Genomic DNA, 56996 nt, shown 5'->3' on the forward strand with positions numbered 1-56996 from the left:
GATGTAATTGTGGTTGAGCATGCGGGCCTCTTCTTGGGCCAGCACTACAACACGACGGGCGCGGTCGGTAAATCTCTCAAACATGGGGCACACTCCTAGCTAACGCGTAATTCGATGCTACGTGTCCTGCACAGGCTTTTGGAGCGTGTTCGCCACAGGCGAGATATCACACCCACCTGCGACTGCGCCCCAGGGGGCGCAGTCCGGTTCCTCTTTAGCGCTGTGCTGCCCGGTAGGCCTCGACGATTTCGCTGTTGACGCGTCCACGCGCCGAGACATTGTGGCCATTGGCTCGCGCCCATTCACGCACCTGGGCTGCTTCCTGGTTACGGCCCGGCGTCGCCACCCGCGCTTTTACCTGCGTGCTACGGCGGGCCCCGGATACGTAATTGCTCATAGCGGCCCTGAGTTCTTTCGCATGGGATTTTGAAAGATCTATTTCATACTGCACACCATCAAGGCCAAAACGTACGGTTTCATCAGCTTCGCCACCGTCGAGGTCATCGATCAGGAGGATCTTTACTTTTTGTGCCACGGTTAGCTCCTGCGTTTTGTGCTGAATTTATATGTAACTCTAATTATGGGCTAGGCAGACAGTAATCGTCAAAGTGCGAAAAAATCCTACTTTTGGGAACTTTTTCGAAAAGGCGAACAGAACTACTTCATCGGGACTCTGCTGGGTCCTCGTGATCGGGCGTTGCAACTGGCGCTTCCTGCTGTGCCTGGGCCTGACGCTCCTCGGCCTGGCTCATTGCTTCGCGCTCAGCCCTATCCGCGTTGAAAATGGACCGCATGACAAAGTAAAAGATCGCCCCGACCCCTATCGATGGCAGCAATACCGCAACATACTCAAGCACGACTATCTCCAACTGGTTTCAGAATGGGAAACAGGATGGTTTCCCTAATACCTGCATTGGTGAACAGCATCACCAGTCGATCAATCCCAAGGCCGATGCCCCCCATGGGGGGTGCGCCATATTCGAGCGCGCGGAGGAAATCCTCATCGAACTGCATAGCCTCGTGGTCGCCGGCAGCTGCCTGCAGGGACTGCTCAACCAGGCGTGCCCTCTGCACCACCGGGTCGATGAGTTCAGAAAACGCCGTCCCTCGCTCCATTCCGCCGATGATCAGGTCCCACGCCTCAATCAGAGCGGGATCCTCCCGGTGCGGCCGGGCCAGCGGCTGGGCCGACGGAGGGTAGTCGTAGACAAAAGTCGGCTGGATCAGGGTCGGCTCAACCAGCTCGCCGAACAATTCGAGGACAAGCTTTTCGCTGCCCCATTCCGGCGCAATCTTCACCTGGTGGATTTCGGCGATATTCCGGAGCTCCTCAGCGGATGTCTCCGGAGTTACCTCGCTACCCACTACCTCCGAAAGCCCCGGGTACACGCCGAGCCACCGCCATTCCCCATCAAGGTCAATCACGCCGGCCTCTGTTTCGATGGTCCGTGTGCCCAGGATGTCCGCACAATTAAGAATGATTTCCTTCATTCGTTCGGCCATTCCGAACTGGTCGGTGTACGCCTCGTAACACTCCAGCATGGTGAATTCGGGGCTGTGAGTTGAGTCGACCCCCTCATTGCGGAAAATCCGGCCAATCTCATAGACCCGGTCTATTCCGCCGACGACCGCCCGCTTCAAATAAAGCTCCAGTGCGATTCGAAGAGTCATTTTCTGATCGAAAGCGTTGAGATGGGTTTCAAACGGTCGTGCAGCAGCACCGCCATGCACCAACTGCAGCATTGGCGTTTCTACTTCTACATATTCCAGCGAGTGCAGAGTTTCCCTAATGGATCGCACGATAGCGGCCCTGGTTCGAACCATCTCCCGCGCTTCTTCGCGCACCATCAGATCGACGTAGCGTTGCCTGACCCGGGTTTCCTCGCTGACTCCCGTATGCAGGGTTGGCAGCGGGCGCAGTGCCTTTGAGGCCATGCTCCACCCGTCCGCCATGACCGAGAGCTCCCCGCGCCTGGAACTGATTACTTCACCGTGCACTTCAACGTGGTCCCCGAGGTCCACCAGCGCTTTCCAGTCCGCAAGCGACTGGTCACCAATTTCGGCCAGGCTGAGCATGGCCTGGAGCCTGGCCCCACCACCCTCCTGCAGCGTCGCGAAACACAGTTTCCCGGTGTTGCGAATGAACACCACTCGACCCACCACCGACACCATCTCACCGGTGGTGGCTTCAGCGGGCAATTGCCCAAACTCTTTCCGCAGCTCGGCCAACGAGTGTGTGCGCGCCGGCTTAACCGGGTAGGCCTCATCCCCCCGTTCGAGCAGCCGCTCGCGTTTCTCCATGCGGATACGCATCTGCTCGTTGGTTTCGTCGGCGTTGCCCACGACATCGGCGAGGACTGATTCTTTGGCGGTGCTGGAATTATCTGGGGTCACGAGATATAAGTTTACCGGCTGCTTTTCGCCACCCGGATTTGCAGCCGATCAAGATCGCGGTTCGCTCAGGACCCCAGTGGAGCGTTATCAATTAGTCTGACCGTTCCAACCTTCGCCGCGATCAGCGCCAATGCCTCTCCGGTGAAGGGTGTCTGGCGGCAGTTGAAGGCCAACGGTTCGAGCGTCGAGGGGTGGACAACCTCAAAATAGTCCAGTTCCACCAGCGGCTGGCTAGTGACCAATGCCACTGCGGAGTCCAGGTCCAGCGGCTCATTCCGTTCCGCCCGACCCTCCAGGAGACGTAGCGCACGTGACAGCACCAACGCTGCTTCTTCTTCGGCCGCCGTCAGGAAACGGTTGCGGCTGGAGAGCGCCAGCCCATCAGCGGTCCTGACCGTTGGTACCGTGACAATTTCGGCGGGGAAGTCCAGGTCCCGAACCATCCGGCGGATCAGGGCAAGCTGCTGCGCATCCTTCTGGCCAAAATAGCACTTGAACCCGGCGTCAACTGTTGGCGCCGTAAGGTGCAGCAGTTTCGCTACCACCGTGAGCATTCCGTCGAAATGCCCTGGCCGGGCGGCCCCTTCAAACTTTTCACCGAGGGCACCGGAGTTGAGGGAAACAAGCGGTGGGCCGTCCGGATACATCACCGTCTCCGAGGGGGCAAAGACCACCTCTGCCCCGCAGTTGGCCAACAGTTCCAAATCCTGATCCAGTTGCCGCGGGTAGCGTTGCAGATCGGTTCGTTCACCGAATTGCAGCGGATTGACGAAGATTGAGGCGACCACTACGTCGTTGTTTTTGCGTGCCGCCCTCACCAGTGCCGCGTGCCCGTCGTGGAGGGCACCCATGGTGGGGACAAAGCCGAGGGTGGGACGCCGCTCACCGCGGGGTGTTCCCGGGCGTCGGTCGAGGAGGTCGGCGGTGGTCTCAGCTAGTTCGGCCGGGGTCCTGACCACCGTCGGGCGGTTCGAACCATTCACGAGGTGCCCAACGTATCGAGTGCGAGGGCATGGGCGATTGCCGCACCCTGTGCGTGGCTGAGAAGTCCCCGTTCGACGGCCCGTCGGGCGGTGGCAACCGCCAGTGAACGGTAGGCGGCGCGGATGTCCTCGGAGGGTTGGGCTTTCAAAGCCGCCATGTGCGCCTCGACGGTCCCTATGTCGCCGCGTGCCACTGGCCCGGTAAGCGCTCCCTCGCCTGCTGATAGAGCGTTTTCAAGTGAAGCCCGCATCAGTGGTCCGAGCATTCGGTGGGGTTGCTCAACGCCAATGTCAGAGAGCAGTTGGGTCGACTGAGCGGTGATCGTCACAAGATGGTTCGACGCGTGAGCCAGTGCCGCGTGGTACAGCGGCCGGTGAGCTTCTTCAATCGCCACCGGTTCCGCACCCATTTCGACTACCAGTGCCTGGGCGACCGGAAGCACGGCTGTTGGCGCGGTAATCCCGAAGCTGCAGTCGGGCAGGCGAGCGAGGTCAAGGCTCATGCCGGTAAAGGTCATCGCAGGGTGCAACGCCAGCGGAATGGCTCCTAGCTTGCGGGCTGGGTCCAGCACCGAGATACCGAACCGCCCGGAGGTGTGGGCAACGAGTTGCCCGGGCTGCCATGCCCCGAGCACGGCCAGACCCTCGACGAGTTCCGGAAGCGCATCATCGGGAACCGCGATCAGGACCAGCTCGGACCGCTCGATGATCTCCGGAATCTCCAGCACCGGCACGCCGGGCAGGAGCATTTCCGCACGTTCCCGACTCGCCTCAGAAACAGCCGACACCCCGATAATTGCGTGGTCGGCGGCGCGCAGGGCTGCACCGAGCACCGCTCCTACCTTGCCGGCGCCAATGACTCCGACCCCGAGTCGGCCCGGGCGCCGTGCCCCGCTACCGCTCGCCATCTCGAGGGGTTCCTTCCTCATCCACCGACATTTCCTCTAGCTCCTCAGGTTCGTCGTCCGGTCGTGTCGCTCCGTCATAGGTTGGCGGCGGTGGCATCAGCGTGGCGTCTGCAACCTCCACCGGCCTCATCCACTGCTCCGGCAGACTGCGGCGACGCGCCTCAGCGGCGCGGATGCCCTGTTCGTGAAAGAGCCGCCAGGCGGTGTCCTCATCGACCTGCTGGATCCGTGGGCTGACCGGCCCCGGAGTGGTATGAAGCAACAGGTCGACGACCCGGAATCGCCTGTACACCGGCCCCTGGTGAAGTGCCAGCGATTGGGTCCGTTCGTGCGGGACCACGGCAAGGTTCCGCCAGAAGAATCCCGACCGGATCAGGAGAGCCGTCCTGGTGACCGCGAAGCCGTTGCGGCGCCATTCCAGCGGCCCAATCCACCGTGCACGCCGCGGGGTCGAGAGGAACCCGGCCCGGCTGTCTCTCCCCTCCATTCCGGCGGCAAAAACGTCGAGGGGTTCGTCAGTGCCGGGGTCTGGGAGGACCAGGGCCAGGATCTGTAGGACGTCCTGCCGGGTGCCTACGGGCAGGAGCGTTGCCCGCGCCTGGGCGTCTCCCGATGCTGAAATGCCGTATCCGGCTACGTTGACTGTCATCCGGTACCAGCCCTTGGCCCGCCAGAGCGGGGGCTGGGTAATTCCGACCGCCTGGATTCGCCCGGGTGGGACAGTCTGTGTCCGGGTATCCAGCAGCCCGTAGCGGACCCGGATGCCGTCCGGGGAAATAGCGGCCCGGAAGTTGAACCCGTTCTTGATGCTGCTCCAGTAGCCTCCGGCAACACCCAGGCCCAACGGTATTATCACCGCGAGCGGCGCCGCCTGCTCAAGGATCACCGCCAGGACAACCACCACTGCCACACCGATGATGAGGAAGATGGTGGTTCCTGAAAGCAGCGCGGCTGCGATCACCCGCCCGGGTTTCAGAGCCAACACCTCGCGCTCGGGTGCCTCCTGAATATCGTCGGGGTTATCGGGGTCAATGCTGACCCCCGCTGCCCGGGCCAGGATGGTGGCGCGCAAGCGTTGCGCATCGCTGAGTTTGAGGAATGCGAGCTTGACAGCGGACTCGCCTGCGTCAGCCACTTCGAATTTCAGTTCCGCCAGGCCAAAGACCCGCGCCAGGAAGGGTTGCACCACGTCGATGGCCTGTACCCGGTCAAGCCGTGCCTGCCGGTTCTGCCGAAACACTATCCCCGAGTTGACCTTCACATGCTCGGCCGTCACCTGATAGCGCGTGAAGTACCACGACAGGAGGAAGCCAATCGCGACGAGCACCACGATCCCGGCAATGGCGGCGATGGTCCACGGCAGCCGCGCCCCGCCGTCGGACAGGTTGGGAATACCATCACCGCTGAGGAGGCTCTCAAACAGGTCTTGGCCCGCAAAAAAGGCGACTGCGATCAACGCAATCCAGCCCCGCACCAGTGGGGAAATTACGTGCACCCGGCGCCATTGATTGTCGGAGGTCGCCAGCAGTGACTCATCCGGAACGACCGGGTCCTCATGGGGTGTCTGGTCGTGGGTTGTCACAGTCCGGCCAGCTTCGCCTCACCACGGGCAGAGAGTTGCTCGCGCAGCCGTGCGCCTTCGTCTGCTGGCAGCCCCGGGATGGAAGCGTTGGTGCCGGGGGAAGCGGTGTGCATCTTCAGGGTGCATAATCCGAAGGCCCGTTCGATTGGGCCGACAGCGACGTCCACGTACTGCATCCGCCCGTAGGGCACCACCATGGTCCGTTGGTAGAAGACCCCGGTACGGATCAACAGGTCTTCGTGCCGCTCCGCGTAGCCGATAGCCCTGACCTGCCGTGCAGCAGAATTCCTCGCCAAACGGAAAGAACCAGCGCCCCGATCGGCAGGGCCCAGGCTACCCACATGGGTGGGAAGCCCCACCAGATGTCGGTGAGACGCAGGATCAGGGGAATGCTGAAGATGGCGACGTTGATGATCGTGCCGATCACCCAGCCGAGCAGGCGCACCCTCAGATACTTCGGTGATACCCGTGTCCACTCCAGACCGGCCGGATCAATAGGTTCCTTACGCATACTCCCCCTCGTCATTGCGACCACTTTCCCCGTCAACGCCGGTGGCGCCGTCGTCGGGCGGCAGCCGGCAGAATCCCTGCACCATCAGCCCCACAACGATCATCACCATGCCGCTGGCCACCAATGCGACCGTGCCCCAGACTGAGGCTGTCACACCGCGCACGGCGACGAGCGAAAGCTGATCCACCAGAATGCCCAGGTGCCAGCCGGCGTTCAATGCGCCAGCGTACGCTGTCGCCTGGGCCAACACCACGGTGCGGGCGGCCAGGATGGGGTTGAGCGGCCGGTCGCGGCGCCCGTTCCGCCAGCGCTGGACCCGGATCCCGAAGGTGAGCGTTACGGTCAGGATGGCCGCCACCGTCAGCAGCGAACTCAGGTGCAGTGTCGGAACCGGAAAACCGTTCCGGCCCGCCCACCAGTTCATCATCCAGCCACCAATACCGGCAACCACTCCGAATGCTGCCAGCCAGCCGACCTTTAGGGTACCCACTGAGTGTCGGCCCCCTCATACGGTCGGATTCCTGTGCGGTCCGCGGTGTCATTGACCAGCTCGGTTACCAGGCGCCCGCCCAGCAGCGCAGTAGAGTCCATCCAGGCCCAGGGTTGCAGGACAAATGCCCGCTCGGCTGCCCTGGGATGCGGGATGGTCAGTCGCTCGTCGTCTGACCTGAAGTCGCCGAAGGTGATGATGTCGATGTCGAGAGTCCTCGGTCCCCACCTGACGTCCCTGGTCCGGTGATGCTTTTCCTCTACCGACTGACAGTGGGCCAGGAACTCGTAGGGTCCCAGATCGGTTTCGACTTCGATCACCATGTTCAGGTACTCCGGCTGATCCGCCGGACCCCCGACCGGGATCGACCGTACCACCGGTGAAACCTCACGCAACCGCACCCGGGCGCTGTCCACCAGGTCGGCGACGGCGAGGGACAGGGTGCTGTGACTGTCGCCAAGGTTGCTCCCCAACGCCAGCACCGAGCGCACCCGTTCGGTCACGAGGCTTCCTGGCCGATCCGGGTGCGCACTAGCGAAACAGCGACGTCCCCAAACGGCACCGGAATCGGCGCCCGTGGTTTGTGAACCGTTACCTGAACCGTCTCGGCCGGGAACGACGCGAGAAGCCGCGACGCTATCCGTTCGGCTAGCGCTTCGATGAGGTTCAGGGGGTCGCCGGTGATGACCGCGGCAACCTGCTCAGCGACGTCACCGTAATGTGCGGTGGTGGTGAGGTCGTCGGTGGCGCCCGCCTCGCGGAGATCGAGATGCAGGACGACGTCGACGACGAATGGCTGACCGTCCCTGCGCTCGGACTCGAAAACGCCGTGGAAACCTACTGCGGTTATTCCGGTGATCGTGATGGTGTCCTGCTGGACCGGTGTCATGTCGGGACCTAGCCGGTCCACGCGGCGGAAACCTTGACGGCGTCCAGGTTGGGCCCCACCTCATGCACGCGCACACCCCAGGCGCCTGCGGCCGCGGCCAGCGCCGACACCGCAACGGTTGCCGAGTCGCGCTCCTGCGGTGCGGCTGCTTTGCCCGCCGAGGTGAGGAGCGTCCCCAGGAACCGCTTACGTGAAGCACCGATCAGGACCCGATGGCCCAGCGCGTTGAACCGGTCAATGGCGCGCAGGATTGTCCAGTTGTGGGCCTCATCCTTGGCAAACCCGAGGCCTGGGTCAAGGATGATCTGGTGTGGCTCCACACCGGCTGCGACGAAAGCGTCCCGAACCTGGCTCATTTCGGCGATCACCTCGTCGACGACATTTTCGTACTCGGCGAGTGAGCCCATCGTCGCGGCCGTGCCGCGGCGGTGCAGCAGAACGTAGGGCACCTTCCGCTCAGCAATCAGGGCGGGCATCTCGGGGTCGTAGTCCAGGCCGGAAACGTCGTTCACCAACGCAGCGCCGGCGTCGAGCGCTTTCCCTGCCGTCGAGGCGTGCATGGTGTCCACGCTGACGAGGGCACCGGCCTTCACCAGGGCCTTAACCACCGGCAGGATCCGTTTCTGTTCCTCGTCCGGACTGACCAGGTCAGCGTTGGGGCGGGTGGATTCGCCCCCCACATCGATGATGTCCGCGCCGGCGTAATGCATCCTGAGGCCTTCCGCGATAGCCTCATCGGCGCTGGTGAAGCGCCCGCCGTCGCTGAAGGAATCAGGGGTGATGTTCAGTACACCCATCACGAGTGAACGGTCGGTGGGTAGGTCTGCCAGGGTCTTCGCCACTCTGGAGACCCTCAGGACAGGAATTGGTGATGTGGCGGGTCCGGTTCCCGGCGCCGCAGCGAGTGAATCCATCGATATGTGGTGTCCTATCTTCCGAGTATCAGGCTCATGGCTTCGGCACGGGTGGCGGGGTCGCGCACCTGGCCGCGGACGGCTGAAGTGACAGTTTTCGCTCCAGGTTTGCGAACTCCACGCATTGACATGCACATGTGTTCGCACTCGATAACCACAATGGCACCCTTTGGCTGCAGGTGCGTCATGAGCGCCTCAACAATCTGGGTGGTCAGCCGCTCCTGCACCTGGGGGCGGCGCGCGAACACTTCCACCAGCCGGGCCAGCTTACTTAGCCCGGTGACACGCCCCTCCGCCGAGGGGATGTACCCGATGTGGGCTGACCCGTGGAAAGGAACCAGGTGATGCTCGCAGGTGGAGTAGAACGGGATGTCCTTGACCAGGACCAGCTCTTCATGATCAATTTCGAAGGTGGTGGAGAGGATTTCCGCTGGGTCCTGATGGAGCCCCGCGAAGAACTCGGCGTAGGCCTTTGCAACCCGTTTGGGGGTTTCCACCAGCCCGTCCCGGTCGGGGTCCTCTCCAATGGCAGCAAGGATTTCCCGCACTGCACGTTGGATTCTGGGCTGGTCTACTGGGGAACCGGCCGCTTCAAGGGCCGCCGAGAACACCTCGTCGTCGAATTCGGTCACTGAACCAATCCTACGCGGTACCTGCAATCCCACCGTTTAGGCTGGGAACTCTCTGCGCCACCTTTGCCGGGTGAGCCTTCGCCGGACTCGGGCTCAGGCAGATCGTTGCCGTGAACATCAAAGTCGCCAACGATTTGCGCGTCAGCAATCTGATCCTGGGGTGCAACGGTCTCGGGTGCAGGTTCGCCGGCCTCGCTGGCCTCCTCGCGCTCCTTCTTTGAGACCACCGGAGGCAGGGCGTGTACCGGACGGGAATCCTTGGACAACCAGACGTCGCGCAGGTCACGCTTGCGGATTTCGGTGAACACCTCCGCGATTTCCGCCTGGTTCAGTGTCTCCCGCTCCAGCAACTCCAGCGCGACACGGTCCAGCACATCCCGGTTCTCGGTCAGAATTTCGTACGCCTCGTCATGGGCGTTGTCGATCAGCCTGCGGATCTCTTCGTCGACGATGTACGCGATGTGATCAGAGTAATTGCGCTCGTGACCCATGTCCCGTCCGAGGAACGGCTCACCTCCACCCTGTCCGAGCTTGACCGAACCGATCCGCTCGCTCATCCCGTACTGGGTGACCATTTTGCGGGCCGTGGCAGTTGCCTTCTCGATGTCGTTGGATGCACCAGTCGATGGGTCGTGGAAGACGATCTCCTCCGCTACCCGGCCGCCCATGGCGTAGGCCAACTGGTCCAGCAGCTCATTGCGGGTGATCGAGTACTTGTCGTCGCTGGGCAGCACCATCGTGTAGCCCAGGGCGCGGCCACGCGGGAGGATGGTGACCTTAGTGACCGGGTCGGTGTTGCGCAGGGCGGCCGCTACCAGGGCGTGCCCACCCTCGTGGTAGGCGGTGATCTTGCGTTCCAGTTCCTTCATGACCCGGCTGCGCTTCTGCGGTCCGGCGATCACCCGGTCAATCGACTCGTCAAGTGCCCGGTCGTCGATCAGTTGGGCGTTTGAACGTGCGGTCAGGAGGGCCGCCTCGTTAAGGACGTTGGCCAGATCAGCGCCGGTAAAACCTGGGGTCTTCTTGGCTACCGAACGGAGGTCCACCCCCGGAGCCATCGGCTTGCCCTTGGAATGCACCGTGAGGATGTGTTCCCGGCCCAGCATGTCGGGTGCTTCAACCCCGATCTGCCGGTCGAAGCGTCCGGGCCGAAGGAGCGCAGGATCCAGGACGTCGGGCCGGTTGGTGGCAGCGATGAGGATGACGTTCGATGTTGCATCGAAGCCGTCCATTTCAACCAGTAGCTGGTTCAGGGTCTGCTCGCGCTCGTCGTTGCCGCCGCCGACGCCGGCGCCACGGTGGCGTCCGACGGCGTCGATCTCGTCAACGAAAATAATCGCGGGCGCGTTCGCCTTGGCCTGCTCGAACAGGTCACGCACCCGTGAGGCGCCCACGCCGACGAACATTTCCACGAAGTCGGAGCCGGAGATGGAATAGAACGGAACCCCCGCCTCGCCGGCTACCGCTCGGGCCAGCAGGGTCTTGCCGGTCCCCGGGGGACCGTAGAGCAGTACGCCCTTGGGAATCTTGGCACCGAGGGCCTGGAACTTGGCCGGTTCCTGCAGAAATTCCTTGATTTCGTGGAGTTCCTCGACCGCCTCGTCAGCGCCGGCGACGTCATTGAAGGTGACCTGCGGCATGTCCTTGGTGACGAGCTTCGCCTTGGACTTGCCGAACTGCATCACCTTGGATCCGCCGCCCTGCATCCGGGAGAGCAGGAACCAGAAAATGGCGCCGATGATCAGGAGGGGCAGGAGTAGACCGAGCAGGCTGGTGAACCAGTTGCTTTCGGCTGGCTGATCAGTGAAACCGTCGACGTCGGAGGTGTTGATCGCTGCAACCACGTCCTCCGCACGGGCGGTGCTGAAGAAGAACTGGACGCTGCGGCCCATATCCTCGTAGTCGTCACGCAGCGTGAGATCAACCCGCTGGTCGCCGTCGTAAATCTTGGCCTGCTCCACCTGGTTGTCGTTCAGCAGGTCCAGCCCAACATTGGTGTCAACCCGCGAACTGCTGGTACTGAACAGGTTGGGCAAAATGATCAGCAGCGCCACCACGGCGAGCACAATCCAAAAAATGGGCCCCTTGAAAAGGTTCTTAAATTTCATTCGTCTCAGGGCTGCGAGACCCTGTCCCTCCTGCTTAACAAACCAAATATCGCTTACGGCAACGCGGTCCGCGCGCAACGAAAGCTGCTACCCAAGCTTTACACCGTCTTCACACAACCACGCACCAAATTGCGCATAAGTTCCCTATGGGCGGACAGATTTCGAGTGTGCCCGCCCCGCTGGTGACCCGGTCTACTCGTAGACGTGCGGGGCGAGGGTACCGATGAAGTCAAGGTTGCGGTACTTTTCTGCGAAGTCCAGGCCGTAGCCGACCACAAACTCGTTGGGAATGTTGTAGCCGACGTACTTCACGTCGATGCTGACCTTCGCGGCTTCTGGTTTCCGCAGGAGGGTGCAGATCTCAACGGAGGCCGGTCCGCGGGACTGCAGGTTGGACTTCAGCCAGGAAAGGGTCAGACCCGAGTCAATGATGTCCTCCACGATAAGGACGTGCTTTCCCATCAGATCGGTTTCCAGGTCCTTGAGGATACGCACCACCCCCGAAGACTGGGTGCCAGATCCGTATGACGATACCGCCATCCAGTCCATGGTGACGTGGGAATGCAGTGCACGCGCCAGGTCAGCCATCACCATTACTGCGCCCTTCAGTACACCGACGATCAGGATGTCCCGGCCGGCGTAGTCGGCGTCTATCTGGGCCGCCAGCTCGGCTACGCGCTGCTGGATTTCCTCTTTTGTGTAGAGAACATGCTTGAGGTCGTCATGGACGTCCTGTGAATCCACCAATTGCTCCTGAGGGTTTGGATAGGGCGGCACCGAAGGGCTTAGGAAAGTGCGCGGTTGTTTCTAAAGACAAGACTGCCATAGCTTGGGTCCCCTTGGGGAACGGATTTCCCGCGCACCTGACGGTGCACGCTGATGAATCCGCCAAGTTGCACCGGGCCGGCAGAGCCACGGCGCTCCAGCAACGTCTCTGTCGCACGGATCCTTTCAAAACTCGGCTGTTCCCCGCCGAGCCGGACGGCAGTGAGGGCCAGGACGCGCTGCCGGAGGGATGGCGGCAGCGCGCGGAGTGCGTCTTCGGGGAGCAGGATGTCGTTGCCGTCGAGCACGTGCAGTTGCTCATACTTTTCCAGGCTGACCCGATCCAGATAGTCGGCGTCCTGCGCCAGAATGCGTGAGGTGCGATACAGTGCCCGGGCCACCCCTGGGCCGAGCTGGTCTTCCAGGTAGGGCAGTACCTGGGTTCGGACCCGGGAACGAGCGAAGCTGGGATCAGAGTTTGACGGATCATGCCAAGGTTCAAGGCCCTCGAAACGGCAAATTTCGACCGTCTCCTCACGACGCAGTCCCAGGAAGGGCCGAAGGTAGCGGCCGCGCTGGGCCGGCATGCCGGCGAGGGACCTGGTGCCGGATCCGCGCGCCAACCCCAGCAGCACCTGCTCCGCCTGGTCATCAAGTGTGTGGCCAAGGAGCACCGCTGACGCACCCAGTTCGGCTGCAGCCGCGTCCAGAACCCCGAACCGGGCCGTACGCGCCGCCGCTTCCGGTCCCATGCCTGTCTGGTCGACAGTGACTGCCCGTACACTCACCGGTTCCAGCCCCAGCTCTGTGAGCTTGGTTGCCGTCTGCGCGGAGACCGCTGCACTGTCTGGATGGAGGCCGTGATCCACTACCACCGCTCCTACCCGGTACCGTCCGGAGCGGGCTGAGTGTGCTGCGACGGATGCCAGTGCCAAAGAGTCGGGTCCTCCGCTGCAGGCCACCAGGATGAGAGACCCCACCGGGGTTCCCCCCGATTCAAGGGCGTGTTGCAGCAGGTTGCGGGCGTTGGCCACCACCGGGCTGAGCCGGGGTCGCCTAACCACCGTTGCGCAACCCCATCCGGGCGATCCACTTGTCAGGGGCATGGATTTCTTCCTCAGTCGGAAGGTGCTCTGCACTGGTCCAGACGCTGTTGAATCCCTCCATACCCACCCGGTCCACGACCCGACGCACAAACCTCGCACCGTCGCTGTACTGCCGCATCTTGGCATCGAGCCCAAGGACCCGCCGCAGGAATTTCTCCACCGGGCCGCGTGACTTTCCCCGCGCGTTGAAGCGGCGGCGAATGGTTTTGACGCTCGGGACGATGCTTGAGTCAACGGCGTCCATCACCACGTTCGCGTGCCCTTCGAGGAGGCTCATGACGGCGGTGAGGTGTGACATGCGAGCCTTGTCCTGCGGATCCTGGAGCAGGGAGAGGATTCCGTTGTCGCTGTCTTTGGGGTCGCTGTCTTTGCTGTCACTGTCGGTGGGAGCACCGCCGCTGGTGAGACCCTTTGCCGCCTTCGCCAGTCGGTCGGAGAGTCCATCCGCCTTATCCAGCAACCCCTCGGTCAGCTCGGAAATGTGCGCCAGCATGTGGTCCTTCAACCAGGGTGCGGCGGCGAACTGGACCCGGTGGGTTTGCTCGTGAAGGCATACCCACAACCGGAAGTCGGCAGGCTCTACGTTCAGCTCACGCTCCACCGCAAGGATATTGGGTGCTACGAGCATCAGGCGCCCGCCTGATCCGTTTTTCGCCGGCCCGAAGGGGTCGTATTGTCCAAGCACCTTTGAGGAGAGGAAGGCCAGGATTGCACCGAACTGGGCACCGGTGAGGGTTCCGCCGAGCGCGGCGCTGGCGGTGGTGAGCTGCTCCTTTTTGGTGCGTGAAAGATGCTCCAGCGCTGGCGCCATCAGCGCCTGGAAGCTCTGGGTGTTTGCCTTCGCCCAGGACGCCCGATCCACGATCAACAGATCGGAGTCCCGCAGGTCCTTGGCGGCGTCGAGCCCGGTGATCTGGTGGACGTAGCCGATCGATGCGTCAGCAGCGGCGCGGAGTTCAGCGACAACCTCGGCAATCTCCCGTGGACTGACCTGCGGCCCAGCGGACGTGAGTTTGGCTGCGCTAGCGGCAGCCAGCTCCCAGTTGATGAGTTGAGGCGGTGCCTTGTGGCGGACAGTGGACGAAAAGTTGCTCTCCATGTGGTCCATTCGACCACACTAGCCTGTGAAGATTGGCGCAGCTATCGGCAACCGCAACCCGCGATGGCCGCTGCCGTCCGGTCGATTGCGGTACGCGCCGCGACAGTGTTTCCGTCCAATTCTCCGGCAATAAACGAGAACACCAGAAGCCGTCCGTCAACAGTGACCACGTACCCGCTGAGCGCGGTCACCGCGTTGAGTGTTCCCGTTTTTGCTCTCACCAGACCGGCGCCGTTAGCGGCAGGACCCTGCAGCTCATACCTATCCTGCAGGGTGCCGGATAGTCCAGCAATCGGCATGCCCCCCAGGGCCGCGACGAGCGCAGGATCTTCGGAGATTGCCAAGGCCCGCACCACTGCGGCGAGCTGAGCTGGCGACACGTCGTTGCGCGGCGAGAGCCCAGCAGCGTCGCCGACTACCAGCCCCTCCCCGGGCACTCCCAACTGGCCCAGGACGCTATCGATGGTATCGGTGGCGCCACCAAACGATGCCGGCTGGCCAGCGGCTCCCGCCGCCAGCCGGGCGAGTGTCTCGGCGAGATAGTTGTCGCTGGTGAGAAGCATATGCTCAACCTGTTGTTCCACGGTTGCCGATGCGACCGCTGCCAGCTCGACGGCGTCGGCAGGCGCTGAGGCCCGAATGACTTCCGCCGCCACCTCCACACCGGCTTCGCTGCCAGCGGCGGCAAACGCCGCGCTGAAGGCCGTTGCGGCGTCGAATGCCGCGTCGGCTGAGCGGGGCCCCCGGGAGACGCCCTCTTCCACCCATGACGAATTGATCGCCAACGGGTAAATGGGACTTATCTCTCCTGCCGCAATGTCTCCCGGCAACCATCCTGCGTTGAGTGTGGGTCCCACGAACATCGTGTCATCGAGCAGGATGGTGAACGGCCCGTCAGCCGGGTCCACCGCGTCGAGGGTTTCATTGGCAAGGGTTTGCAGGCCGGCATGGCCCACCACCGCGTCCGGATCCGACTCCCCGGCGGACAGCAGCACGTCACCCCCAGCAACCAGCACCAGCTCGCTGCTTCTCGCACCGGCAACCACTGTTGTTTCGAACCGCCGCTCGGCTGAAAGCTTGGTCATCGCGGCGGCGGCGGTGAGCAGCTTCTGATTGGATGCCGGTAGCTGGTGAGCATCCCCATCCTGGTCGAAAAGGACATCGCCGGAGATGGCGTCCACCACCACCCCCGACAGGTTCCCAGGGCCGTCGAGCATGAGCTCGGCTTCGAGGGCTGCCGTCAGGAGCCCGGGATCTGGGAGCGGCGCTTCAGGGTCGAGTGCCGCTACGTGTGCAGGCGGAGTCAGCTCCGACGGCGGTATCTGGAGCTCAGGGGTGCTGGGCTGCGGCGTGGCTGCCGGCTCTTCGAGGGCGCGCACCACCGATGGAACAGCGGCAAACCCCAGGGGCACTGCCAGAACCGCGAACACGGCAACAAGGAGGGCTGCGGTGATCACGCGTGCGCCGCGGAGCATCCAGGTCCCCCAATCGATTGGCTGTCACACTGGTTCGAACCCACGAGATGCGCCCTCACCCTATATGTTTAAGATTAGACCGACGCGGCAGCCTTTGAGGCACACCGCCGCGCTGCCCCACAGGATTCCACAGGAGAGTGCCATGAACCTCGACGTCACCATCGAGATCCCCAAAGGATCACGCGTCAAGTATGAAATCGACCATGAGACGCACCGGCTACGCCTGGACCGTGTCCTCTTCACCTCAATGCAGTACCCCACCCACTACGGCTACTTCGAAAACACGCTCGGTGAGGACGGTGATCCGCTGGATGCGATGGTCATGCTCCAGGACTTCGACCTCCTCCCGGGTGTGTTGGTCGAGTCGCGTCCGATCGGCGTCTTCAACATGACCGACGACGGCGGCGGTGACGCCAAGGTGCTGTGCGTTCCCACCGACCCGCGCTTCGATCACATCAAGGACCTCTCGGATGTGTCACCCTTCCTGCTGGAAGAGATCAAGCATTTCTTCGAACGATACAAGGACCTTGAGCCCGGCAAATGGGTTGAAGCAGCCGATTGGGCGGATCGGGAAGCCGCGGAGGCCGAGGTGGAGGCCTCACTGAAGCGGTTCCAGGACCTCGGGGAACAGCGGGAAGAGGACGAGCCACAGGGCCGCGACGTCGACGCCGATGTCGAGAACGCCACCACCACGCCGCAGGGCCGCTAGCAGGTTCAAAAACAACGTTTTCCGGTTGATTACACCGGTTAAGAGCATGGCTTCAGGCATACTGAAGCCATGCTCTACGTCTTAACGATCAACCAGCGTGACTCCCGTGAGGTGGGTGACCTGGTCAATGATCTACTGCGCGGGTTGCGTCATGTCGAAACCGTGGTGCCATTCCAGCGGTCAACGGGCGATGAACTGCAAGGTGTCGTCGATAACGCCACCACTGCTATCGACGTCGCGCTTACGGCCCTGCGTCACCGCCGATGGCATGTTGGGATTGGCGTGGGTGGCGTTCACTCGCCCATCCCTGAAAACATTCTCGAAGCCCAGGGCTACGGCCTGGTGTACGCGCGACGGGCGGTCACCCGGGCGCAGAAGACCGGCGAACGCATTCCATTGGCCGTGGAGGGACCTGACTCGCAGGTAGCGGCGGAGGCTGAAGCGGTGCTTCGGCTGTTGGGGCAAATTGTGTTCACCCGGACCGAGGCCGAGTGGAACGTGCTGGATCTGCTGACCCCGGGCGCCCGGGGTCAGCAAAAGCTGATCGCCGCGGAACTGGGTATCACCACCCAAGCGGTCAGCAAGGCGGTGGTCAGGTCGCACTGGGTGGAGGAATGGGCAACCCGTCCGGCGGCCGCCAGGCTCCTCGACCTTACGGCCGGTCCGGCGGCGCTACCACCAGCGACGCTGCCCTACGAATCGGGCAGCGTCTACTGACTGGGTGCCGCGCGCTAGACGAGGGTGCGGAGGACCTTCGCGGCACCGTCGTCGTACACGCTGGCCGTCACTTCGGTTGCTGCCGCGAGCACTTCATCGGGTGACTGTCCCATCGCCACACCCCTGGCCGCCCACTCGAGCATCTCGATGTCGTTCCGACCATCACCGATGGCAACAGTGCCGGACGGGTCGATACCCAGACGTCGGCGAAGCAGTTCAAGAGCACTCGCCTTGGTGACACCAGCCGCGGCAATATCCAGCCAGGCCGTCCACCCCACCGAGTAGGTGACACCGTGCAGGCCAATCGCCTCGACCGCCTCCCCGAACTGTTCGGCAGTGCTGTCCGTGCTGAACACCACCACCCGCACCGCGGCAGCGTCGAGCATTTCGTCGAAGTCCACCGTATGGGTCTCGGCGCCGAAGCTGGCATCCTGAAACCGTTCGGTGGCAAGGAAATTTCCCTCGTCATCCTCAAGCGCATATTTGGCGGTGGGCAACTTCTCCCTCAGCGCGACGAGTGCTGGCCTGGGATCGAAGGTGACCCGATCAATAATTTCGAATCCGTGGGCCAGTGTCGGATCGACGCGTAGTGTCACTCCTCCGTTGGAGCACACGCTGTACCCGCTGGTGATGCCGATCTGTTTGATGATGGGCAGCGCCGCTCCCAGTGAGCGTCCCGTGGCGATGATGACCTGATGCCCAGCGTCGACAACCGCCCGCGCGGCATCACGGACCTCTTCGGACATAATTCCCTCGTGGTCCACGAGGGTACCGTCGACGTCGAGGGCGATGAGTTTGCGTTCGGTCTGCCGGTCCTCGATGCCTGCAGTGGAGAATTCTTTCATTACTCCAGTGAACCAGACTCGCTGCTCCCCGGGGTAGGTCGGCTCAGGATGCTCCGAGGACCGGGAGCACTTCCAGCCCGCCCAGGTAGGGACGGAGCGCCTGCGGAACCGTCACTGACCCATCGGCATTCTGGTGGTGCTCGAGGATAGCGACGATCCAGCGGGTGGTGGCGAGCGTGCCGTTGAGTGTTGCAACTGCCCGGGTGCCCTTCTGTCCCTCCGGTTGCCGCTCCCGAATGTTGAGGCGGCGGGCCTGGAAGGTGGTGCAGTTAGAGGTGGATGTCAGCTCGCGGTAAGCCTCCTGGGTGGGAACCCAGGCTTCGCAGTCGAACTTGCGGGCGGCGGACATGCCCAAATCCCCGGCGGCAGTATCGATCACCCGGTAGGGCAGTTCCACCTTGGCGAGCATTTCCTCTTCCCACGCGAGCATGCGGGCGTGCTCCGCGTAGGACTCTTCCTCGGTGGTGTAAGCGAACATTTCGACCTTGTTGAACTGGTGGACCCTGATGATTCCACGGGTGTCCTTGCCGTGTGAGCCAGCTTCCCGGCGATAGCAGGAGGACCAGCCGGCATAACGGACCGGCCCGCCGGAAAGGTCGAGGATCTCGTCGGAATGATAGCCCGCCATTGCTACTTCGGAAGTGCCCACTAGGTAGAGGTCATCCTCCGCCAGGCGGTAGATTTCGGCGTCGTGGGCGACGTCGAACCCAGTACCCTGCATGATTTCCGGGCGAACCAGCGTGGGGGTGATCATGGGGGTGAAACCAGCCTGAATAGCCTGGTCCATGGCCATGTTCAGCAGCGCAAGCTCCAGCCGGGCACCAACACCCTTGAGGAAGTAAAAGCGGGACCCCGAGACCTTCGCCCCCCGCTCCATGTCGATTGCACCGATCAGCTCACCGATTTCCAGGTGGTCCCTGGGGGTGAAGCCTTCAGCGCTGAAATCCCGTGGAGTGCCGACTGTCTTGATGACCTCGAAATCGTCCTCGCCGCCGGCCGGGACGCCGTCCTGGATGGCGTTCGGCAACCGGCGAAGGAGTGAGTCCTGATCCTGCCTGGCCGCTTCAGCCTCGACTGCCGCCGCCTTGACTGAGGCGGCAAGCTCCTTTACCTCTGCGAGCAGCGCCTGCTTTTCGTCACCTTTGGCCTGGGCGACCCGCTTTCCGAAAGCGTTCTGGTCTGCCCGGAGGGATTCGGCGCTGGTTACCACCTCACGACGGCGGGAATCAGCCGAAATGATCGCATCCACCAGCGCAACGTCGGCGCGGCGGGCTCGCTGCGAGGTGCGGAATTTCTCAGGGTTTTCGCGGAGTTCATTAACATCGATCACGAGCCAAGACTATCAATGGCGCAGGACGATTATCCCCGGCAGACACTTCATGGCGATACGCTGAGGTGCATCATGCCGATTCGCCTGATTCTCCTCTTTGTCCTGGCCCTTGCCGCTGCCGCCTCCGCAATGAGCTGGCTGGGGGTCCGCCGGTTGCATTCCCGGCAGCATCCAGCTCCGACGGCGCTGCCTCGCCTCCCGGCCCCGACGGGCCGCCAGCGGGTGGCCCTAATCATCCACCCCGGAAAACTCAACGCCGATCTTGCGCGCGGCCAGGTGGAAACGGCATGCGTTGACGCCGGGTGGGACCCGCCCCTGGTCTTTGAGACCACGGTCTCCGAGCCGGGTTTTGAGCAGGCGAGCCGGGCGCTGCGGGAGGGGGCCGACGTCGTCATCGCCGCTGGTGGTGATGGGACGGTTCGTGCCGTTGCCCGGGCACTGGCGCATCAGGATGCGGCGCTGGGGCTGCTGCCCTTGGGGACCGGGAACCTGCTGGCCCGCAATCTGGGGATTCCCGTGTCGGACCTGAAAGCCAGCGTGCGCGCTGCACTTCACGGCGACGGGCGGCGAATTGATATGGGCCGTATCGAGTTACACAACGAGCAGACCGGGTTCCGTGCCGAGCACGTCTTCCTGGTGATGGGTGGCGTTGGACTTGATGCAGTGGTCGTTGCGGCGACCAGCGACGTCCTGAAAAAACGGTTGGGTTGGCTGGCATACAGTGAGGCCGGGTTCCGCAGCCTCCCGGGGAGGCGCCAGCGGGTGAGCATTAGCCTCGACGGTCAGCCCGCTCAGAGCCGGAAGGTGCACAGCGTGCTTTTCGCCAATTGCGGGCGGCTGCCGGGCGGCATCGAACTGATCCCGAACTCGACCCTCGATGACGGTTATCTGGATGTTGTGGTGATGAGCCCGCGCAGCATAGTGGGGTGGATCTGGTTGGGGACCAAGATTGTCTTCCGCCCCCATAGCGTCATCCCGGTGATTAACTATTATCAGGCACGACGGGTCACCGTGACGGTAGCGGATCCTACAGAGACCCAGCTTGACGGCGACCTCTCCGGAGCCGTCACCTCACTTGACGTCAGCATTGATCCTGGCGCGTTGCTTGTCAGGGTCCCATCGTTCCCTGACCTGCAACGCACCAGATCAATGGCGCGAAGGACTAGGAGTTAGCGGGTGCCGCGGTCAGTGTCGGAATCCGTGTATTCTCCCTGAGGCCCGGTACCGTCCGCTGGATCTTCCTCGACGTCCGTGTACTCGCCCTCTTTCTCGGGGTCCTGGTCGCCGGTGTAGCCGCCTTCGGTCTCTTTTTCTTTCTGACCGCCGGTGTAGCCACCGCCGGGGATTGGCTCAAGGTTCTCGCTATTCGAGTCCGGGAACTCCCCTTTCGCCTGGCTGTTGATGAGCTGCTGCTCCTCGGAGAAGCGCAGATCATTGGCCTGGTCTCCGGCGTCCCCGCGGTAGTTTTCGTCAGAGGTGGCTCCGCCGCCCTCGTTTGGGTTGACGTCGCGTCCGTCGTTAGCTTGCTCGCTCATGGTGCGCCTTTCGTTGAACGGTTGCGCCGACCCCGGCGCCTTGAGTGAAGCCTACTGATGAACGGGTTCAACTGGGAAGGATCCCTAAGCTTTAAGCAGCCCGCGAACAGCCTTCTCGGAAGCCGAGTAGCTGGCAATCTCGATCACTTCGCCGGCCATGAACCGATCAACCAGCCGCGGATCAACATAGGAACGTTTGGCGACCGCCGGCGTGTTGCCCAGCTTTTCGGCAACTGCGCGCATTGTCGCCGCCACAGCCTTCTGCCGGGCGGTCTTACTGGTGGCCAATAGGTCGCTGCGGGCAAGGTCCATTGCTGCAACCACTGTGGCCTGCCAGGTCCGGAAATCCTTGGCCGTGAAGCCCTCGCCAGTGACCTGGCGGAGGAACCCGTTCAGTTGCGACGCGTCGACGCGATGCCATTCGCCGTCGGGGGTGCGGTAGGCCAAAGCGGTGTCCGCCTGCTCCCGCTTCAACATGGGCCGCATCGCCGCCGCAAGGTCCGCATCCTCAACGGATGATTCCCACCGCTGACCGCTCTTTCCCGGGAACTCAAAGGTGATCATCGGACCCTTGATCCGGACATGCTCCACCTGCAGGGTGGTGACCCCAAAGGATCCGTTGGTCTCCGCATACTGCTCGGAGCCGATTCGGAGTGACCCTGAGTCGACGATTCGTAGTGCAGCGGCAAAGGCTCGCTCCCGAGGAATACCCTCACTGCGAAGGCGGGTGGTGATGACTCGTCGGGCGGCGGGCAGCTTTTCCCCGAATTCAAGTGCACGATCGAACTTTTCGCGATCCTTCTTCTCCCGCCAGGCCGTGTGGTAGACGTATTGGCGGCGGCCCGCGGCGTCGGTACCCAGCGCCTGAATATGCCCATTGGGGTAGGGAGCAATCCAGACATCCTGCCATGCCGGCGGGATGGCCAAGTCCTTGATGCGTCGAAGATCAGCGGCGTCACGTAACGGGGTTCCGTCGGCTAGCCGGTAGCCGAACCCCTTACCGTGTCGACGGCGAGTAATGCCCGGCTTTTCACAGTCGCTGCGGCGAAGTCTGGGCATTGGGCCACCTTTCCGGATTGAGAAGATCAGCCTACTGCGTATTCCTGATTAGGGCACCGCAGGCTATCCCACGCCAAGGATGGCACGCAGGCTATCGGCGTTCCGCACCGCGTTGCCGCCGCCGTCGTTGTTGAAGTACACGTAAACGTCCTTTCCCGCTCCCTGCCATTCCCGGATCCGGCCCGCCCACCACTGCAGCTCGGCGTCGGTATAGGAACCGCCGTACAAATGCTCGGAGTCGGGTCCGTGCATCCTCAGATAGACAAACGGGGCAGTGGCCCGGAGGACGCACGGCAGGTGTGCCCCGCTCATCACGCAGTACGCCGCACCGTGGCGTTCCAGCAGTGAGTAGACGCCTTCGTCGTCCCAACTGTGGTGCCGGAACTCGACGGCGACCCGGATCCAGTCCGGCAGCAGTCCGAGGAAGTAATCGAGACGGGCGTCGTCACGGTGCAGGCCCGGCGGGAGCTGGACGAGCAGGATGGCGCGTTTATCCCCGAGCTCATGCCAGCAGCGGGTGATGCGTTCGACCCACACCTCAGGTTGGTACAACTTCTTGCCGTGAGTGAGCCCTCGTGGCGCTTTGACTGAGAGAAGAAATCCTTCGGGAAGCCTGCTGCGCCAACCAGCGAATGTGGTGTCGCGCGGCCAACGGTAGAAGCTCGCGTTGAGTTCCACCGTTCCGAACCGCTGCACGTAATAGCTCAGCCGTTTACTGGAGGCGGTGCCTGCGGGATAGATCACGTCATTCCAGTGGACGTAGCTCCATCCGGAGGTGCCGATGTGAATGCCCATCACCAGAACAGGCTACCGGGCCGCTCCAGGGCTAGGCATTCAGGATCCCGGTATGAGTACTTCGCTTGCCGTTTCAGCGCCGAAGCACCCACGCCGCACTATCCGGCTCCAACCAGCCCTCCTCAGCCTGGGGCGAGGAAGCGATGACCACCGTGCTGCCGGTAGGCAACCGTACTGGTGCATCCCCCATGGCCACAGCAACAAAGAACTCCGATCCGCGTTCACACATGAGCAGGTTTCCGTTCCCCACCCGCCAGACGCCAGCATCGTTGGAGTCGAGCACGCCCTTAAAAGCCAGCTGACGCCGCAGTTCAAGCGCGGAGGTGACTAGACGGAGCGTCGAATGCTCATCCGCCTGGTGCACCTCGACAGCCGATGCCCCCCACGACGACGGAAGCGGAAGCCACGGCGAGGATGGTGAATCGACGAGTGAGAAGCCATGGGATTTTTCGGGCGCCACCGTCCAGGGCAGCGGCACTCGCGCGCCGTCGCGGGAAACCCCACCGCGCTCCCACATGGGATCCACCCGTGCGCCCACTGGCACCTCGACCTCCGCCAGCCCAAGCTCCTGCCCCTGATAAATGTAGGCTCCCCCGGGTAGGCCAAGAATGGCCAGGAGACCTGCCCGCGCCCGCGCCACGCCGCGGCTGCCACCTCCGAAGCGTGTTGCCGAACGAACAATGTCATGGTTCTCCAGAGCCCAAGTGGGCGATGCACCATGTTCCAGCCGGGCTGTTTCAAGCTCACGCCCAACACCAGCCCACTCATTTGCGTCCCAGCCCAGGCGGACGAACGCAAAGGCGAACGCCTGATGCATCTCGTCGCTGCGGGTATACCGCGCCGCCCGCTGCGGCTCGAGGTTGACCTCGCCCACAAGGAAACGCTCCGGGGTGTACGAATCGGTTAGCGTTCGCCAGCGCCGATACACTTCGTGGACCTCCTCCTGGTCCGACACAAGTGGATTTGATCTGAGCCCGTCGATGACGGTGCCCGTGGTTGCCGCATCCGGCAGGCCCTCAGCCTTGAACAGTGCATGAGCTACGTCGATGCGCAGTCCATCCACTCCCCTGTCGAACCAAAAACGCAGCACCTCCGCGAAGTAGTCCCCGACCAACGGGTTGCGCCAGTTCCAGTCCGGTTGCGCCGGCGAGAACAGGTGCAGATACCACTGGTGGTCGGAGTCCGAGCCCGGATTTACTCGGCTCCACGCGCTGCCACCGAAGACACTCTGCCAATTATTTGGGGGCGTGACGGGATCGGGGCCGTCGGCGAAATGGAACATCGCCCGCTCGGACGAGCCCGGCGACGAGCTGATCGCTTGTTGAAATAGCGGGTGCTCCGACGAGCAGTGGTTGGGAACGACGTCGAGCACTATCCTCAGGCCCAGCGAGTGGGCAAGATCGAGAAGTTGATCGAATTGTTGAAGGGTCCCAAAGAGGGGGTCGACATCGCAGTAATCGCTGACATCGTAGCCCTGATCCACCTGGGGTGAAGGCTGGAATGGAGTTAGCCAGATGCCGTCCACACCGAGAGACGCGATGTACGGAAGTCGAGCCAGCAGACCCGCCAGATCCCCTACTCCATCACCATCGCCGTCGGCGAAAGACCTCGGATATACCTGGTATATGACAGCTGTCTGCCACCACGGATCGTTCATTTGGTGGCCCCGGAGGTGAGACCCTCAACAATGCGGCGCTGGAAAATGAGCACCATGATCACCAGGGGAATGGTGACAATCACCCCCGCGGCCATCTGCTCCCCAAAGGGTGCCTGAAACTCGGTAGCACCAGTGAACTTGGAAATGGCGACCGTCGCAGTTTGGATCGCAGGGTCGTTGACCATCGAGAGAGCAATGATGAACTCATTCCAGCTGTGGATGAAAGTAAGGATTGCGGTGGTGAAGACACCCGGCGCCGCAAGGGGAAGCAACACCTTCCGGAATGCCTGCCATTTGCTGCAGCCGTCGATCATGGCGGCTTCCTCAAGGTCAAACGGCAGTGATTTCATGAAGGTGGTCAGATTCCATACGGCTAGCGGGATCGCAAAGGAAAGGTTGGGCACAATCATCGCCTGGTAGGTGTTGATCCAGCCGATATCGGTGAAGAGCCGCAGCAAGGGAACAACAACTGAGATGCCGGGGAACATTGATGTTGCAATGATGACGCCCAGGATCACCGATTTGAACCGGAAGTTAAGCCGGGAGATAGCGTACGCCGCGAAGATTCCCAGAACCAGCGCGGCCGCAGTGGTGACGCCGGCAACAATCAGGCTGTTGAGCAGTGCCTGCCCGAACATGGTGGAACCGTCAAAAACCTTGAAGTAGTTTTCGGCGGAGAACGGCTGAGGAAGGAGGCTGTTGTCGAAAATGTCGGATGTACGTCGGAAGCTCGAAACCAGCATCCAATAGAACGGTGCCAGGCAGTAGACGAGGATTGCGGCCAGGCCTACGTACACCGAATAGGATTTCCACCCTCGCCGCTTTCCCAGACGCTTGGGTGCTGCCTCGGCGGGTGTTTCAACGGCCGGAATTACGGGAATCTGTGTCATCGGGCTGCCTTGACCTTTCGGGTGCTGGTGGCTCGGCTCAACGCCCGCACCTCTTTGGTCCCGGCGACATCCGCGCCGAGGATTTTGACGAAAGCGATTGCAACAACCGCAACATAAAGGAACAGGATGATCGCGAATGCCGATGCCGAGCCGTACCGCAGTTGGTTTGATTCGTCCCAGGCGAGCATCGAGAGAGTTTCGACTGATTCCTTGCCGGGACCGATCAGCACGAACGGGAGGTCAAACATTCGCAGAGCGTCGAGCAGGCGAAACAGGACCGCAACCAGGAGTGTGGGCTTGACGAGTGGAAGAGTGATGGAGCGAACCTGGCGCCAGAACCCGGCACCGTCAATTCTTGCCGCCTCGTAGACCTCCTCCGGAATGATCTGCATACCTGCCAGAACTAGCAGACCGATGAAGGGTGCGGTCTTCCAGACCTCCGCCACGATGATTGCCACCTTCGATGCGACGCCTTCGGCGGTCCACAGGATCTCGCTTCCGATCAGATTGTTGGCGATGCCGTCCGACTGGAAAATCCATCGCCACAGGAGGCCCGAGACGGCCGTGGGGATAGCCCAGGGAATCAAAATGCTTGCCCGGAGGAAGCTCCGGCCACGGAAGGCCCGGTTCATCGCGAGAGCAAGGCAGAGGCCCAGAATGGTTTCGAGTGCGACGGTGGTGACGGTGAAGAAGGTGGTGTTACCGAAGGCATTGAGGAACCGGGCACCTGTCTCACCAACGAAAAGATCAGTGTAGTTTCCGAGCCCAACGAAGACTTCTCCTTCAGACACGAACCCGTCAGCGTCGAGGCCCGACTGCTGCCGGAACATGGACTGGTAGAGCGCCGAAATCAAGGGGTAGGCAATGACCAGGGCGAGCACGAGAAGGGTTGGAGAGAGCAGCATCGCCGCCATCCGACCTTCGCCTGCTGTGCGTTTACCGGGTTTATTCCGCCCGAGTGGGCGGGCACCCGACGTCGACCGCGCGGACGCGGAAGTTCTCGTACTCATGTGGTCCTCACTTGATTTGCAACAGATTCTGATACGTGCCGTGTCCGCCCGGGGTGCCCCGGGCGGACACGAGTGTCACTATTCGGCGGACAATTCCTCGAGCTTCGCCTGCATATCGGCGAGTGCCGCTTCAGGGTCCTTGTCGCCTGTCAGCGCTGCGTATGCTTCTTCCTGGATAGCCGTTGTAGTGGCGCCATACTGGACTACCTTTGGACGGGGCTGTGCATTCTCCAGCGACTCCAGGAGGGTGGGGTAGAACGGCCGTTGCTCAACAACGGCCGGGTCCTCCAGAAGAGACGCATACACCGGTGCACGCGAACTCTTGTCCAGCCGGGCGCGAGATTCTTCTTCACTGGTGAAGAACTTGATGAAATCCAGAGCCGTGGCCTTATTGGCGGTGAACGGCGAAATGGCCAGGTTTCGGCCACCAAGGGTGGAAACGCCGGGATTGTCTCCAATGCCTGGGACCGAGCTGATGCCGAACTTGTCCAGCACCTGGCTAGAACCGTCAGTAGCGGTCAACGACGCGTACACAAAGGGCCAGTTTCGCAAGAACACCACTTCGCCGTCCTGGAAGGCCCGACGTCCCTGTTCTTCGAGATAAGTGATGGCGTCACTCGGAACGAGGTTGTCGGCGAAGGCATCACTCAACTGGGTCAATCCAGCCAAGCTTCCGGAGAATCGACGGTCGGGTTGCCTTCCTCGTCGAACACCGCGCCGCCTGCCGAGGCTACAGCCTCGGTGAAGTTCACGGTGAGTGCCTCGTTCTTATCAAACTGGCCCGCGTAACAGGACATGTCCTGTCCCTCGGGAAGCGCAAGGATGGCGTCGCACGCAGCCTCCATCTCGTCCCAGGTTGCTGGGGGCGAGTCGATCCCTGCCGCCTCCAGCAGGTCGGTCCGGTAGTAGAGCAGGGCGCCATCCGTGTAGTACGGAGCCCCGTAAAGCGTGTCGCGGTAAGACGCGGCATCGACCGTAGCGGGGATCATGCTATCGGTGGGTAGCGCATCCTCGGGGAGCGGCTCGATCCACCGGTTCGCCGCGAACTCGGAGGTCCAGACGACATCGAGGTTCAGCACGCTGAAGGTGTCCGACTCAATCTGCGCGTTCTGGATCAGCTGCTGACGCTGCTGATCGGCCGAGTCCGGGAGCTCGATCAGAGTCACCTGCTCATCGGGATGCTCGGAATTCCACTTGTCGAGACTGTCCTGTGCAGCCCCCGAAGCATCTCGCGAAGAGACGTAGTTGATGGGACCACGGCCCTCAAATTCTGCTTCGGATACGGCTGTTCCTTCGTCCTCGGATACTTCGCCACCCGCGCAGCCCGAAAGCGCGAGGGCTGAGATGGCAAATGCTGCCGTGCCGAAAAGGATGTGCCGGTGTTGGCGACGTTGCCTCATGTACTGCTCCTTGTGTGTTTGGTGATGGTGATGGTGAGAAGGAATTGTGTGGTGACGTCAGGAACCGGGCCGCGGCGGGCCCGTCGATCCACGCTTGACCAACCGGTGCTGCACTACCCGTGGACCGAGATCCCGGGACCGAAGAATTTTCCTTACGGCGATCTGTCCCATGTCCTCCAGGGGCTGCGCGATCGTGCTCAGGGCTGGGTGAACATGCTGTGAGGTCGAGGTGTTGTCGAAGCCAAGCACTGAAACGTCCTCGGGAACTCTTCGACCAAGCTTCTGGAGTTCATTGACGACGGCGGCACCCATTTCGTCGCTCATGGCAAAAATGGCGGTCAGGCCCGGGTCCTGTTGAAGGAGTTGAGCGAGGCCGGAAGCGCCACTCTCGTAGAAGAATGTGCCTGCCGCCGTAACCGTCGCGCAGCCTGCCTCGTTCATCGCCCGTTCATAGCCGCGCTGCCGGGGTTTTGCGACGAAAATGGATAGTGGATCTCCGGCAAGTAAACCGATGCGCCGGTGACCGAGCTTCAACAGGTACCGGGTGGCATCATAGGCAGCGAGTTCATCGTTGATCGCGACGCTCGGTGAACCGGAGTTATCGCTAATGGCAACGGAGATGATCGGGATGGCGGGGCCCAGGAGTTGACGCATTTCCGGGGTGATGACGGCCGAGATCAGGATAACCCCAGCGGCGCGGTAGGTGCGTAGGGTTCTCAGGTAGCCGGCGATGAAGGTGGACTTCACGCCTGTCCGGCCGAGCATAACCGCGTAGCCGCGCTCACGAGCTGCATCCTCGACCCCCCGCATCACCTCGGAGGCGAGGGCATCGGACACCATTGGTGCCAGGAGGCCAATAACGGACGTCTGACGGGTCTTGAGCGTTCGCGCAAGGGAGTCCGGCTCGTAGTTGAGTTTTGCAATCGCCCCCTCCACGCGCTGGCGTGTGGCGTCCGTATAGCCAACCAGGCCGTTGATAACCCTGGACACAGTGGCAGGCGAAACGCCAGCTTGTTGTGCCACATCCCTGATCGTTGTCACGGTTCCCTCCCCTCTGAGGAGTCACGAAACCCTGCGCGCAAACGGTTTACGTAAACGGTTTCGTGACTTGCAGCACTAACGCTAAGCCGAGGGAAGTAGAAAGCCAGCACGTTTCGTAAACAGCTGGCCGAACGGTCGAATCCGATCGCGGTCTACTGGGGTACCCGAGCATCCCGGAACTGGTTGACAACGGTCGGGGAATGTCTTCGACTAAGGTCTTGGCACACCCCGCCTCCAGGCGACCGGGCCGCGTTCGCGAAATAACCGGTGGCGATCACCTAGTCACTCTGCTGGAGCGATTCCACCCAGATCCGAGCTGCCTTGAAGGCTTCGTCTGAGGTGTGCCTGGCGACTGAGTGTTCGCGCCGATCGGCCCTGGCGTACGAACCGAGAAAGCGCAGCTGGGGGCTGATCCGATGCAACCCCTGCAACGCGTCGGCCACCCGGGCATCAGCAATATGGCCTTCGGCGTCGATACTGAAAAAATAGTCACCGAGGAACTGGCCGGTGGGCCTGGATTCGATCCGACTCAGGTTCACTCCACGGGCAGCAAACTGGTCGAGGATCTCCATCAGTGCACCGGGGTGGTCTTCCGGCAGCGGGATGACGAGAGTGGTTTTATCGGCGCCGGTGGGCTCGGGCAGGATGTTGGGCCGGCTCACCAGAATGAACCGGGTAACTGCATCCGCGACGTCCCCGATGTGACTTCCCAGCACCGGCAAGCCCAACCGCTCAGCTACGAAAGGTGAACAAATCGCTGCATCGTACGGACAGTCTGCTTCCAATAGGCCCACAGCCGCTGCGGCCGTGGATGAACCCGGCATATATTCTGCCCCTGGAATATTCTGGGTGGTCCACAACTGGCACTGAGCCCAGGCGTGCCCGTGAGTGGAGATGGTGTGGACTTCGTTCAACTGCATCCCTGGTTTGGCGACCAGGACGAAGGTGATGGGAACCAGTACTTCGCGGATTATCCGCAGGGGCTCGCCTTGGGAGATGGCGTCAAGGGTCGCACTCACCCCGCCCTCGACTGAGTTCTCGATTGGCACCATCGCGGCCTCAACGGAACCGCTGCGCACCAGGTCCAGGGCTGCGTTCACCGTCGGCGCCGGTACCCGCCGGGCGACGTCGGCGCCGGGAACCTGCAAGAGAGCTGCCTCCGTGAAGGTGCCCTCCGGGCCCAGGAAAGTATAGGACGCCTCCGGAACGCGAGAACTCATGGATTCCTCACAGTCACAGAACGGTGGGCGGCTGATTGGTGTCGGAGACCATCGGCTTACCTGCCTCAAGCCAGGCACCCATCCCACCAGTGACGTTAACTGCCGAGTAGCCATTGGCAACCAGCCACTGCGTGACTTGCTGGGAGCGACCACCGGTCCGGCAAATTACGTGCAGGTCGGTGTCCGGGTCAAGTTCATCCAGGCGGGCTGGAATCTGCTCCATCGGAATGTGCACCGCCCCGTCAATGTGGCCTGCCTCCCACTCGTAGTCCTCCCGGACATCCAACACAGCGCTGCTGTCGGCAATTGACTCGATCGAGACATTCTCGGACTCGCTCATCGGCAAACCCCTTCCCAAAGGTCCTATTTCGCCAAGCCTATAGTGGGAGACGAACCTCACCCACAATGCTGTACCCAAACGGGAGGTAACAATGCCCGCTGATCAACCCACCATCCTCGCCGGCACCACCGGTCGTCGTCCTCGCGTTACCTACGTGGGAAGTGCTGACGCGATAGCAGTTGGGGAACCCCTGGCCGCCAGACTGCCGGGGAGCATTCAGTGACGGAACTGCACCAACTGACAGCGTTGGCCCAGCGTGACGCAATCGCCCGCGGGGAACTTAGCTCCCGGGAGCTGACCGCCCACTACCTGCATCGGATTGATGAGCTCAATCCGGGCCTCGGATCGTTCATCGCCGTGACCGGTGAGTTGGCCATGAGAGAAGCCGCAGCGGCCGATGACCGGCTGGCATCGCCTGCTGCCGGGTCGCTTCCGGTACTGCACGGGATGCCCCTGGCCCACAAGGATCTCGCCGATGTCACAGGTGTCCCCACCACCTTCGGTACCGCAGCGTTTCCCCCGGCGATCGCGACAAGCGATTCTCCGCTGGTGGCCATCCTGCGCAGAGCAGGCGCAATCAGTCTGGGCAAAACCCAGGTGCCCGAGTTCGGCCTCAGCTGCCACAGCGAGAATGACATTGCACCAGCTGCCCGCAATCCGCTCGATCCGGCGTTCAGCCGGGCGGCTCCTCGGGCGGCAGTGCCGCAGCTGTTGCTGCGGGCATGATCCCCTTCGCTCCAGGCAGTGACGGCGGCGGGTCTGTCCGTATTCCGGCGTCGGCCACGGGGCTGATCGGACTGAAACCGAATCGTGGCCGAATCCCGTCCCTGTCGGGGCAGGCCGACCTCGGACAATTTGTGGTCGCCGGGCCGCTGGCCCGCACGACGGCGGACGCGGCACTCCTTCTCGATGCGATGGTGGATGCCCCAAATTTCCGTGCGACCAGCGCGGTGCCGCCGTCGTCGTCATTCCTCGACGCTGCCCTCCAGGCGGAGGGCACGTTCCGCATCGGGGCCAGTACGCTGTCACCGTTCGCCTCGGCATTCGACATTGCGCTCGACCCAGCGGCACGTGCCGCCTACGAGAAGGGGATTGAGGCGCTCATCGCGGCCGGGCACGACGTCGTCGAAGCCTCGATCACCTACGACAGTCGCTACCATCAAGCCTTTCAGACCGTCTGGACAGCGGCACTGGCGACGGCGCCCATCCCGCCAGGCAATGAACGGCTACTCACCCCGCTTGCCGCCACCATGCGCGAGCGGGCGCTGTCACGAAGCGCGGCTGACCTGGTTGCGGCGATCGATATTCTGCGACAGTTTGAGCAGGAAACCATCACCCAGTACTCGGCTCACGATTTCATCCTCACCCCAGCGCTCGGGCAGACCCCCAGGCCAATAGGGTGGTACACGTCCGAGGACGGGGACACCGACTACCTCAGGCAATGCCAGTACTCCCCGTTCACATCGATGGTTAATGTTTGCGGCTTGCCTGCCATCGCGCTGCCGACCCTGACCACTGAAGCCGGGCTTTCAATGGGTATCCAGCTCATTGGACGCCCCAGCGGTGAGGCCCAGTTACTGTCGGTTGCAGCCCAACTCGAATCGGCCTGGGGCCCAGATGACACCGGCCTGGTGGAGTGACACCATCGTATAAATGATCACATCGCATAGTTCACCGCCCCGCTCGGCGGATACCTCTTTTTTTGGTCACCCTCGAATGCTGGCCCACCTCTTCAGCCTTGAAGTGTGGGAACGGTTTTCGTTCTATGGAATGCAGGCGATCCTTGCGTTCTATATGTACTTCGAAGTCACCGCTGGCGGCCTGGGCATTGAGCAGGGCTTGGCCCTCACTCTGGTGGGTGCCTATGGCGGAAGCGTCTACCTCTCAACAATTCTCGGCGCGTGGCTCGCAGATCGCGTGCTTGGGTCCGAGAAGGCCCTGTTCTACTCGGCCATCCTGATCATGTTGGGGCACATCTCGCTAGCCGTCCTCCCCGGCGGGGTGGGACTGACCATCGGACTGGTGCTGGTGGGAGTCGGCTCTGGCGGATTGAAGGCAAACGCCACCTCTCTGGTCGGCACCCTGTACAGCAAGAAGGACCAGCGACGCGATGCTGGATTCTCCATCTTCTACATGGGCATCAACCTCGGCGCCCTGTTTGGCCCACTCCTCACGGGGTGGTTGCGTGATACCGCAGGATTCCACATCGGGTTCGGAGCCGCAGCGATAGGCATGGCAATCGGCTTGGTGCAATACTCGATCGTCCGGAAGCATTTCTCCGCCGACGCGCACGTCATCGAGAACCCCCTTCCCCGGTCCCAATACCTCCGGTGGATCGCTATCGCATTCGCTGCCGTTGCTGTGGTCACTGTCGCCTTCCTCAGCGGCTTGATCAGTACCGACAACCTGGCCCAGGTAATGGCATGGGCGGCCATCCTCGCGGCAGCAGGCTACTTCACTGTCATCCTGACGAGCTCGAAGGTTTCCGCTCCGGAGCGAAAGCAGACCATGGCTTTCATTCCGCTGTTTATTGCCAGTGCCGCATTCTGGGCCCTCTACCAGCAGCTGTTCACCCTGATCATCGTCTATTCCGAGGAAAGGCTGAATCGGAACTTCTTCGGCCTGGAGATTCTGCCTGAGTGGATTGTTTCCTTTGTGCCGGTATACGTCATCGTGCTTGCCGGCATCTTCGCGGCAATGTGGACCAAGTTGGGCGACCGACAGCCATCATCTCCCCTGAAGTTTGCCTTCGGATTGATCGGGATCGGCCTCGCGTACCTGATGTTCCTGCCGTTCGCTGGCGGCGGCGCGAACACAACCCCGCTAGTCGCCATGGCAATCACTTTGCTGGTCTTCACAATTTCCGAACTGTTGATCTCCCCCATCGGCCTGTCGGTGGCCACCAAATTGGCGCCGGAAGTCTTTAGGACCCAGATGGTTGCGTTGAACTTCCTCTCGATCTCCCTCGGGACAACGCTGTCCGGCATTCTGGCGAGCCGCTACGATCCATCAACTGAGGGCACCTACTTCTCGGTGCTTGGCATTTCGGTGATAGTAATCGGCGGAGTGCTGGTTGTTGGCACCCCAGCCATCAAGAAGCTGATGATGGGCGTGCGCTAATCTCTCCACTCTTCACAGGCGTCCACCTGCATTTGGTGGGCGCCTGTGGCGTCCCGCTGACCCGGCCCCCATTGCGCAGCCCGACTCCATGAAACAGACTGTTACTCATCAGTAACTAGCCTGATCAAAGGAGATCGCGTGCCTAACCTCGCCAACAACCTCACTTCCACTGCCCACGAGCACCCGGAGGCGGTAGCGATCAAGCTCGACGACGTCGAGCTCACCTTCTCGGCGCTCGATCAGTGGAGCCAACGGGTTGCAGGGCTGCTTGCACAGAAAGACGTGCAAGCCGGCGACCGGATAGCCCTGATCATGCCGAATATTCCGCAGATGGCATTTATCTATTACGGCGTTCTGCGGTTCGGTGCGGTGGTGGTTCCCCTCAACCCCCTGCTGAAAGCCCGGGAAATTGCCTATCATCTGGACGATTCTGGGGCACGCCTGGTCTTCGCGTGGGAGGGGGTGGCATCGGAGGCTGAGTCGGCGGTCGGACAGATTGCGGCCAGCGCGGCGCAGGGAACAACTCTCGAGGTAATCGCTGTCGATTCGGGCGCCTTCATGCAGCAGCTCTCAACTACTGAACCAGCACCGCAGGTGGTCGAGGTCGATGACGAGGACACCGCGGTGTTGCTCTACACCTCTGGAACGACCGGACGGCCAAAAGGCGCCGCCCTGACGCACGTCAACCTGCGCCGAAACGCTGAGATATCACGGGACCTGATGGGAATCGCCACCGGGGATGTGCTGTTTGGGGGGCTGCCGTTCTTCCACATTTTTGGGCAGACCTGCGCCTTGAACGCATCAGTACTGACCGGCGCGACCGTGACCCTCCTACCCAGGTTTGAACCAGGTAAGGCCCTTGAGATTATCGCCCGCGACTCGGTAACCATCTTCGAAGGGGTGCCCACCATGTACATCGCGATGCTGCGGCACCCCTCGGTCGCGGAGACCGACCTGTCGTCGCTGCGCGTGGCGGTTTCGGGAGGGTCCGCATTGCCCGTGGAGGTGCTCCACGAATTTGAGCGGGTTTTCAGTGCCGAGCTGCTGGAAGGATACGGCTTGTCGGAGACATCGCCGATCGTAAGCTTCAACCGACGCGGGACAGTACGGAAACCGGGCTCGATCGGGACCCCGGTCGACGGCGTCCAGGTACGGATGCTCGACGCCGACGGCGCGGAGGTGCCTACCGGCGAGGTGGGCGAGTTGTCAGTCAGCGGCCACTGCGTCATGAAGGGCTACTGGAACAACGACGACGCCACCGCCGCCGCTATCCCCGACGGCTGGTTCCGGACCGGCGATCTTGCCAGATTTGACGAGGACGGAGCCATTTTCATCGTGGACCGCAAAAAGGACATCATCCTGCGTGGCGGGTACAACGTGTACCCACGCGAGATCGAAGAAGTTCTCTACGAGCACCCGGCAGTCGCCGAAGCAGCAGTTATTGGTGTTCCTGATGAGCTGCAGGGCGAGGAGATCGTGGCCGTTGTCGGCATCAGAGCCGAAGCGGAACCGGCGGACGACGCCGCCCGCGAGCGCCTGAGCTCCGAAATACTCGAATTCACCAAGGAACGCGTCGCGGCCTACAAGTACCCTCGGCGGGTCCTGCTGGTGGAGGCCCTCCCCAAGGGCCCGACCGGCAAGATCCTTAAACGCGAAATCCGGGTCTAGCGGCAGCCGCCGGGATCAACCCCGTGGATCAGGAGTCGTCGTCGTTCTCCCGGTTATCCTCGCTTTCGACTTCCTTACCCTCGGGAAGTTCACTTGCCGGGCCGGGACCACCGTAGCCGCCAGCATCGATCTTGTCGGACCCGCCGACCGACTCCGCCGCGTCGTCGCGTTCCTTGTCAATCTGTTCACTCATGGGATGGCACCTTTCCTGTATTTGGCTAAGTACACAGCGAACTTATCACTTGGAGGAGACCACGATGACCCCAGCAGAAGACCAGACGGCCAGGGTTTTGCGGGCCTGGGAGCAGAACGCTGCGAGCTATGACCGGCAGATCGCATTCCTGGATCGGTTCTAGTTTGGCGGTGGCCGGGAATGGCTGGGGGCCCGGGCAACCGGGCGCGTCCTTGAAGTGGCGGTCGGCACCGGGCTGAATCTGCCCCATCTCCCGGTCGACTCGCAGGTCAGCGGGATCGATCTCAGCCCGGCGATGCTGAGCATTGCCGCCGGACGGGCATCCCGTCTGGGCCGCCCGATGGATTTGAGGGTAGGCAACGCCGAAGACCTTCCCTTCGCGGACAGCTCGTTCGATACCGTTCTCTGCGGGCTGTCGCTGTGTGGGATACCCAACCCAGCCTCAGCCATCGGAGAAGCCAAGCGGGTGCTGGTGCCCGGCGGACGCCTGCTCCTTCTGGATCACGTGGCGAGCAGCTGGCCACCGGTATACGCGATGCAATGGCTGTTGGAGCGGGCCACAGTCCGCATGGCGGGTGAGTACTTCACGCGCCGACAGTTGCCCCTGGTGGAGGCTGCTGGGTTCACCGTCGTCGAAGTCGAGCGTCTTAAGGCCGGCTCGATTGAACGAATCCACGCCCTCAAACCCTGATTCTGTTGTGCTGCTGCACGGCCTACGCGGCACACTCCGCCACAATTAGCGTCCGGGGCTGTATTCGTCCCGGTTCTTTGGCATGCTGTAGCAATGGCAAACCGAGCGGGCACAGTCGCCCTACCCAGCGATCTCGTCGACATTACTTCCCTTCTGGACGCGTATTTCGACGTCGTTCCCGATCTCAGCGACCCGGCACAACGAGTGGCGTTTGGCACGTCGGGACATCGCGGCTCCTCACTCAAGGCGTCCTTCAACGAAGGACACATTGCAGCGATCACCCAGGCGATCGTTGAATACCGGGCCGGGCAGGGCATCACCGGTCCCCTTTTCATGGGCAAGGACACTCACGCGCTTTCGGATCCCGCCCAGCAGACGGCGCTGGAGGTGCTTGCCGCCAACAATGTAACGGTCCGTGTGGATGCCCGTGGCGCCTTCACCCCCACCCCGGCCGTATCGCACGCCATCCTCGCCTACAACTCGCGCGGCGCAGACCAGGCAGACGGCATCGTCATCACCCCTTCGCACAACCCTCCCGGTGACGGCGGTTTCAAATACAACCCACCGCACGGGGGACCCGCCGACTCCGACGCCACCAACTGGATCGCCGATCGAGCCAACACCCTGATGGAGGGCGGCCTGCGGGAGGTCCGACGGGTGCCCGCCAGCCAGGCGCTGCAGGCAGAGGGCATCGGAACCTACGATTTCCTGCAGCACTATGTTGAGGACCTGCCCAGCGTCCTCAATCTCGACGCCATCCGGGCATCCGGTCTGCACATCGGTGCGGATCCCATGGGGGGCGCAGCAGTAGATTACTGGGGTGCCATCGGTGAGACCCACAACCTGAACCTGACAGTCGTCAACCCGTCAGTTGACCCGCAGTGGGCGTTCATGACCCTGGACTGGGATGAGAAGATCCGGATGGACTGCTCCTCGCCGTCGGCCATGGCCTCATTGATTGCCCGGTCCTCCGAGTTTGATATCTCTACCGGTAACGACGCCGATGCGGACCGGCACGGTATCGTCACCCCGGATGCGGGCCTGATGAACCCCAACCACTACCTCGCCGTCGCCATCGATTACCTCTACCGGAATCGGCCGCAGTGGCGGCAAGACGCCGTCGTCGGGAAGACCCTCGTGTCCTCGTCGATCATTGACCGGGTGGCAGCGGATCTGGGCCGAACGCTCGAAGAGGTTCCGGTGGGCTTCAAATGGTTTGTACCGGGCCTGCTGTCCGGTGGCCTGGCTTTCGGTGGTGAGGAATCCGCGGGGGCCTCCTTCCTGCGTCACGACGGCACCACCTGGACCACAGACAAGGACGGCATCCTGCTGGCCCTGCTAGCCTCGGAAATCACTGCGGTCAGCGGTCGCACCCCGTCGCAGCACTACGCCAGCCTGACCGACCGGTTCGGGTCACCGGTGTACGCGCGGATCGACGCGGCAGCGACACGGGACCAGAAGGCGGCGTTGGGGAAGCTTTCGCCGACGGATGTCTCAGCCACCACCCTGGCCGGCGAGACCATCACGGCCCGGCTCACGGAAGCACCGGGCAATGGGGCTCCAATCGGTGGGTTGAAGGTCACCACCGAGAACGCCTGGTTCGCTGCACGCCCCTCGGGTACGGAGGACGTGTACAAGATTTACGCCGAGTCCTTCAAGGGTGCCGACCACCTCAAGCAGGTCCAGGACGAAGCGAAAGCACTGGTGGACGGGGTGATCGGGTAACCCTCGGGGGTGGTCAGAGGAGCCGGCGCAAGAGCCACTTCTTCAGACCGCTGTAAGGAGGGTAGGCGAGGCGCAGGGTGTCGATGCCGGTCCCTTTGGAGAGCACTCCCCGCAGCTGGCTGAAAGTGTCGAAGGAATAGCGCCCGTGGTAGGCGCCCGTCCCGCTGTCACCGACGCCTCCAAAAGGCAGTCCGGGAACCGTCAGGTGCAGGTTGCAGGCGTTGTGGCCGATCCCGCCGGCTCGGACCCGGGCTTCGAAGCTCTGCTGCACCGCGCTGCTCCTGCTGAACAGGTAGGCAGCGAGAGGGGCGGGCCGGGCGGCGATGAATTCCACCGCTTCATCCATCCCGCTCACGGTCAGGATGGGCAGGATTGGTCCGAAGATCTCGTCGTGCATGACCGGCGAGTCCGGCTGCACCTCGGTCAACAGTGTGGGTTCGAGGTATCGGGTGGCCCGGTCGTGCGAGCCGCCAGCGTAGATGCGGCCGCTATCCAGGAGCCCCACCAGACGATCGAAGTGGGTTTCGTTGATAATCCGGCCATAGTCACTGCTCTGGCTGGGATCGCTGCCGTAAAACTCGGCGAGCGCCCGTTTCAGCTGCTTCAGGAGTTGTGATTCCAGCCCCGCCTTCACGAGCACGTAATCGGGAGCGACGCAGGTCTGCCCGGCGTTAAGGAATTTACCGAAGATCAGACGCCGGGCCACGGCGCGAAGGTCTCCGTCCATCACGACGGCGGGGGACTTGCCTCCCAGCTCGAGGGTGACAGGGGTGAGCTGCTCAGCAGCGGCTTTGGCGACGATCCTCCCCACGCGTGCACCTCCGGTGAAGAAGATGGAATCGTACTTCTGGGTGAGCAACTCGGTGCTCACCTCGGGTCCGCCTTCCACCACCTCCACGGCCGCGCCGTCGAGATATCGAGGCAGGAGGTCAGCGATCACAGCCGAGGTGGCGGGCGCTAGTTCGCTCGGCTTCAGGACCGCGCAGTTCCCGGCGGCGAGCGCACCAACCAGGGGCGACAGCAGCAACTGCACCGGATAGTTCCAGGGCCCGATGATCAGCACCACTCCCAGGGGCTGAGGCTCCCGGTGGGCCGACGCCGGCGCCAGGCCGATCGGGACCCGTACCCTTTCGACGCTGGTCCACTCCGCCAGATGCCTGAGAGCAAACTCGGCCTCCGCCCGGACCAGCGAGAGCTCAGAAACCAGTCCCTCGAGACGGCTCTTGCCCAGATCTGTCTGCAACGCGTCGGCGAAGTCCTGTTCCCGTTCGGCGAACATCCGCACCAGGCCCTGCAATTGGGCTCGGCGCCACGCGAGTGGCCGTGTGATCCCGTCATCGAAGGTGCGGCGCAGGCGGTCCGCCGCGGTCGTTCCCTCAGCGACGGCACCATCCTGAGCACCGGAGCCGCCCGCAATTAGTGTTGGACTACTGGTCATCTAGGGTTCCTTCTTGACAGAACGGCCAGCGGATCGCTGGCTGGGACATTTTTTAACGGGTGGCGGTCTTCTGGTGGGTGGCAGCTCAGCTGGCGCGGCCCGTGAAGTGCTCCATGGAGCTGTACACCTTGAAAACCCGGCCAGCCACCACATCCCAGACCGGCTGGGGAAGAAGCCCACGCAGCGCGCTGCCCAGGGCCACCGACCAGGGCAGCTGAAGGCGGGCACGCCCCACCAGCATCGCCCGCCAGGCCTTATCGACAACGTCTGCCGGGTCCATCAGCGGCGTGAACAGTGGCCCTCGGGCACCTTCGAACATGCCGGTCTTGATGTAACTGGGAATCAGGGTGGTGACCTTGATGTGGTTGTGCCCGGCTTCGCGCAGCTCGAGGCGCAGCGAGTCGCTCCATCCGATGACTGCCCACTTCGAGGCGGTGTACACGCTCATACGGGGCACCGACAGGGTGCCGGACGCTGACGCGACGTTCAGGATGCGTGCCTGGTTTCCCGCCGCGATGAGGTCCGGCAGGAATTCCCGGGTCAGATGCATGAGCGCGAGCGTGTTGATGTTCATCACCAGAGCGATGTCGGCCGCTTGGTCGTGCTCCCAGAAGTACTTCCCGCGCACGATGCCGGCATTATTGACCAGCACGGTCGGGACCCCGACGTCGTTCCGCACGGCGGCGGCCGCCGTCGTGATCTCCTCCAGGGACGCGAGATCAACCACGTAGCTGTGCACCGAGGAGCCGGCACCGCTCAGGAAATCGGCGGCCCCACCGAGGGCCTCGGCGTCCACATCCCAGAGCACCACGGCTGCTGCCCCCTCCCTGACAGCGCGTTCCGCGTACAGCCGACCCATCCCGCTGGCGGCACCGGTGATGAGGACTGTTTGGCCTTCGACTGTGAATGACATGAGTGCAACGTAACATCCCGCGCCGGACGGTAAGATTTCCGACAGATCACCCCACATCTTTGGAAGGCACAGCCATGAGCAGGTTCGGTACCGCTTGGACAGTTCACGGCGACGGGAAGAACGTCCTGCCGGGGCAGTTCGTTGCCCCTGATGAGCGGCTGAGCTGGCCGCGGACGATCGGTATTGGCGCCCAGCACGTCGTCGCCATGTTCGGCGCCACGTTCCTGGTCCCCCTGATTACCGGGTTCCCCCCGGCAACCACCCTCCTGTTCTCGGGCATTGGCACCATCCTCTTCCTGATCATTACCGCGGGGAAGGTACCGAGCTACCTCGGGTCAAGCTTCGCGTTCATCGCGCCGATCGCCGCCGCCCAAAGCCAGCACGGTCCCGCTGGGGCGCTTGGCGGCATCATCATGGCCGGTGCGGTGCTGGCGATCATTGGCGCCATTGTGCACAAGGCTGGTTCCCGCTGGATTCAGGTGGTGATGCCACCAATCGTTACCGGCGCGATCGTCGCGCTGATCGGACTGAACCTCGCACCCACGGCCAAGGCCAGCTTTGAGCAGGCTCCCCTCACCGCCCTGATCACCGTGGTGGTCATCCTGCTGGTAACGGTCCTGTTCAAGGGCATCCTCGGGCGATTGTCCATCCTGGTGGGTGTCCTGGCCGGGTACGTTGTCGCCATGCTGCGCGGTGAGGTGGACTTCGCTGCGATCGGCGACGCCGCCTGGATTGGTCTCCCCCCATTCCAGACCCCCGAGTTCCACCTCTCAGTGGTGGGTCTTTTCATCCCGGTGGTGCTGGTTCTCGTCGCCGAAAACATCGGCCACGTGAAATCGGTGGCGGCAATGACCGGCCGCGACCTTGACCCCGTCACCGGGCGCGCGCTGATGGCCGATGGCCTCGCCACCATGCTCGCCGGGTCCGGCGGTGGCTCCGGAACCACCACGTATGCAGAAAACATTGGTGTGATGGCGGCATCCCGCGTGTACTCCACGGCCGCCTACTGGGTGGCAGGCATTGTCGCAATCCTGCTGAGCCTGTTCCCGAAGTTCGGCGCCCTGATCGCCACTGTCCCGGCCGGGGTCATTGGGGGCGCAGGAGTGGTGCTCTACGGCATGATCGGCATTCTCGGGGTGCGGATTTGGGTACAGAACCAGGTCAACTTCTCCAACCCCATCAACCTATCCACCGCAGGGGTTGCCCTGGTGGTGGGCATCGCCAACTTCACCTGGACCATTGGGGAGCTCACCTTCGAAGGCATTGCCCTGGGTACCGCAGCGACACTCGCGATCTACCACGTGATGAACGGGCTCGCCCGCTGGCGGGGCAGCGAACATCTCACCGGGCCCGACGCCGTCGACGCCTCCGACAAAGGGTCCCGGCCTTCGAAGCTGGGCTGAGCCGGATGAAGATCTTCGTGGTTCATGGATACCAGGCGTCCCCCGGCGAGCACTGGTTTCCCTGGTTGAAGTCCCGCTTCACCACGGCACAGGACAGCGTGACGGTGCTCGAACTACCGACCCCGAATGAACCTGTGGAGAGCGGTTGGACTGCCGAACTGCACTGCGCCATCGGCCGTCCCACCGGGGACACGGTGATCGTTGCGCACAGTCTCGGCTGCATTACCGCCCTTCGCTATCTGGCGTCGCTGGAGCCGGGGTGGTCTCTCAGGGGGCTGATCCTGGTCGCAGGGTTCGCCGAACCCGTCGCTTCACTTCCGCTCCTCGATCCCTTCACCGCCGACAACGGTTTCGTCGACGAACTAGTGGTCTCCCGTTGCACAGTGATCAGGTCAGACAACGACACAGTGGTTCATCCTGCCGCCACTGCCCGGCTCGCGGCCAGGCTGCACGCAACGCTCATCACCATCCCCGGCGGTGGCCATTTCGGGTCCGCCGACGGGTACCAGCGTTTCCCCGAGCTGCAGCAGGAACTGGCTGGGCTACTTTCCACCGCACGCTAGGAAGGCAAACAAGTCGTCCTTCACCCGAAGGCTCCGCCCGCGCAGGAGCAGCATCGAAGGGCTGCGGACGTCTTTTGGTGAGCTGTCGGACACATCCAAACTGTCGTGGACGACGAAGTACCCCATTGACGCTTGCTACTGAGTTAAATGGATCTGCTGAGACTTCAGGACACATCATGAACACTTCATGCATCACCACTACTACTGAACGCCACCCGGATGCCGGCGAAACCCAACGTTTGACCCTGCGGGAAGACGGCATCCTGCACGTCTGGTGGCGACCGTCAACGGTGGTCTCTGTCGACGACGCGCGGGCCACTCTCGATGCATCGCTCCTCAACCCCGGATCCCGGCGGATCCTGATGAGAATGACAGCTGTGACGTTCACCAACGCCGCCCGCCGGGCCATCTGCACCGAGCAGGGCATTACCGCCATCGCTCTGCTCGGCGAGGATCCCGTTGACCGGGTAGTCGCCGCCTTCGCCGATAACGCCGCTCACCCAGCGCAGTTCTTCACCTCCGAGGACGCAGCCGTCGACTGGCTGGACACCTTCGCCTGACCCCACACCCCACTCAGGCCCTGGGTGAGCCCCGCCCTCCCGGTAGTGCCTAAACTGGTGTGATGTTGAGGATCGGGCTGTCGGGCGGCGTGCGCAGGGGAAATCACACTGGGTACTACCGGCTGATCACCGCTACGGAAACGGACCGGCCGGGCGGACTTCATTCAGCCGAGCCGACGGAGTCCTGATGGATCTGCAAAAGGTCTGGGCGTCCCCTGATTGGCGGGACCAGGTCCAGCAGTGGATCACGCAGGTGCTGGACAGTTGCAACCTGTCACAGACCGGCCCCCTGGAGCCGGCCCGTATCCGGTTTTGGTCCACCCAGCTGACGGTCCCCACCAATCACGGGCGGCTCTGGTTCAAAGCGAACAACCCCGGTCAGTTCACCGAGGCGGCCCTCGTGGCGTGCATGTCCGAATTGGTGCCGGACCATGTGGTGACTCCCCTGGCGATAGAGCCGGCCAAGGGCTGGATGCTCACTCCTGACCATGGAAAGACCCTTGCCTCACTAAAATCGACTGACTACCAGTTATGGGTTCGGGTGGTGATGGACTTCGCCGACCTTCAAAAACAACTCATTCCCCATAAAGTGCCGCTGGCCGCCGCCGGACTAGTGAGCATGGACCCCGCGATCGCCGGGAATTTCGCCAGCAACCAACTGCTCCTCCACACCGGCCTGCCCCCCGAGCATCCGTTGCATCTCTCGCCGCAGGCCGCCGACGGGGTCTACCTCAGCATTCCGGCGCTGGAAGAAGCCGCTGCCGCGGTCCTGGCCTCTGGTGTCCCCCTGAGCCTGGAACACAACGACCTGCACTCAGGGAACGCCTTCATCCCGGGCACCACCACAGCGCCACTACGATTCTTCGACTTCGGCGACTCCTACTGGGCCCACCCGTTCAGTTCGCTCTACGTTCCGTTGACCGTAATGCAGGAACAGTGGGAGACAACTGTTGACGATGCCCGGATCCGCCGCGTCATCACCGCCTACCTTGAGTGTTGGACCGATTACGCCCCCCTCGCGGAGCTACGTCTCGCCGTCGAACCGGCACTCCAACTGGCGCGGCTGCACCGGTATGGATCGTGGTTGCGCCTCCTCATCCACGCCGACGATTCGGCAATGAGCGAGTACGGCCCACACGCCCTCGAGTACCTGCGAACCCTGACGGATCCGGTGCTGCGGTAGGTGAACAGCGTCTTTCTCGCAGCCAACGGGTCAATCGAGACCGTACCCATGGTTGCCCTGCTCGCGAACCACTTCATCCCGGGTTGTGAGGTTCCGGATCGCTCCGGCAGCTCACACACCCGGCTCCTCAGTACCGCCAGCGGGCACCACGCTGTAACCCTCACCGTTGGTTCGTCCGGGGTTGAAGTGAGCACTTCTGCGCCGTTGAGCCAGGTCCCCGGCCTCACCGCAACCATCCGGCGCTGGCTCGATCTGGACACCGATCTCACGGCGGTGGCAGCAGCGTTCGACGACGACGCCCTGCTGGGTCCGCTGGTCCGGCACCGCCCCGGGCTGCGTGCCGTGGGCTATCCCGAACCGTTCGAAGCAGCGATCATGACAGTCCTTGGCCAGCAGGTCTCGGTGGCGGCCGCTGGCACGTTTGGCGGACGGTTGGCCGCTGCGTACGGAACACCCGGGGCGGCCGGCCTCACCGTCTTCCCCACCCCAGAGGCGCTTGCCTCCGCGCCGCCGGAGCAGCTTCGCAGTGCGGTGGGCGTGACCCGAACCCGCGGAGCAACAGTGCAGCACGTTGCCCGGGCCTTCTGCGACGGGCTGATCCTCCACGGCGACCCCACCGATATCCGGCAGGAGCTCCTGGCCATCCCGGGGATCGGGCCATGGTCGGCAGACTACCTGATGGTGCGAGTACTCGGGGATCGGGATGCCTTCACCCCGGGGGATCTGGTGTTGCGCCGTGCCATGGGCAACCCCAGCATCAGGGAAGCCGACATCCAGTCTGAACGGTGGCGGCCGTACCGGGCGTATGCCCTGTTTCACCTGTGGACCGAAGCCACCTCGGCCGAAAAAGTGCCGCACCCGCAGGTTAGTCGTTGAGCAGCAACTAATCTGCAGGCGAAGCACTTTTCTGGCCGTGGAGGGAGGTGGGCCGGATTATTGGGGCCAGTACCCTCTGCGGTGCATGACCCCAGCCAACCGGTCTGCACGGTCGGATACCAGACCGTCCACGCCACCACCCAGGGTGAGCAGCCGTTCCATCGCTTCTGGGTCGTTGACGGTCCAGACGTGAAGCGGCAGCCCTGCCCGCCTGCAGCGTTGGACAAACCGCTCGGTCACCACTGTCACTCCGGCGTGCCGGACCGGAACCTGCAGGCAATCGACCCGGAGCATCCGGGCAAGGCGCCGGGTCTGACCCAGCGGACTCAGCAACCAAAGCAGCGCTGAATACGCCTGACCGGCCGAAGACGCCACCGGTCGCGACAACCGCTTCAGGACCCGCAGGCGCCGCCGGTCCGAGAAGGAGGCAACCAACACCCGGTCATGCGCGCCCAGGCGTTCAACTACGTCAGCGAAAGGCTCCACCGAGGCGTCGTCCTTGATGTCGATATTCAACTTCATCGCCGGCCACCGGGTCAGCAACTCTTCGAGCGTGGGGATCGGTTCGGTGCCCTGAATGTGGACGGTCCGCAACTCCTCCAACGACCGGTCCGCTATTGGCCCCGATGCGTCACAAACCCGGTCCAGGAGTTCATCGTGAAAGACCATGACCACTCCATCGCGGGTGGTGCGGATATCTATCTCCAAATAGCCGAAACCCAGTTCGGCTGCCGCCTCGAAAGCGACCATCGAATTTTCCAGCCCGTCGAGCGAAAAGCCGCGATGCGACAGGGCGAGCGGCCGTTGCTCCCCGTCCAGTCCGATGTTTCGCAGGTACGGCAACATGCCTAGAAGGAGGCCCTCAGCGCGGCGAGGCGTTCCTCAAGAATCTGCGCCACCCCGTCCTCCTCAAACGCTGGCGCCTGCTGATCCGCCGCGGCAATGGCTTCCGGGTGGCCCGACGCCATTGCGTAGCCGGTGCCGGCCCAACTGAGCATCTGCACGTCGTTGGGCATGTCCCCGAAGGCGACGACGTCGGCCTGGCTGATACCCCGGCTGGCCGCGAACTCGGCGAGGGTTACCGACTTATTGATGCCAGGCATCGACATCTCCAGGAGGGCAACGCTGGGCGCAGAATGGGTGGCAGTCACCAAATGGGCGACTGCCGGGCGGACCCGGTTGAGGAAATTGTCGGGCAAAACCTCGCGTTCACGGGCCAGGAACTTGATGACGCCCTGACCTGCGAGCGAATCCGCAAGGGGCATGGCGACTGCGCCGGCGAGTAGTTCAACCGAACCCTCCTCGGCGAAGCCATGCTCGATGTGGAATCCGGTGACGGTCTCGGCGGCGAAAGCGGCCGCGGGATAGAGGTCCAGGATGATTTCGCGAGCCGCCAGAATGTTGCTGTGCTCGAGCAGGTGGGCGCTCAGCACCCGTTCATCATCCAGGTTGTAGGTCACGGCCCCGTTGGAACAGATGACCGTGCCACGGTGACCCAGCTGTTCACGCAGCGGGTCCAGCCAGCGAGGCGGCCGCCCCGTTACAAACACCACCTCGACACCAGCATCCAGGCACCTCTGAAACGCTTCGACGGTGCGGGGACTGATCTTGCCGTCGTGACCGACAATAGTTCCGTCCATGTCGCTGGCGACCAGGCGCATGCGGGTACTCCTTCAGTGAGCAGGTGAGTTTAAGCGTACCTGCCCGGAGCAGGCCGATGCCCCGGTGCGTGACACGCGTCCGGGGCATCGAGAGGAAGCTGGTTGGGCGGGATCTACTGCTCGAAGGTGGCGATCAGGCGGGCCCGCCCAAGGGTATGCGAGAACAGGTTGAACCCGAGGTAGGCGTTGCTGCCTTCCGCGGGCACCTCGAGGGTTTCCACGTCTACTGCATGCACTACAACGTGGTAGTGGTGCGGGCCATGACCGGCCGGTGGGGCAGCGCCGATGAAGCCGCTGAAGCCGCCGTCGTTCTTCAACTGGATGGTGCCTTCCGGCAGGTCGGTACTCCCCTCGACTCCGGCACCAGTAGGCAAGGAAGTGGTACTCACGGGGAGGTTGAAGACCGCCCAGTGCCAGAAGCCACTGGCGGTTGGGGCATCCGGATCGTAGACCGTCACGGCAAAGCTTTTGGTGCCCTCCGGGAACCCGCTCCAGGACAGCTGCGGTGACAGGTCCTTCCCGCCATCGATCCCCATGACTCCTGACGCATGCCTCGCATCCAGCGGCTGGTTGTGTTCAATGTCAGTGCTGGTGAGGGCGAATGCGGGGACTGCTGGCAGGTCTGCGTACGGATCGCGGGTCATTACTGCTCCTGGTTCACTTGGGGTCTGCTACTAGCTCGCTGCGCACCGGTGGATTCGCGCCGGCACGGGAAACGGTCACTGCCGCCGCCTTTGCCGCGTAGGCAAGGATCGCTTCCACCTGTTCAACGGAGATGTGGCGTAGGTCATTCCGCAGCTGGGCCCCAACGAGCCCGCGGTCCGCCAGCGAGCCCAGGAGCGCCGACATGAAGGAATCCCCCGCCCCCACCGTGTCCACCACCTGGGTGGCCGGCGCGGGCACCGAGGTTTCACCGCGTTCGACGACGGCCCACGGACCGAGGGAACCACGCGTCACCACCACCATGGCCGGCCCTTTAGCCAGCCACAGCCGTGCAGTCTCGAAGACGTCCTGGCCCGGGTAGAGCCATTGAAGATCCTCGTCGGAGGCCTTCACCACGTCGGCGAGGGCAACGAATTTCTCGGCCTGCGCGCGGGCGTAATCGACATCGGTGACGATACTGGGACGGCAGTTGGGGTCATAGGAAATGGTGGCCAATGGGTGAGCCCGCTGGACGACGGCGAGCACTTCGGCCGCTCCCGGCTCAAGCATGGTGGCAATCGAGCCGGTGTGCAGCAGTGTGGTGCCGTCGAGGATCAGGTCCATCTGCTCACGGACGGTGGGCAGGTCCCAGATGAGCTGAAACGTGTAGGAGGCACCACCGGCAGGGTCCAGACGTGCCGTTGCAATGCTGGTGGGGTGCCCATCTGGCCCGATCGGGGTCAGCACCGAGTTGCTGTGAAGGTGTTCATGGATCATCCGGCCGTACGGGTCGTCGCCCCAACGCCCGATGAACCGGCAGGGGTGCCCCAGCCGGGCCAGGCCCACAGCCACATTCATGGGGCTGCCGCCAACATGGGCGCGTGGCGAGGAGACATCGCTGATGACTTCGTCTATGAGGGTTTCCCCGATCACTGTGAGCACGCTAATAAGTTAGCATCCCGGGCAGCGGAAAGACCCTTGTGGGGACAACGGGATCGAGGACCCCGGCTGACCCTCGAGCCTAGGTGATCTCACGCACACTCGCCGGAATAATCCGCTAGTTGCCTAAGGCTACGGCTAGGATGGTGCGGGATTGCCGCTATCCGCGGCGCTAACCACGTACTAGTTGTTGGGGAAACCATGAAAATTAAGAATGCGGCGGCCATCGCCGTCATCGCACTCGCCTCGCTGACCGCCTGTGGCGAGGCATCAGAGCCTGCGGCCCCTTCCGAGGCCGCCGCTCCCACGCCAGCGAGCTCCACGGCACCCGCGCAGAACATCCAGGCTCCGGAGACCAACGACCTCATGGCCGAGGCCAGCCCCGAAGGCGCACGAGCCTTCCTGCATCACGTCTTCGAGCTGAAGTCCTACAACCAGCGGACCGGTGAAACCGAGCAGCTGCTCGCCACCTTCGATGGTGCCGAAGCAGCAACCGAAGAGGCTGAGGAATTCGCGGCCATGTACGAGGACGGCGGCTGGGTTCTCGGCGGACAGCCGAAGGTCAAGCAGATCATCGTCACCACTCCAGCGGACGAGGTAGCCGAGGAGGTCGAGGTTGACGCCCTGATCACCGTCAACCCTGACGCCTACACTTCGTTCGACGAATCGGGTGAGGTCCAGGAGACCCGCCCGTTCGACCCGGCCGGCACCATCTACTCAGCGACAATTGTCTATTCAGACGGCGCCTGGCAGGCTACCTACCTGGAAGAAACCCCTGACGCAGAAATCCCGGCGGAGTAACCCGGTTTAGGCCGTCAGCCTGTTACGGCTGGCGGCCCGGCTCCGGCTCCGAGTGCAACTCAGCTCTCAGTGTCGGAGCCCAGCGAAGCCCAATAGGCGGCACCCACGAGCGCGGCGTCGTCGGGCAGGATCGCCTGCTCGATCCTGAAATCTGCGAGCCGCGGGTCGGCAAGAGCCATTCCCGCGCGAATTGCCGGTTCAACCAGATCCCAGGACCTGGACATGGACCCGCCGATCACCAGGATCCCCGCGTCGAACCGGCTGATCACGATTGCGAGAGTCTCGCCCAGAGCTCCGAAAGCTCCGTCCAGCACGAGTCGTGCAGTTTCGTCACCGGCCCGGCTGAGTTCAGCAATGGTGTGGACGTCGGGACCGGAGTCCGGGCTCAGACCGGCCGCGTCAGCGTAGGCCGCGCGGATGGCGCGTCGGGACACGGTGTTTTCCAGGGGTCGGCCCTGATAGACCTCGTGGTGGATGCTCCCATCCGGTGAGACCGCCGGCCCGGTGCTGACCGGCTGCCCGTTGATCAGGAAGGTGGAGCCGACGCCGGTTCCGAGCGTGATGCAGATGGCCCGCTCATTCCCCCGAGCCGCCCCGAGGGCGTATTCCCCGATGCCGAACGCGTCGGCGTCGTTAAGGAAATGGATCGTACCGGGTGTCGGTTTAATCCGCTTCATCAGCGCTTCACCGAGATCGAAGCCGTTCAGGCTGTCGAACTTTCCCACATGCTCGAAACGGCCAATGCCCTGGTCGTAGTCGAAGGGGCCAGGAATAGCTACCGACCAGGTCGCTCCCGGCTCGCCCCGCAGCGCGTCGGCAGCAGCACCAATCTCCTCGACCAGGCTCTCAGCGCTCCCCTGGGCCTGCAGGTCGACCCGAGCCAGGGAGTCCCGATCGATAACCCACGTTCCGGATTCCACCACCGCGGCCGTGAGGTGGGTGCCTCCAATTTCGAGCACAGGGATGGTGTTGCCACTCATTGATGGGTGCCTTTCAGTCTGTCCGAATACGGTATCTCCGAACCAGGGTCAACAGTAATTCGTTGCGGTCCTCGCGGCAGCCTCCCGATTCGGTTAGGCCGCCATCAGCCGATCTACCGCCTGCACCACCCGCACCCAGGCTTCGGTCCCCGGGGTGATCATCGCGAAGTGGTCGCCGGGGATCGTGATCAACTCAGCAGTCGCACCTGCGGCCGCCGCCGTCGTCACATAACTGTCCGATTGGCTGAGCGGCACCGTTGAGTCGTCCTCACCGTGCAGGGCTAGCACCGGAATGGGCAGCGGGATCGCTGTCATCGGGTCAGCCAACCGGTACCGAACGGGATCCTCGGCCGGGTCCACGCCCAGCAGGTTCAGCACGGCACCGTCTCCCAGCCCCTGTTCATGGGCTGCTGCCAGATTCAGCACACCTGACTGGCTCACGACGCCGGTCAGCGGTACCAGGGGCGTTCCGGCGCCGGGAGCCCCAGCGGGCAGCGTTGACCGCCCGGCGGCCCATACCGCGAGGTGGCCGCCGGCCGAATGGCCAAGCGCCGTCGTCGTGCCCAGATCGAGGCTGTGTTCGTCGGCCGCCGTCGCCAGGAGATCCATGCCGGCGCTCACGTCGGCGAAGGTTTCCGGCCAGCCACCCCCATTGCCTGCCCGCCGGTATTCAAGGTTCCAGCAGACGTAGCCCCGGGACGACAGGTCTTCGGCGAGAGGCCGGCCAAGATCCAGTCCGTACCCTGAGCGCCAATAGCCCCCGTGGATAACCACGACGACGCCCGGGAGGTGCTCCCCGGCTGGCAGGTACAACTCGGCGAACTGGCTGGGATCATCGCCATAGGTATAGCGCTGGGGTGTCACTGGTTCCTCCGGTTGCTGGGTGAGGTTGGCTGAACTGCCGGGCGCGCAGCCGGCGAGTGCGGTCGCTGCAGCGAGGCCGGCGGCGCCCAGGACGGTGCGTCGGCGTAGGTTGTCCACACCGGAAGCGTAACCTTGCCGACCCTTCACATGCGCCGGGGAGGGTGTTTGAATGAATGGACCAATCAAGGGGGAACAATGCAGACCAAAGGAACCCGGCGGCTCATCACGGGCGGTATCGCGCTGGTAGCCACGATTTTCGTCCTGCCAACACCACTGTTCGAAGTCTTCAACGGAACAGCTGAGGGCGTCACGATGGTGCTCTTCGTCCTCGGGGCGGCGCTCCTGGCGGGGGGACTGGTTCTGGTCGTCACCGGCCTGCGATTGCGATCACGAGACTTAGGCACTCCCCGAAGCTACGACACCCGGCAGCCAACCACCCAGGACGATGATCGGCCCATCGACAGCCACTCCATGCCGACTGCCGCCCGCCAGGGGCAGATCGGCGGGCCCCTCTAGCCAGCCCTCCACCAGCACTGTCAGACCCGGCCGATATGATGGCCTGAAGCCATCGTCGGAGGAGTCTTAATGAGCGCCTGGGATCAGTTGGATGACCGTCTCCGCCCCGCGGTGGAAGCGAGCACCCGTGAGTTCGAGCGGGTACGGCCGCGCCTTGAAGAAGTGACCCGGCAAATGCAGGCCAGCATCCAGGAAATCTTCGTCGGCACCGAACTCAGCCCACTGTTCGTCACTGCTCGGACCAAGAGTATCGAGTCATTCCGTGACAAGGCCTCACGCATGCTCGCCTCAACAGTCCCCGGAGACGCCCCCACCCTGGTATTCCCCGACCCGCTAAGAAACCTGACCGACGTCGTCGGCGTTCGGGTGATCACCACCCTGCCCCACGAGGTAGACGTCGCAGCGAATCTGATCAAGCGGCAGCGGCAGGAATTTGACTGCCGGGGCGACCGGGAGAAGGACATCGGCACCATCGAGTCCGGCACCTACGGCTACTCCAGCCGGCACCTCATCCTGCGCACCATCCAAAGCGAAGCGGTCAAAGAGTACCAGCGCGCCCTGGACCCGGCAGCCAAGGCCGGCGGCAGTTACATGCTCGAGGTGCAGATCCGTACGGTTCTGGCTCATGCGTGGTCCGAAATTGAGCACGACATCCGGTTCAAGGCATCGAATCCTCGGGCATGGAGCCCCTACTTCGACCGGCAATTCACTGGCACCGCCGCGATGCTCGAGTCAGTGGAATCAGCTTTCGCCGAGCTGCACGAGCGGTACGAGACAGTGACCGGGTTCTGGGATGAGGACGGGGAGGGAAGCGCCCCCCTGACCCCCAACCGGGTCCGCGACGTGTGGCAGACCCTCCTCCCCCACGTTGACCGAAAATCCGACGACAACTGGGGTTGGGCTGCGGAGCTGCTCGCCGCCCATGGACTGACGACGACGACGTCGCTGGCGTCGCTGCTCCAGGCGGACACCATTACCTCGGTTCGCCGAGCGTTGGACCACCGTTACTCGCCGGGCCCGGACCGGCTGCTCGACGACGTGCTGCTGTGGCACTACGGGGAACGCCACATCGACCTCACCGCCGAGGCAGCCGAGGCAGCGGTCTCGCCACGACGCGACAGCCTGCAGCGTCGGCATCGGCAGATGACCACCTTCCGGGCACTGGAGGCCAGCAAATAACGCCTCAGTAACACCCGTCCCGCTAGGTTGCGGCATACCTGCGACGGGGCAGGTCCTGCGGAAGGAACTGTGCCATGGCCAAGTACGCACTCTGCGTCGGCATCAATAAGTTCGAAAACCTTCCGACCAACGCGTGGCTCAATGGCTGCGTCAACGACGCCAAGGACTTCGCCGCGCTTCTCACTGGGCATTACGGATTCGCGAAGCGGAACGTTGCGGTGCTGCTCGATTCAAAGGCTACGAAGGCTGCGGTGGTCGGGAAGCTGCAGGCCATGCTCAAACGGGCGAAACCCGGGGATCACCTTGTCTTCACGTTCTCCAGCCACGGCACCCAGGTCCTCGATGTCTCAGGTGATGAACCGGACGGCGCCGACGAAGCATTCGTCACCTTTGATATGCGGCAAAAGGGTGACCAGTGGGACGCCGCCACCCTTATTCTCGACGACGAGTTACATCACCTGCTCGGCACCCTTCCCGACGGGGTCCTGCTCGACGTCGTGCTGGACACGTGCCACAGCGGGACCGGGCTCAGGGCGCTGGACCTACTTCCCACCCGACGGCCCCGGTTCGTTCCGCCCCCGACGCCGCTCGGCCTGGAGCTCACCGAATCGGCGGATCCGCGCGCCTTCCGCGACCTGGTCCGGTCCGATGCGCAGGCGAAACCAGTCCTGTTTGCCGCCTGCCGGTCGGATCAGACAGCGGCTGATGCTGACTTCGCTGGACGATATAGCGGTGCCTTCAGCCACTACCTGCTCCAGGCCGTCAAAGACGACCCATCGGCAAGCCGGCGAGTGCTGCTGAAACGCGTCAGCGCCGACTTACGGGATGGGAAGTTCACCCAGCGGGCCCAACTGGAAGCGCCAGTGGCGGCCAAAAGCGCCGCGTGGGGCACCGCTTTCTAGGTACTAGCGGCCGCGCCCCCGGCTATGGAACGTGATTTTCGGTGTTCCAGTGCCAGACCTGGGCCGTGCACCAGAAGGAGTGATTTCCGCCAGGGTGGTGGCATCCCGAGCCTTCTCCTGTGCGTTTTCCTGCTGCCTCACCGGGTCATAGACCGGTTTCAACGCCGCGTAACAAAGGTGGCCTCCCTCGTCGAATCTGAGCAACCCACCTCCGCGCAGGATGACGGGTCCGGGACCGGACAACCCCATGCGGCGCATTTCGGGCCGCCCGATAGTGAACTCCTGAACAAAGGAGGCGCCGATCTCCGAGACGACGAACCCGTCCGGGCTGATCCGGATGCTGGGTCGCACCCGGTCCACGGTGATTGAATGCCGCTCATCCATCGCGGTTTCCCGTAACAAGTCCCCGTTCTCCCAGATGAACCTCACGATCTCTTCCGGGTCAGTTCCCAGCGCTGACAGCCGGACGGGGTACCTGAGGCTGCTCATGCGTTCAATCCCGGTGAGCAAATCATCGGCCGGCACCGTAACCCCCACCTCGGCGAAGCAGTCCCGCACCACCTGCCGATAGTGAAAACGATCCTGCGGAACCAGCACCAGGTCGGCGGAGAGGATGCCCCGCAGCAAGTCCGGCCAGGTCACGTCCACCGGAGCCATGTACCCGAGCCCACGGATCAGCATCGCCAGGACCTGTTCACCCACCTTCGCCCCGGACTTCGCCACCTGGTGCAGGCTCGAGCGGCCACCGGGCTGGTCCAGACGGATCTGCCATAGCCGCGCCACCACATTCAGCATCGCCCGCACCACTGGCTCGCCGCGTCGGTGCGGGTCCGGCAGCGTGCGCCAGCCGGTGGGGACCGGCGTCCGCATCGGCTGCCGCGCTGGCCCATGCGAGAACAAACCGTCGCCAAAGCTGAAGAGACCACTCAGCAGGATCTGCTCATCCAGCCCCGTCAGGTCGGTTGCCCCGGACCCCAGTGGATCCAACAACTGCTCCACCCGCTCCGCCGAGGAAAACACTGACAGCATGGCCACCAGGTCAGCGATCGCCTCATGCAGCGCAAACTGGTCGAGGGAAGCGAACTGGTCCGACCAGCGGGTTCGGTACCCTGCAAGGATCGCGTGGGTCACCTCATGGGCCACCAGGTCGCGATACAACGCCAACGGCACCGACAGACGCTCCCGGCCATCCCGCCGATGCCCAAACCGGACCACTCCGTCTTCCCGGTCGTAGCCAGAATCGGCGTAGGGCACCGTGTCATACGCGTGAATCCGCAGCCGCCGTCCTCGGGCCCATCCCATCCGGCGGCCGAGGGTTGACTCGAAGGCTGCCAGCGTCGACGCCGCCACGGCGTACGTGTGCTGGGCCAGGAAGCGGCGGTTGGCCAGCAGCTCACCGAGGTCATTCGGTGGATTCTCGTCCATCAGCATCCACGGATCGACGTCCTCGCCCAGGAGTAGCTCCAACGGTTTCCCACGCGGGCCGCGAACGACGATGTCGAATCGCGCGCTGCGCGGCCCCCCACCAATGCGCTCAACGGGCACGCGGAGCGTCGTGGTCATCGGACCTTCGGCGCCCAACGTGAACGGACCCTCGGCCAGAATGGTCAAGGGGCGCAGCTCCCCGGTATGGCTTCCGGGCCCCAGCATCACGCCCGCCATTGGCACCTCTCCCTACTGCGACCCGGGATCAGTCTTCCACCGGACCGCTACCAAAAATATCTACCCCTGCGCCCCGGCCGTCAAGCACCAAAATCCCAGTAACACCCCAATAACACCGTGCAGCAGATACTGGCTGCCAACCGCCGGCGCCGTCGCGTGGACACTGCTACCTGACGAACGCCGCTCCAGTCGATGCCACTCAACGAGGAGTAGCCATGAATACCACTGCAGCGACCGCCGCTACCCAACGGGGGTCCGGGCTCAGCGCCGCCCAGATCACGGCCCTGAAACCGCATGTAGTGAACCTCAGCCGAGGCAAGTTCTCGACCGGTGGTGAAATAAGTACCACTGCAGCCGACGTGGATGCCATTTTCCAGGATCATCTCCCCAAGTTCGCACCAGACGGCGACGCACCGATCATGGTCTACGCCCACGGCGGTCTGGTGAGCGAGGCAGCTGGCCTCCGTTCCGCACATCAGCAAAGCGAATGGTGGAAATCGAATGGCGTGTACCCGATCTTCTTCGTCTGGGAGACAGGCTTCCTCGATGCACTGTTCGGCTCTCTGCCCGGGTCCAGGGGCGTCCTGGGAGATGTTAGGGACCGCGCAATCGAGCTGATGGCACGGGCCGCTAACGGTGAGCGGATCTGGGGCGAAATGAAGCGGTTTGCCGAAGACGCCTCGGCAACGGGTGGCGGCGCGCTCTACGTGGCAAAAGCACTCGGCAATTATGTGGCAGCACACCCGAAGACCAGCGTCCACGCCGTCGGCCACAGCGCCGGCTCCATCTTCCACTCCTACTTTGTGCCAGCCGCCCTGAAGGCCGGGGTCCCCGAGTTCGCGACGGTCAGCCTACTGGCACCCGCCGTCCGCACCGATACGTTCAAGGCGAAGTTGGCACCCGAGGCCGGTAAAGGCATCAAATCCCTGGCGATGTACACCATGACGCAGCAGGCCGAGCTTACTGACACCTGCCCCGGTGGCTACGGGAAATCGTTGTTGTATCTGGTCCGTGCGTCCTTCGAAAAGGAAGAGTTCACGCCCATTTTGGGTTTGCAGGAGTGCGTCAACGCGGACCCCGAACTGCTCAAGTTCTTCGATGACGACGGCGGCAAGGCGAAGGCAGAGGTGATCTGGTCAATTTCCGAGACCGGACCTGAAACACGCCGGAGCACTGCGACCACCCACGGGGGATTCGACGACAACACTACGACCATGGAGAGCGTCGCCCGCAGGATTACGGGCAGGAAACCGAAACCCTTCGGCGCCCGAATGATCAGTGAGCCGTGGGCTGTGGCCCCCACCGTCCGCGAGGAACCCCCCGTAAGTACCCGACGCGCCCTATGTATCGGAATCAACGCCTACCCCCCGGGCAAAGAACTGTATGGCTGCGTCGCTGACGCGGAGGCGTGGGGTAAACAGCTGGAGTCGGTCGGATTCGAGGTGACAACCCTGCTCGATGGGGCGGCCACCAGGGTCAACATTCTTCAAGGCATTTTCGACCTGGTGGCGCATAGCACCGCCGGGGATGTGCTCGTCATGCAGTACGCGGGCCATGGGACGTACATTGATGACCTCGATGGTGATGAAGCGGAGGATGGCAACGGGGAAAAGCTGTTCGACGAGGCGCTTTGCCCGGTGGACTTTCAGGGCGGAAACCTGATCATCGATGACGATCTTGGGGAACTCTTCGACCTACTCCCGGAAGGGGTAAGCCTCACCGCCTTCTTCGACTCCTGTCATTCAGGTGACGGTACCCGGCTCTTACCGTCGCTGGGCACTGCAGTCACTGACGGGGCCGAGCAGGCAGCCAATCATGGCCGACGGGCACGGTTCCTGGTCCCTGACACGACCACCATTGAAAACTTCCGGTTACGTCGCGGCGCAGCTGCGAACCCGGGCAAGCGAGCCACCGCCCGCGAACTGCTGTTTAGCGCCTGTCAGCCTGACGAAGTGGCCTACGAGACCGGCGGGCACGGCGACTTCACCGCCGCAGCAAGCCTGCTGCTGGCCCCAAGCGCCGAGAAGATCACCAACGCCGATTTTCTGGCCAAAGTGCTCGAATCGTTTGCTCATCAGCCGCGGCAGAACCCCTACTTCTACGGTGTCGCTGC

General features: G+C 63.0%; 56 protein-coding genes and 2 pseudogenes (1 of these 58 running past the window's edge). 18 read left to right on the forward strand and 40 right to left on the reverse strand.

Annotated elements, in window-relative coordinates; genetic code table 11:
* Positions 1 to 214: 214 nt before the first annotated feature.
* From DDA93_RS11560 to dacB, 17 genes and pseudogenes are all read right to left on the reverse strand, one after another.
* Positions 215 to 535 (reverse strand): Lsr2 family protein, encoded by a 321-nt coding sequence (locus DDA93_RS11560; RefSeq protein ID WP_019483979.1) that lies wholly within the window; start codon positions 533 to 535, stop codon positions 215 to 217.
* Between the two features lie 127 nt (positions 536 to 662).
* A complete protein-coding gene (locus DDA93_RS11565; RefSeq protein ID WP_019483980.1) occupies positions 663 to 857 on the reverse strand; it encodes a hypothetical protein in 195 nt (64 codons plus the stop codon).
* Positions 850 to 2313 (reverse strand): lysine--tRNA ligase, encoded by a 1464-nt coding sequence (gene lysS, locus DDA93_RS11570; protein ID WP_083850973.1) that lies wholly within the window; start codon positions 2311 to 2313, stop codon positions 850 to 852. Before lysS ends, DDA93_RS11565 begins: the two co-directional genes overlap by 8 nt.
* Before the next feature lie 146 nt (positions 2314 to 2459).
* Positions 2460 to 3377 (reverse strand): pantoate--beta-alanine ligase, encoded by a 918-nt coding sequence (gene panC / locus DDA93_RS11575; RefSeq protein ID WP_024477160.1) that lies wholly within the window; start codon positions 3375 to 3377, stop codon positions 2460 to 2462.
* Positions 3374 to 4306 (reverse strand): DUF2520 domain-containing protein, encoded by a 933-nt coding sequence (locus DDA93_RS11580; protein ID WP_237742162.1) that lies wholly within the window; start codon positions 4304 to 4306, stop codon positions 3374 to 3376. Before DDA93_RS11580 ends, panC begins: the two co-directional genes overlap by 4 nt.
* Positions 4272 to 5867, reverse strand: a complete 1596-nt coding sequence (locus tag DDA93_RS11585; RefSeq protein ID WP_024477158.1) for a PH domain-containing protein — start codon at positions 5865 to 5867, stop codon at positions 4272 to 4274. The genes DDA93_RS11580 and DDA93_RS11585 overlap by 35 nt, the downstream gene beginning before the upstream one ends.
* Positions 5864 to 6378 (reverse strand): annotated as a pseudogene (locus tag DDA93_RS11590) (PH domain-containing protein). Before DDA93_RS11590 ends, DDA93_RS11585 begins: the two are co-directional and overlap by 4 nt.
* Positions 6371 to 6868 (reverse strand): DUF3180 domain-containing protein, encoded by a 498-nt coding sequence (locus tag DDA93_RS11595; protein ID WP_024477157.1) that lies wholly within the window; start codon positions 6866 to 6868, stop codon positions 6371 to 6373. Before DDA93_RS11595 ends, DDA93_RS11590 begins: the two are co-directional and overlap by 8 nt.
* Positions 6856 to 7371 (reverse strand): 2-amino-4-hydroxy-6-hydroxymethyldihydropteridine diphosphokinase, encoded by a 516-nt coding sequence (gene folK, locus DDA93_RS11600; protein ID WP_024477156.1) that lies wholly within the window; start codon positions 7369 to 7371, stop codon positions 6856 to 6858. The genes DDA93_RS11595 and folK overlap by 13 nt, the downstream gene beginning before the upstream one ends.
* Positions 7368 to 7757, reverse strand: coding sequence for a dihydroneopterin aldolase (gene folB, locus DDA93_RS11605; RefSeq protein ID WP_026041228.1), 390 nt, complete (start codon positions 7755 to 7757; stop codon positions 7368 to 7370). Before folB ends, folK begins: the two co-directional genes overlap by 4 nt.
* Positions 7758 to 7765: 8 nt before the next feature.
* Positions 7766 to 8671: a dihydropteroate synthase gene (gene folP, locus DDA93_RS11610; protein ID WP_024477155.1), complete on the reverse strand. Its 906-nt coding sequence runs from the start codon at positions 8669 to 8671 to the stop codon at positions 7766 to 7768.
* 14 nt (positions 8672 to 8685) lie between these two features.
* Positions 8686 to 9303, reverse strand: coding sequence for a GTP cyclohydrolase I FolE (folE, locus tag DDA93_RS11615; protein ID WP_019483990.1), 618 nt, complete (start codon positions 9301 to 9303; stop codon positions 8686 to 8688).
* Positions 9300 to 11411 carry an ATP-dependent zinc metalloprotease FtsH gene (ftsH, locus tag DDA93_RS11620; RefSeq protein WP_116778874.1) on the reverse strand — a complete coding sequence of 704 codons (2112 nt, stop codon included), beginning with the start codon at positions 11409 to 11411 and terminating at the stop codon, positions 9300 to 9302. Before ftsH ends, folE begins: the two co-directional genes overlap by 4 nt.
* Before the next feature lie 192 nt (positions 11412 to 11603).
* Complete coding sequence (hpt, locus tag DDA93_RS11625; protein WP_024477154.1) at positions 11604 to 12155, reverse strand: hypoxanthine phosphoribosyltransferase; 552 nt, start codon at positions 12153 to 12155, stop codon at positions 11604 to 11606.
* A gap of 41 nt (positions 12156 to 12196) precedes the next feature.
* A complete protein-coding gene (gene tilS, locus DDA93_RS11630; protein ID WP_024477153.1) occupies positions 12197 to 13189 on the reverse strand; it encodes a tRNA lysidine(34) synthetase TilS in 993 nt (330 codons plus the stop codon).
* Positions 13190 to 13232: 43 nt separating this feature from the next.
* Positions 13233 to 14381, reverse strand: coding sequence for a zinc-dependent metalloprotease (locus DDA93_RS11635; RefSeq protein ID WP_019483994.1), 1149 nt, complete (start codon positions 14379 to 14381; stop codon positions 13233 to 13235).
* 41 nt (positions 14382 to 14422) lie between these two features.
* A complete protein-coding gene (gene dacB, locus DDA93_RS11640; protein ID WP_116778875.1) occupies positions 14423 to 15856 on the reverse strand; it encodes a D-alanyl-D-alanine carboxypeptidase/D-alanyl-D-alanine-endopeptidase in 1434 nt (477 codons plus the stop codon).
* Positions 15857 to 15998: 142 nt separating this feature from the next.
* Here dacB and DDA93_RS11645 point away from each other — a divergent pair, with 142 nt between their 5' ends.
* Together DDA93_RS11645 and DDA93_RS11650 are read left to right on the forward strand one after the other, a co-directional pair.
* A complete protein-coding gene (locus DDA93_RS11645) occupies positions 15999 to 16565 on the forward strand; it encodes an inorganic diphosphatase (protein ID WP_024477151.1) in 567 nt (188 codons plus the stop codon).
* A gap of 69 nt (positions 16566 to 16634) precedes the next feature.
* The gene (locus tag DDA93_RS11650) at positions 16635 to 17282 is read left to right on the forward strand and encodes a hypothetical protein (protein WP_024477150.1); all 648 of its coding nucleotides are present in this window, start codon (positions 16635 to 16637) and stop codon (positions 17280 to 17282) included.
* A 14-nt stretch (positions 17283 to 17296) separates the two neighbouring features.
* Here the strand turns inward: DDA93_RS11650 and DDA93_RS11655 are convergent, their stop codons facing one another.
* Both DDA93_RS11655 and serS read right to left on the reverse strand, forming a co-directional pair.
* Positions 17297 to 18127, reverse strand: a complete 831-nt coding sequence (locus DDA93_RS11655) for an HAD family hydrolase (protein ID WP_019483997.1) — start codon at positions 18125 to 18127, stop codon at positions 17297 to 17299.
* 43 nt (positions 18128 to 18170) lie between these two features.
* A complete protein-coding gene (gene serS, locus DDA93_RS11660) occupies positions 18171 to 19457 on the reverse strand; it encodes a serine--tRNA ligase (protein WP_019483998.1) in 1287 nt (428 codons plus the stop codon).
* A gap of 72 nt (positions 19458 to 19529) precedes the next feature.
* Between serS and DDA93_RS11665 the strand changes: the two genes are divergently transcribed.
* The gene (locus DDA93_RS11665) at positions 19530 to 20630 is read left to right on the forward strand and encodes a diacylglycerol kinase family protein (protein ID WP_024477149.1); all 1101 of its coding nucleotides are present in this window, start codon (positions 19530 to 19532) and stop codon (positions 20628 to 20630) included.
* Here the strand turns inward: DDA93_RS11665 and DDA93_RS11670 are convergent.
* From DDA93_RS11670 to DDA93_RS11715, 11 genes are all read right to left on the reverse strand, one after another.
* Entirely contained in the window at positions 20627 to 20992 is a 366-nt protein-coding gene (locus DDA93_RS11670) for a hypothetical protein (protein ID WP_019484000.1), read from the reverse strand. The genes DDA93_RS11665 and DDA93_RS11670 overlap by 4 nt on opposite strands.
* A gap of 84 nt (positions 20993 to 21076) precedes the next feature.
* Complete coding sequence (locus DDA93_RS11675) at positions 21077 to 22051, reverse strand: DNA topoisomerase IB (protein ID WP_019484001.1); 975 nt, start codon at positions 22049 to 22051, stop codon at positions 21077 to 21079.
* A 63-nt stretch (positions 22052 to 22114) separates the two neighbouring features.
* Complete coding sequence (locus tag DDA93_RS11680) at positions 22115 to 22846, reverse strand: DUF72 domain-containing protein (RefSeq protein WP_019484002.1); 732 nt, start codon at positions 22844 to 22846, stop codon at positions 22115 to 22117.
* 73 nt (positions 22847 to 22919) lie between these two features.
* Complete coding sequence (locus DDA93_RS11685; RefSeq protein ID WP_024477147.1) at positions 22920 to 24503, reverse strand: alpha-amylase family glycosyl hydrolase; 1584 nt, start codon at positions 24501 to 24503, stop codon at positions 22920 to 22922.
* On the reverse strand, positions 24500 to 25393 hold the full coding sequence (locus tag DDA93_RS11690) for a carbohydrate ABC transporter permease (RefSeq protein WP_019484005.1): 894 nt from the start codon (positions 25391 to 25393) through the stop codon (positions 24500 to 24502). The genes DDA93_RS11685 and DDA93_RS11690 overlap by 4 nt, the downstream gene beginning before the upstream one ends.
* On the reverse strand, positions 25390 to 26403 hold the full coding sequence (locus tag DDA93_RS11695; RefSeq protein WP_116778876.1) for a sugar ABC transporter permease: 1014 nt from the start codon (positions 26401 to 26403) through the stop codon (positions 25390 to 25392). Before DDA93_RS11695 ends, DDA93_RS11690 begins: the two co-directional genes overlap by 4 nt.
* A 78-nt stretch (positions 26404 to 26481) precedes the next feature.
* The gene (locus DDA93_RS17010) at positions 26482 to 27063 is read right to left on the reverse strand and encodes an extracellular solute-binding protein (protein WP_279325273.1); all 582 of its coding nucleotides are present in this window, start codon (positions 27061 to 27063) and stop codon (positions 26482 to 26484) included.
* Positions 27060 to 27803, reverse strand: coding sequence for an extracellular solute-binding protein (locus DDA93_RS17015; RefSeq protein ID WP_279325274.1), 744 nt, complete (start codon positions 27801 to 27803; stop codon positions 27060 to 27062). Before DDA93_RS17015 ends, DDA93_RS17010 begins: the two co-directional genes overlap by 4 nt.
* Before the next feature lie 57 nt (positions 27804 to 27860).
* Entirely contained in the window at positions 27861 to 28844 is a 984-nt protein-coding gene (locus DDA93_RS11705; RefSeq protein WP_083850969.1) for a LacI family DNA-binding transcriptional regulator, read from the reverse strand.
* Positions 28845 to 29122: 278 nt separating this feature from the next.
* Positions 29123 to 30064 carry a prephenate dehydratase gene (gene pheA / locus DDA93_RS11710; RefSeq protein WP_019484009.1) on the reverse strand — a complete coding sequence of 314 codons (942 nt, stop codon included), beginning with the start codon at positions 30062 to 30064 and terminating at the stop codon, positions 29123 to 29125.
* 13 nt (positions 30065 to 30077) lie between these two features.
* Complete coding sequence (locus DDA93_RS11715) at positions 30078 to 30404, reverse strand: rhodanese-like domain-containing protein (protein ID WP_019484010.1); 327 nt, start codon at positions 30402 to 30404, stop codon at positions 30078 to 30080.
* A gap of 219 nt (positions 30405 to 30623) precedes the next feature.
* Between DDA93_RS11715 and DDA93_RS11720 the strand changes: the two are divergent.
* The 3 genes and pseudogenes from DDA93_RS11720 to DDA93_RS11730 all read left to right on the forward strand — a co-directional run bounded on the left by DDA93_RS11720 (position 30624) and on the right by DDA93_RS11730 (position 35192).
* Positions 30624 to 32044, forward strand: a pseudogene (locus DDA93_RS11720) (amidase).
* Between the two features lie 13 nt (positions 32045 to 32057).
* Positions 32058 to 33524, forward strand: coding sequence for an oligopeptide:H+ symporter (locus DDA93_RS11725; RefSeq protein WP_024477146.1), 1467 nt, complete (start codon positions 32058 to 32060; stop codon positions 33522 to 33524).
* A gap of 138 nt (positions 33525 to 33662) precedes the next feature.
* Positions 33663 to 35192 carry a long-chain fatty acid--CoA ligase gene (locus DDA93_RS11730; RefSeq protein ID WP_019484013.1) on the forward strand — a complete coding sequence of 510 codons (1530 nt, stop codon included), beginning with the start codon at positions 33663 to 33665 and terminating at the stop codon, positions 35190 to 35192.
* A 28-nt stretch (positions 35193 to 35220) separates the two neighbouring features.
* Here DDA93_RS11730 and DDA93_RS16350 read toward each other — a convergent pair whose 3' ends face one another.
* Positions 35221 to 35385: a hypothetical protein gene (locus tag DDA93_RS16350; RefSeq protein WP_019484014.1), complete on the reverse strand. Its 165-nt coding sequence runs from the start codon at positions 35383 to 35385 to the stop codon at positions 35221 to 35223.
* A 184-nt stretch (positions 35386 to 35569) separates the two neighbouring features.
* Between DDA93_RS16350 and DDA93_RS11735 the strand changes: the two genes are divergently transcribed.
* Entirely contained in the window at positions 35570 to 36076 is a 507-nt protein-coding gene (locus DDA93_RS11735) for a methyltransferase domain-containing protein (protein WP_272942581.1), read from the forward strand.
* A gap of 93 nt (positions 36077 to 36169) precedes the next feature.
* The gene (gene pgm / locus DDA93_RS11740) at positions 36170 to 37801 is read left to right on the forward strand and encodes a phosphoglucomutase (alpha-D-glucose-1,6-bisphosphate-dependent) (protein WP_019484017.1); all 1632 of its coding nucleotides are present in this window, start codon (positions 36170 to 36172) and stop codon (positions 37799 to 37801) included.
* Positions 37802 to 37814: 13 nt separating this feature from the next.
* On the opposite strand, the gene DDA93_RS11745 is transcribed toward pgm, so the two are convergent.
* Complete coding sequence (locus DDA93_RS11745) at positions 37815 to 39239, reverse strand: aldehyde dehydrogenase family protein (protein ID WP_019484018.1); 1425 nt, start codon at positions 39237 to 39239, stop codon at positions 37815 to 37817.
* An 85-nt stretch (positions 39240 to 39324) separates the two neighbouring features.
* Positions 39325 to 40152: an SDR family NAD(P)-dependent oxidoreductase gene (locus tag DDA93_RS11750; protein ID WP_019484019.1), complete on the reverse strand. Its 828-nt coding sequence runs from the start codon at positions 40150 to 40152 to the stop codon at positions 39325 to 39327.
* A gap of 74 nt (positions 40153 to 40226) precedes the next feature.
* On the opposite strand from DDA93_RS11750, the gene DDA93_RS11755 reads away from it, so the two are divergent.
* The 5 genes from DDA93_RS11755 to DDA93_RS11775 all read left to right on the forward strand — a co-directional run bounded on the left by DDA93_RS11755 (position 40227) and on the right by DDA93_RS11775 (position 44737).
* A complete protein-coding gene (locus DDA93_RS11755; protein ID WP_019484020.1) occupies positions 40227 to 41555 on the forward strand; it encodes a solute carrier family 23 protein in 1329 nt (442 codons plus the stop codon).
* A 5-nt stretch (positions 41556 to 41560) separates the two neighbouring features.
* Positions 41561 to 42118 (forward strand): alpha/beta hydrolase, encoded by a 558-nt coding sequence (locus tag DDA93_RS11760; protein WP_019484021.1) that lies wholly within the window; start codon positions 41561 to 41563, stop codon positions 42116 to 42118.
* A 176-nt stretch (positions 42119 to 42294) separates the two neighbouring features.
* Positions 42295 to 42678, forward strand: coding sequence for a hypothetical protein (locus DDA93_RS11765; RefSeq protein ID WP_019484022.1), 384 nt, complete (start codon positions 42295 to 42297; stop codon positions 42676 to 42678).
* A gap of 187 nt (positions 42679 to 42865) precedes the next feature.
* Positions 42866 to 43861, forward strand: a complete 996-nt coding sequence (locus tag DDA93_RS11770) for a phosphotransferase (protein WP_116778877.1) — start codon at positions 42866 to 42868, stop codon at positions 43859 to 43861.
* On the forward strand, positions 43862 to 44737 hold the full coding sequence (locus DDA93_RS11775) for a DNA-3-methyladenine glycosylase 2 (protein WP_207771340.1): 876 nt from the start codon (positions 43862 to 43864) through the stop codon (positions 44735 to 44737).
* A 57-nt stretch (positions 44738 to 44794) separates the two neighbouring features.
* Here DDA93_RS11775 and DDA93_RS11780 read toward each other — a convergent pair whose 3' ends face one another.
* The 4 genes from DDA93_RS11780 to DDA93_RS11795 form a co-directional block, all read right to left on the reverse strand.
* Entirely contained in the window at positions 44795 to 45583 is a 789-nt protein-coding gene (locus tag DDA93_RS11780; protein WP_116778878.1) for a glycerophosphodiester phosphodiesterase, read from the reverse strand.
* A 2-nt stretch (positions 45584 to 45585) separates the two neighbouring features.
* Positions 45586 to 46398, reverse strand: coding sequence for an HAD family hydrolase (locus tag DDA93_RS11785; protein ID WP_019484026.1), 813 nt, complete (start codon positions 46396 to 46398; stop codon positions 45586 to 45588).
* Positions 46399 to 46511: 113 nt separating this feature from the next.
* Positions 46512 to 47042: a YbhB/YbcL family Raf kinase inhibitor-like protein gene (locus DDA93_RS11790; protein WP_019484027.1), complete on the reverse strand. Its 531-nt coding sequence runs from the start codon at positions 47040 to 47042 to the stop codon at positions 46512 to 46514.
* A gap of 13 nt (positions 47043 to 47055) precedes the next feature.
* Entirely contained in the window at positions 47056 to 47982 is a 927-nt protein-coding gene (locus DDA93_RS11795; protein ID WP_116778879.1) for a carbohydrate kinase, read from the reverse strand.
* 198 nt (positions 47983 to 48180) lie between these two features.
* Here DDA93_RS11795 and DDA93_RS11800 point away from each other — a divergent pair, with 198 nt between their 5' ends.
* The gene (locus tag DDA93_RS11800) at positions 48181 to 48780 is read left to right on the forward strand and encodes a DUF6318 family protein (protein ID WP_116778880.1); all 600 of its coding nucleotides are present in this window, start codon (positions 48181 to 48183) and stop codon (positions 48778 to 48780) included.
* Positions 48781 to 48839: 59 nt separating this feature from the next.
* Here DDA93_RS11800 and DDA93_RS11805 read toward each other — a convergent pair whose 3' ends face one another.
* Both DDA93_RS11805 and DDA93_RS11810 read right to left on the reverse strand, forming a co-directional pair.
* A complete protein-coding gene (locus DDA93_RS11805) occupies positions 48840 to 49760 on the reverse strand; it encodes an ROK family protein (protein WP_116778881.1) in 921 nt (306 codons plus the stop codon).
* A gap of 93 nt (positions 49761 to 49853) precedes the next feature.
* Positions 49854 to 50624: an alpha/beta hydrolase gene (locus tag DDA93_RS11810; RefSeq protein ID WP_116778895.1), complete on the reverse strand. Its 771-nt coding sequence runs from the start codon at positions 50622 to 50624 to the stop codon at positions 49854 to 49856.
* A 195-nt stretch (positions 50625 to 50819) separates the two neighbouring features.
* Here DDA93_RS11810 and DDA93_RS11815 point away from each other — a divergent pair, with 195 nt between their 5' ends.
* The 3 genes from DDA93_RS11815 to DDA93_RS11825 all read left to right on the forward strand — a co-directional run bounded on the left by DDA93_RS11815 (position 50820) and on the right by DDA93_RS11825 (position 53221).
* A complete protein-coding gene (locus tag DDA93_RS11815; protein WP_116778882.1) occupies positions 50820 to 51140 on the forward strand; it encodes a hypothetical protein in 321 nt (106 codons plus the stop codon).
* Positions 51141 to 51209: 69 nt separating this feature from the next.
* On the forward strand, positions 51210 to 52319 hold the full coding sequence (locus DDA93_RS11820; protein ID WP_116778883.1) for a (p)ppGpp synthetase: 1110 nt from the start codon (positions 51210 to 51212) through the stop codon (positions 52317 to 52319).
* Positions 52320 to 52393: 74 nt separating this feature from the next.
* Positions 52394 to 53221 (forward strand): caspase family protein, encoded by an 828-nt coding sequence (locus DDA93_RS11825; RefSeq protein WP_116778884.1) that lies wholly within the window; start codon positions 52394 to 52396, stop codon positions 53219 to 53221.
* A 3-nt stretch (positions 53222 to 53224) separates the two neighbouring features.
* Here the strand turns inward: DDA93_RS11825 and DDA93_RS11830 are convergent, their stop codons facing one another.
* Positions 53225 to 54883 (reverse strand): hypothetical protein, encoded by a 1659-nt coding sequence (locus DDA93_RS11830; RefSeq protein WP_116778885.1) that lies wholly within the window; start codon positions 54881 to 54883, stop codon positions 53225 to 53227.
* A 215-nt stretch (positions 54884 to 55098) separates the two neighbouring features.
* Here DDA93_RS11830 and DDA93_RS11835 point away from each other — a divergent pair, with 215 nt between their 5' ends.
* Positions 55099 to 56996: the 5' portion of a caspase family protein gene (locus DDA93_RS11835; protein ID WP_116778886.1), read on the forward strand. The gene runs 178 nt beyond the window's last position; only the first 1898 of its 2076 coding nucleotides appear in the window; its start codon is at positions 55099 to 55101; its stop codon lies off the right edge, out of view.

It is taken from the genome of Arthrobacter sp. Bz4 (assembly GCF_003075455.1).
Classification (GTDB): domain Bacteria; phylum Actinomycetota; class Actinomycetes; order Actinomycetales; family Micrococcaceae; genus Arthrobacter_D.

Coding starts and splice junctions, on each gene's coding strand:
- lysS (WP_083850973.1), bottom strand. CDS start 2,313: ATGCGTATCCGCATGGAGAAACGCGAGCGGCTGCTCGAACGGGGGGAT.
- DDA93_RS11580 (WP_237742162.1), bottom strand. CDS start 4,306: ATGAGGAAGGAACCCCTCGAGATGGCGAGCGGTAGCGGGGCACGGCGC.
- folB (WP_026041228.1), bottom strand. CDS start 7,757: ATGACACCGGTCCAGCAGGACACCATCACGATCACCGGAATAACCGCA.
- folP (WP_024477155.1), bottom strand. CDS start 8,671: ATGGATTCACTCGCTGCGGCGCCGGGAACCGGACCCGCCACATCACCA.
- ftsH (WP_116778874.1), bottom strand. CDS start 11,411: ATGAAATTTAAGAACCTTTTCAAGGGGCCCATTTTTTGGATTGTGCTC.
- DDA93_RS11635 (WP_019483994.1), bottom strand. CDS start 14,381: ATGGAGAGCAACTTTTCGTCCACTGTCCGCCACAAGGCACCGCCTCAA.
- dacB (WP_116778875.1), bottom strand. CDS start 15,856: ATGCTCCGCGGCGCACGCGTGATCACCGCAGCCCTCCTTGTTGCCGTG.
- DDA93_RS11645 (WP_024477151.1), top strand. CDS start 15,999: ATGAACCTCGACGTCACCATCGAGATCCCCAAAGGATCACGCGTCAAG.
- DDA93_RS11650 (WP_024477150.1), top strand. CDS start 16,635: ATGCTCTACGTCTTAACGATCAACCAGCGTGACTCCCGTGAGGTGGGT.
- DDA93_RS11655 (WP_019483997.1), bottom strand. CDS start 18,127: ATGAAAGAATTCTCCACTGCAGGCATCGAGGACCGGCAGACCGAACGC.
- DDA93_RS11665 (WP_024477149.1), top strand. CDS start 19,530: ATGCCGATTCGCCTGATTCTCCTCTTTGTCCTGGCCCTTGCCGCTGCC.
- DDA93_RS11670 (WP_019484000.1), bottom strand. CDS start 20,992: ATGAGCGAGCAAGCTAACGACGGACGCGACGTCAACCCAAACGAGGGC.
- DDA93_RS11675 (WP_019484001.1), bottom strand. CDS start 22,051: ATGCCCAGACTTCGCCGCAGCGACTGTGAAAAGCCGGGCATTACTCGC.
- DDA93_RS11680 (WP_019484002.1), bottom strand. CDS start 22,846: ATGGGCATTCACATCGGCACCTCCGGATGGAGCTACGTCCACTGGAAT.
- DDA93_RS11685 (WP_024477147.1), bottom strand. CDS start 24,503: ATGAACGATCCGTGGTGGCAGACAGCTGTCATATACCAGGTATATCCG.
- DDA93_RS11690 (WP_019484005.1), bottom strand. CDS start 25,393: ATGACACAGATTCCCGTAATTCCGGCCGTTGAAACACCCGCCGAGGCA.
- DDA93_RS11695 (WP_116778876.1), bottom strand. CDS start 26,403: ATGAGTACGAGAACTTCCGCGTCCGCGCGGTCGACGTCGGGTGCCCGC.
- DDA93_RS17015 (WP_279325274.1), bottom strand. CDS start 27,803: ATGAGGCAACGTCGCCAACACCGGCACATCCTTTTCGGCACGGCAGCA.
- pheA (WP_019484009.1), bottom strand. CDS start 30,064: ATGAGTTCTCGCGTTCCGGAGGCGTCCTATACTTTCCTGGGCCCGGAG.
- DDA93_RS11715 (WP_019484010.1), bottom strand. CDS start 30,404: ATGAGCGAGTCCGAGAATGTCTCGATCGAGTCAATTGCCGACAGCAGC.
- DDA93_RS11725 (WP_024477146.1), top strand. CDS start 32,058: ATGATCACATCGCATAGTTCACCGCCCCGCTCGGCGGATACCTCTTTT.
- DDA93_RS16350 (WP_019484014.1), bottom strand. CDS start 35,385: ATGAGTGAACAGATTGACAAGGAACGCGACGACGCGGCGGAGTCGGTC.
- pgm (WP_019484017.1), top strand. CDS start 36,170: ATGGCAAACCGAGCGGGCACAGTCGCCCTACCCAGCGATCTCGTCGAC.
- DDA93_RS11745 (WP_019484018.1), bottom strand. CDS start 39,239: ATGACCAGTAGTCCAACACTAATTGCGGGCGGCTCCGGTGCTCAGGAT.
- DDA93_RS11750 (WP_019484019.1), bottom strand. CDS start 40,152: ATGTCATTCACAGTCGAAGGCCAAACAGTCCTCATCACCGGTGCCGCC.
- DDA93_RS11755 (WP_019484020.1), top strand. CDS start 40,227: ATGAGCAGGTTCGGTACCGCTTGGACAGTTCACGGCGACGGGAAGAAC.
- DDA93_RS11760 (WP_019484021.1), top strand. CDS start 41,561: ATGAAGATCTTCGTGGTTCATGGATACCAGGCGTCCCCCGGCGAGCAC.
- DDA93_RS11765 (WP_019484022.1), top strand. CDS start 42,295: ATGAACACTTCATGCATCACCACTACTACTGAACGCCACCCGGATGCC.
- DDA93_RS11770 (WP_116778877.1), top strand. CDS start 42,866: ATGGATCTGCAAAAGGTCTGGGCGTCCCCTGATTGGCGGGACCAGGTC.
- DDA93_RS11780 (WP_116778878.1), bottom strand. CDS start 45,583: ATGTTGCCGTACCTGCGAAACATCGGACTGGACGGGGAGCAACGGCCG.
- DDA93_RS11785 (WP_019484026.1), bottom strand. CDS start 46,398: ATGCGCCTGGTCGCCAGCGACATGGACGGAACTATTGTCGGTCACGAC.
- DDA93_RS11790 (WP_019484027.1), bottom strand. CDS start 47,042: ATGACCCGCGATCCGTACGCAGACCTGCCAGCAGTCCCCGCATTCGCC.
- DDA93_RS11800 (WP_116778880.1), top strand. CDS start 48,181: ATGAAAATTAAGAATGCGGCGGCCATCGCCGTCATCGCACTCGCCTCG.
- DDA93_RS11805 (WP_116778881.1), bottom strand. CDS start 49,760: ATGAGTGGCAACACCATCCCTGTGCTCGAAATTGGAGGCACCCACCTC.
- DDA93_RS11815 (WP_116778882.1), top strand. CDS start 50,820: ATGCAGACCAAAGGAACCCGGCGGCTCATCACGGGCGGTATCGCGCTG.
- DDA93_RS11820 (WP_116778883.1), top strand. CDS start 51,210: ATGAGCGCCTGGGATCAGTTGGATGACCGTCTCCGCCCCGCGGTGGAA.
- DDA93_RS11825 (WP_116778884.1), top strand. CDS start 52,394: ATGGCCAAGTACGCACTCTGCGTCGGCATCAATAAGTTCGAAAACCTT.
- DDA93_RS11830 (WP_116778885.1), bottom strand. CDS start 54,883: ATGGCGGGCGTGATGCTGGGGCCCGGAAGCCATACCGGGGAGCTGCGC.